The sequence below is a fragment of the Myxococcus sp. CA023 genome (genome assembly GCF_010998615.1).
Taxonomy (GTDB): domain Bacteria; phylum Myxococcota; class Myxococcia; order Myxococcales; family Myxococcaceae; genus Myxococcus.
In genome coordinates this window covers 1-57,671 of the sequence record NZ_JAAEAH010000001.1, presented here as the reverse complement: position 1 = coordinate 57,671, position 57,671 = coordinate 1, and the positions used below count along the sequence as shown (strand labels likewise).

Annotated in this window: 23 protein-coding genes and 1 pseudogene (1 of these 24 running past the window's edge); 16 read left to right on the top strand and 8 right to left on the bottom strand. The window is 65.4% G+C overall.

The features are described from left to right. A protein-coding gene (locus tag F8M74_RS00115) for a cupin-like domain-containing protein (protein ID WP_140791651.1) crosses the window boundary here: on the top strand, window positions 1–467 show its 3' portion. The gene continues 400 nt to the left of window position 1, outside the view; 467 of the gene's 867 nt are visible here — the last part of the coding sequence; the start codon falls outside the window, past its left edge; its stop codon occupies window positions 465–467. 15 nt (window positions 468–482) lie between these two features. Here F8M74_RS00115 and F8M74_RS00110 read toward each other — a convergent pair whose 3' ends face one another. Then, entirely contained in the window at window positions 483–1,922 is a 1,440-nt protein-coding gene (locus tag F8M74_RS00110) for a hypothetical protein (protein WP_141252625.1), read from the bottom strand. A 55-nt stretch (window positions 1,923–1,977) separates the two neighbouring features. Continuing rightward, window positions 1,978–4,107, bottom strand: coding sequence for a lantibiotic dehydratase (locus F8M74_RS00105; RefSeq protein ID WP_228559243.1), 2,130 nt, complete (start codon window positions 4,105–4,107; stop codon window positions 1,978–1,980). A 278-nt stretch (window positions 4,108–4,385) separates the two neighbouring features. Here F8M74_RS00105 and F8M74_RS00100 point away from each other — a divergent pair, with 278 nt between their 5' ends. Both F8M74_RS00100 and F8M74_RS00095 read left to right on the top strand, forming a co-directional pair. Beyond that, window positions 4,386–5,072 carry a glutathione S-transferase gene (locus F8M74_RS00100; protein ID WP_141252627.1) on the top strand — a complete coding sequence of 229 codons (687 nt, stop codon included), beginning with the start codon at window positions 4,386–4,388 and terminating at the stop codon, window positions 5,070–5,072. Window positions 5,073–5,103: 31 nt separating this feature from the next. Then, entirely contained in the window at window positions 5,104–6,342 is a 1,239-nt protein-coding gene (locus tag F8M74_RS00095; protein WP_141252628.1) for a GNAT family N-acetyltransferase, read from the top strand. Between the two features lie 101 nt (window positions 6,343–6,443). On the opposite strand, the gene F8M74_RS00090 is transcribed toward F8M74_RS00095, so the two are convergent. Further along, window positions 6,444–9,638, bottom strand: a complete 3,195-nt coding sequence (locus F8M74_RS00090; RefSeq protein WP_141252629.1) for a type I polyketide synthase — start codon at window positions 9,636–9,638, stop codon at window positions 6,444–6,446. Between the two features lie 55 nt (window positions 9,639–9,693). After that, entirely contained in the window at window positions 9,694–14,217 is a 4,524-nt protein-coding gene (locus tag F8M74_RS00085) for a type I polyketide synthase (protein ID WP_141252630.1), read from the bottom strand. 516 nt (window positions 14,218–14,733) lie between these two features. On the opposite strand from F8M74_RS00085, the gene F8M74_RS00080 reads away from it, so the two are divergent. The 11 genes and pseudogenes from F8M74_RS00080 to F8M74_RS00035 all read left to right on the top strand — a co-directional run bounded on the left by F8M74_RS00080 (window position 14,734) and on the right by F8M74_RS00035 (window position 46,855). After that, window positions 14,734–19,341 carry a type I polyketide synthase gene (locus tag F8M74_RS00080; RefSeq protein ID WP_228559245.1) on the top strand — a complete coding sequence of 1,536 codons (4,608 nt, stop codon included), beginning with the start codon at window positions 14,734–14,736 and terminating at the stop codon, window positions 19,339–19,341. A gap of 59 nt (window positions 19,342–19,400) precedes the next feature. After that, the gene (locus F8M74_RS00075) at window positions 19,401–33,131 is read left to right on the top strand and encodes a non-ribosomal peptide synthetase (RefSeq protein ID WP_141252632.1); all 13,731 of its coding nucleotides are present in this window, start codon (window positions 19,401–19,403) and stop codon (window positions 33,129–33,131) included. Window positions 33,132–33,226: 95 nt separating this feature from the next. Then, window positions 33,227–34,363: a hypothetical protein gene (locus F8M74_RS00070; RefSeq protein WP_141252633.1), complete on the top strand. Its 1,137-nt coding sequence runs from the start codon at window positions 33,227–33,229 to the stop codon at window positions 34,361–34,363. Between the two features lie 191 nt (window positions 34,364–34,554). Next, a pseudogene (locus F8M74_RS38605) lies at window positions 34,555–34,869 on the top strand (helix-turn-helix domain-containing protein); the annotation flags it as partial. A 132-nt stretch (window positions 34,870–35,001) separates the two neighbouring features. Next, the gene (locus F8M74_RS37645; RefSeq protein WP_228559249.1) at window positions 35,002–35,169 is read left to right on the top strand and encodes a hypothetical protein; all 168 of its coding nucleotides are present in this window, start codon (window positions 35,002–35,004) and stop codon (window positions 35,167–35,169) included. A 215-nt stretch (window positions 35,170–35,384) separates the two neighbouring features. Next, complete coding sequence (locus F8M74_RS00060) at window positions 35,385–36,353, top strand: hypothetical protein (RefSeq protein WP_141252635.1); 969 nt, start codon at window positions 35,385–35,387, stop codon at window positions 36,351–36,353. Then, a complete protein-coding gene (locus F8M74_RS00055; protein WP_141252636.1) occupies window positions 36,350–37,978 on the top strand; it encodes a hypothetical protein in 1,629 nt (542 codons plus the stop codon). The genes F8M74_RS00060 and F8M74_RS00055 overlap by 4 nt, the downstream gene beginning before the upstream one ends. Before the next feature lie 15 nt (window positions 37,979–37,993). Beyond that, window positions 37,994–39,763, top strand: coding sequence for a nuclease-related domain-containing DEAD/DEAH box helicase (locus tag F8M74_RS00050; RefSeq protein ID WP_141252637.1), 1,770 nt, complete (start codon window positions 37,994–37,996; stop codon window positions 39,761–39,763). 19 nt (window positions 39,764–39,782) lie between these two features. After that, window positions 39,783–43,313, top strand: a complete 3,531-nt coding sequence (locus tag F8M74_RS00045; protein WP_141252638.1) for a helicase-related protein — start codon at window positions 39,783–39,785, stop codon at window positions 43,311–43,313. Continuing rightward, window positions 43,306–45,219: a DUF1998 domain-containing protein gene (gene drmB / locus F8M74_RS00040; RefSeq protein ID WP_162294976.1), complete on the top strand. Its 1,914-nt coding sequence runs from the start codon at window positions 43,306–43,308 to the stop codon at window positions 45,217–45,219. Before F8M74_RS00045 ends, drmB begins: the two co-directional genes overlap by 8 nt. 475 nt (window positions 45,220–45,694) lie before the next feature. Continuing rightward, window positions 45,695–46,855 (top strand): restriction endonuclease, encoded by a 1,161-nt coding sequence (locus F8M74_RS00035; RefSeq protein WP_141252640.1) that lies wholly within the window; start codon window positions 45,695–45,697, stop codon window positions 46,853–46,855. Between the two features lie 467 nt (window positions 46,856–47,322). On the opposite strand, the gene F8M74_RS00030 is transcribed toward F8M74_RS00035, so the two are convergent. The 4 genes from F8M74_RS00030 to F8M74_RS00015 are packed head-to-tail and all read right to left on the bottom strand — an operon-like array spanning window position 47,323 to window position 54,899. Then, window positions 47,323–49,470, bottom strand: a complete 2,148-nt coding sequence (locus F8M74_RS00030) for an AIPR family protein (protein WP_141252641.1) — start codon at window positions 49,468–49,470, stop codon at window positions 47,323–47,325. 2 nt (window positions 49,471–49,472) lie between these two features. Next, on the bottom strand, window positions 49,473–50,477 hold the full coding sequence (locus F8M74_RS00025; RefSeq protein ID WP_141252642.1) for a PD-(D/E)XK motif protein: 1,005 nt from the start codon (window positions 50,475–50,477) through the stop codon (window positions 49,473–49,475). After that, window positions 50,474–53,329, bottom strand: coding sequence for a Z1 domain-containing protein (locus F8M74_RS00020; protein ID WP_141252643.1), 2,856 nt, complete (start codon window positions 53,327–53,329; stop codon window positions 50,474–50,476). Before F8M74_RS00020 ends, F8M74_RS00025 begins: the two co-directional genes overlap by 4 nt. A gap of 37 nt (window positions 53,330–53,366) precedes the next feature. Continuing rightward, window positions 53,367–54,899 carry an ATP-binding protein gene (locus F8M74_RS00015; RefSeq protein WP_141252644.1) on the bottom strand — a complete coding sequence of 511 codons (1,533 nt, stop codon included), beginning with the start codon at window positions 54,897–54,899 and terminating at the stop codon, window positions 53,367–53,369. 410 nt (window positions 54,900–55,309) lie between these two features. On the opposite strand from F8M74_RS00015, the gene F8M74_RS00010 reads away from it, so the two are divergent. Both F8M74_RS00010 and F8M74_RS00005 read left to right on the top strand, forming a co-directional pair. Further along, window positions 55,310–55,858: a very short patch repair endonuclease gene (locus F8M74_RS00010; protein ID WP_141252645.1), complete on the top strand. Its 549-nt coding sequence runs from the start codon at window positions 55,310–55,312 to the stop codon at window positions 55,856–55,858. After that, window positions 55,855–57,444, top strand: a complete 1,590-nt coding sequence (locus F8M74_RS00005) for a DNA cytosine methyltransferase (RefSeq protein ID WP_141252651.1) — start codon at window positions 55,855–55,857, stop codon at window positions 57,442–57,444. Before F8M74_RS00010 ends, F8M74_RS00005 begins: the two co-directional genes overlap by 4 nt. Window positions 57,445–57,671 lie beyond the last annotated feature (227 nt).

Genomic DNA, 57,671 nt, shown 5'->3' with positions numbered 1-57,671 from the left:
AGCGCAAGCTCACCGAGCAGCTCTTCTTCATGGGCCCGCGCGGCACCTTCACCCAGCTCCACCTGGACCGCGCCCACAACCTGCACGCCGTCATGGTGGGCCGCAAGCAATGGCAGTTGTACTCGCCCAAGCGGGACGCGGAGCTGAGCCCGGCGAAGCTCAGCCACCCGTGGTCCGTCGTGAGCGCCCACGACCTGACGCCCCACGGCGGCAAGGCGGACCAGCTCCCCGGCGGCCTCGTCCCGGACTACGACTTCGTCCTGGAGGCCGGAGAGATTCTCTACCTGCCCTACGGATGGTGGCACCGCGTGTACACGGTGGAGGACGCCATCGCCACCAACTATTGGTGGTGGACCTGGTCGATGCTGGCCAAACTGGGCCCGAAGCTCATCCCCTCCATCGCCCTGAGCGCGGCGGGCCGCATCCGCAAGCAGCAGAAGCTGGGCCGCGAGTACCGCGAGCAGTAACGCGGCCCTGAAGCCTCACTCCAGTTCGATGAGGGCGCCCACGATGGCGCCCTGCGCGACGTTCACCACGCCGGTGCCCCGCCGCATGGGGCACATGCGGAGGAAGTGCCCGCCGTAGGTCTCTCCGAGCACAAAGAGTCCCCAGACAGCGCTGTAGGGCACCACCGTGCCTTCCGGACCCAGCGCGTGGAGGGGCGTCGGGTGCACGCGCTCCTGCGCCACCCAGCCGCCCACGTCGAGCGCCTTGCGCACAGCCGTGTCCCACACGTCGGCGGAAGTCGCCCCGCCCACCAGCACGGACTCGCCGCCGTAGTCCCGACCCGGCTTGAGGACCAGGGACTCGCGTTGCGAGGCCAGCAGCTCCGGAACCAGGTACCGCGCCCCGTCCCGCTCGACGTGCGTCCGTTCGACCCGGCATGACCAGGGCACGTGCCGACGCACCAACTCCCGTTCCGCATCCGACAGCGCGGGCGATGTCACGTGCTCCCAGAGCAGCGCGAGGTTGCGCTTGTCGTCGAGCACATCCTGCGCCGGGCCATTGAGGAGACTGACCGTTCGGGCATCGAACGCGGCCTGGGCCTGCGCGACGTAGGTCGCTCCCGCCATCGCCAGCCTGTCTCGCGCGTCGTACTCCACAACCGCGTGCAGCCGCTTGCCCCGGAGCGTGAGGCGGGCGCCGGGCTCGGATTCCACCGAGCCATAGGCGGCCAGGAGGACCTCGCCGCGCGCGCCTTCGGGCTGGAGGAGTTCCTGGAGCTGGGCGGTGAAGAACCGGCTCACCTGCTCCGCCGGGCCTGCTTCCGGCAAGGTGCTCGGGGTGAAGAGGATTCCGATGTTGCACTCCCCTTCCCAGTCGATGTCGCGCCGCACGGTATCGACGAGGTTGGAGAAGAAGTCGCGCAGCGTCCGCGGCTGACGGACACGCAGCCGTTGCTCCATGGCGAAGCGCTGCATCGCGGGCTGCGCCAGCACCTGTTGGACGTGGATGGCCGTCTCCCAGCCCCCGACACCCGCGGTCAGGTTGAACTCCACGCACTTGAAGGCCGTGCCGTCATGGATGAAGTCACCACGGCCAATGGCTCCGCGGGCGTCATCCGTCCGCGCCAGGGCCTCGAGCGCCGCGTGCGCCCGCTCATGCGGCAGCCCGTAGAACGCCGCCGCGCGATCCGTGGCCCCCAGCAGGCGCCGGGGGGCCCGCTTGATGAGCCGGCAGAGCGCCGGGGCGACCTCCCGCATCTGCCGTGCAACCGGGCCCTCCACGAAGGTGGGCCACGCATGCAGCTCATAGGTGATGAACGGCGACGCCTCGTGCGGCTTGAACGTATGGCGCGACAGGGCCTCGGGGACGCGCTCTGCGAACTCCAGGAACGCAGCGGCGGCAGGGGAAAGCTGGCCGTGCAGCGCTTTGACTTCTGGAGGGAATGGTCCGCCGGGAATCGGCTCGGGCACGCTCATGGGCGTACGGCTCCTTCATGAAAAGGGGTGAAACCGTTGAATGGCCGCGGGCTGGTCAAGACATCTCGCAGACCATCCGCAGCTCGCTCGTGTAGCAGCGCTGAGCCGCGTCGGTGAGCCAGAGGTGCTCAGGGTCCGGCAGCATCTCCGAGAACTGGACGCGTGAAGCCGGCGACTCCTCCGCCGTGCGCCGCACCAGCTTCGCCATCATCTCCACCAGCAAGGGGCTGTCGAAGTCCACGAAGCACGGCTTGCGCTCCGTCGCCACCTTGAAGAACGCGAAGCGCGGAATGCCCAGTCCCTGCTGCCAACGCCGGGCCTCCAGCCATTGCGCCATCGGGTCCGCGAGTCCGGCGAAGCCCAGCTCGGAAGCAGGCGCGCTCCAGCGCTCACGGGCGACGACCACGCCATCCACCGTCACCCGAGGCGAGTAGTCATCGGCCAGCGCCAGGTCGAAGATGCTGGCGCAGCGCTGCTCCAGGAACACGGCCATGAACTCCATCAGGCCGAAGCGGCGCCCGCTCACGCGGTCGAGGACCTCCAGCGTGCCGTCACGCCGCTCCACCACCATGTCCCCCACGCGGAGCGCGCGAGCGCCCGGCTGGGGCGGCGGCTCCTGCCCGGAGAGGTAGTAGAGGCTGTCTCGCGGGAAGAGGCACGGTAGCGTCCGCTGGCTCCACTCGGACTTCGGGAACACGGGCACCACGTCGGCCCCGGTGGCACACCGCTCCGCGAGCGCGAAGAGTTCCTCGGGCGCCGGGTGCTGTTCCACGAAGAGCGAGGAGATGCTGTTGCACAAATGCAGCTCGCCCAGCACCAACTGGTAGTCCCCGGCACGAACGGCCTCCTCACTGGCCGCGTCAATCATCACGTCCGGTGAGGCGTGCCAGCGGCTTCGCCACGCCGGGCCCACCTCGCCGAAGGCCTCGCGCACGCGGGGCCGGAGCGAATCGACGGTGCGCGTCTGGCGGCGGACCTCCGGCTCCAGGGCAAAGAGCTCACGCCAGCGCCGGCGATGCTCGGCGACGGCCTTGGCCACGGGCATCAGCTCCGCTTCAGAGGCCGGGTCCTTGAGTCCCTGGACGAAGGCGAGTTGGAGCGCGGTGAGCGACACGGGTGCGCCGCCTTCGGACAACCGGTCGAAGAGCGCATCCAGGCCCGCGCGCGTTCCCCGTGTCACCTCCCCCACCAGCCACCGCGCTCCGGTCAGCACCAGCTCCAGCACGGCTCCGAGCCGGCCAATCACCGGAGCGCCCAGCACCAACGCGCCGTCGCGCTCACAGTCCTCGTAGATGAGCGTCCGCGAGGCATACGTCTGGCCCGCCGCGCGCGTCGGCGGCGCCCCCGTCACCTCCTGGAACACAGCCTCCAGCTCCGCGACCGCGGCATCCAAGGCCGTGGGCGTCCCTGCCGCGGCTTCGACAGCGGCCCGCGCGCGCTCCAGACGCTCCAGCGGCGCCAGCGCACGGGCCCGCGCGTCTGCATCCTCGATGGCCATCAACGCACCGCGCAGCACCACCTCGGGCCGGATGACGAGCGGCACCTCCCAGCCCCAGACCAGGACACCGAAACCCACCGCCTGTTCGAGCGCCGTGAAGATTTCATCCTGTGAGGCGAAGGCAGGTGAATCACCGGCCGTGAGCTCCCGCGCGATGCTCACGGCGCTGGCCGAGCCATCACACCGCGACAGGAGCAGCGCCTGCTCCGGGCCCAGCTCCACCGGCGTCGGCATGGGGCCGTGAAGCACGTGCCCCTCCAGCCGGAAGTATGGCAACAGCCGGGGCGGTGCCCAGTGACGCAGGGACGCGTCGCGCGCCAGGGCGGCGCTGAGCGCATCCAGGCACCACGTCTCGAAATAGACCGCGCGCCGGGAGACGAGCCGCTGCCCGGGCGTCCAGCGCAGCCCTTCATTCGACGAAGTGAGCCGGGCCCAGCCCACGGGACCAAAGAAGCCGATGGTGTCGTTCTTGGTGCTGTAGCGCTGGACGTAGGAGGCCACCAGCCGCTCACGCTGCCGGGCCTTGCTATTCCGAGCGGTGGCGGGAAGGGCCGCCAGCGGCTCCACGCCCGTCTTGTAGGCATGGCGGTTCTGCCACAGGAGGGCCTCGCACAGGTGGGACGCCCCCGCCAGCGAGCGCAGCTCCGCGCTGATACCCAGCAGGTCCGAGTCGAACGCGGTGCGCAATGCGTCACCGGGTGTCTCAACCCCTGACGCGAGCCATGTATCAGCGGCGGAAGCCGCTGTCGGAGCCGCGAGCCGGAGCGCATCCTGAGCGGGAAAGCCGGCGCCACGCAGCGCGGCCCAAGGCCACAGGGCCATTCCTGGTGCAAGGGAGACGAGCGCGGGTGCTTCGGGCTTCGCGGAATCCAGAGGCTCGGATACACCAGTCAAGGAAGTCTGCCCCTTCCGAATAATACGTTTACTCTAGTATAGAGCCTCTCCCTTCCAACCACGAACCCTGTATGAACGCTCAATCATCATTGCCGCGCCTGTCGTATTTCACGGGTCGAGGCGTCGCTGAGAAGATCCGCCTGCTGCTCGCCGAGTCCGGAACGGAGTACGAGGACATCGACCTGGGCACCTATGACGTGCAGGCCAAGGTGAAGACACCGGCCTTCGAGGCCATCAAGGCGGCTGGCATGCTGGCCTTCGACAAGGTGCCGCTGTGGGAGGAGCCGGACGGCTTCCGCGTGGTACAGAGCCTGGCCATCTTGCGTCACGTCGCGCGCACCCGCGGCCTCTATGGGAAGGATGCGCGGGAGACCGCCGCCTGCGACATGATCATCGACGGCGTCGAGGAAGTGACGGCGCGCGCGCGCAGCCTGACCTCGCTCACGCCGGATCAGCTCTCCGAGCAGCTCCCCATCATCCTGGGCGAGGAACTGCCGCAGTGGCTCGGGCACTTCGAGCGGCTGCTGAAGAGCAACGGCAGTGGCGATGGCTTCTTCGTCGGCCCCTCCGTGACGGTGGCGGACACCAGCGTCTTCGGCTTCCTGGAGCTGCTCGTGGACAATGGCCTCCAGGATCTCCTGGAGAGCACCTACCCTGGGCTGTTCGGGTTCTTCGAGCGCATGAAGCAGCGCCCCAACCTCGCGCGGCACCTCGCCAGCCCCAAGCGGCACCCCGCCGTCCAGCTCCTCAACGGCTGAGCGGATCCGCGCCCGACGAAGCCCTCCGGCCATGACGCTTACCCTGAAATTCCACGACTCCGTCAGCCACCTGAGCGACGCGGAGCTGGATGCCCTCACCTCCGAGTCGAGCGTCTTCTTCGGCCGGCGCTGGTTCCGCATGCTGGACGCGGTCGACCTGTCCGCCATGGCCCGGGGGGAGCTGTCCCTGCGATATGCCATTGCGTATCAGCAGGGCACTCCCGTCGCGCTGTGCCCGTGTTTCATCACCCGTAGCAAGACCATCTACACGCCCTACTCGCTGGAGCATTTCCTCTTCACCAGTTGGAAGAAAGGCTTCGCCAACGGGCCGGCCTGGAGCCGGGTGGCCATCGCTGCGGCGGACCTCTACCGCAACGTGGCCTGGCGCACGGGAGCAGGCTTCGATGGCGGCGTTTTCGTCACCAGCCCGCTCAGCATGCGGAGCAGCATCCACTGTGCCGCGCAGTCCGTGGACGTCGCGAAGCAGGCTCGGGAGCTCATCCTCCAAGGGCTCCGGGAGCTCGCCACCAGCGAGCGGCTGCCGCTCTACTTCTACGGCGTGGAACGGGATGACACGACGCTGAGAGAGGCGCTCACCTCGGCGACGTTCCAGGAGATCTTCATCTACGACGACAACGTCATGGACGTTCCAGGGGACAACTTTGACGCCTACCTGGGGCAGTTCAAGAGCGACGTCCGGCGGGTGCTCAAGAAGGAGATGGCTCACGCTCGGGATGCGGGCGTTCGCTTCGAGCGCGTCTCCCGGATGGGCGAGATGGCGGAGCAACTGGAGCGGTTCTACGAGGTGACCTACTCCAAGTATGGCAGCGAGCACCTCCGCCATCCTTCCACGTTCTGGGCAGCGCTCGACCAGCACGTCTCGCCCGAGGCCGAGGCCGTGGTCGCCTACCAGAACGGCGACCCCATCGGCTTCTCCCTGCTGCTCCACAAGAACGATGAGATGTGGTTCTACCGGGTCGGCCGCGCCGAGGCCGGGGCATCCGAGACGCCGCTGTACTTCAACCTCGCCTTCTACGAGCCCCTGCGCCGGGCCTATGAGCTCGGCGTCAAGAAGCTCTGGCTGGGCGCCAGCGGGTACGAGACGAAGCGGCGCCGTGGCGCGCGCAGGCATGGGCTGTACAGCTACCTGTGGATTCCGGGGCGCTGGTCACGCACGGTGCTTCAGCCCTACGTGTCTGCCTACTCCCGCGTGGCAATGGCCATGGCAGCTAGCGGCCCCCAGAACGCTCGCATTCGCAAGACGCCCTGAACCCCCGAGGTGAGGACCTCCGCATCGCCTCCGTCCCAACCGCAGCCCACGAGGGACGGCCCCTCCATGCGAGCCGTCCATCACAGCAAGTGGTGGAGCGGTCACGCATCATCATCGTCGTCGAAGCGACGAAGGTTGCGCTGCCGCGCCAGGGTCTGCTTGCGACGCTGGAGCGAAGCATCCGCCGCTGGCGCCTCTTCACGGCGCTCCTGCCCCTCCGCTTCCGCTGGCTTCAGCAACGCCGCCAGGGCCTCCACGGTGACACCTTCGTAGAGGCTCGACGCAGGCAGGTCCAAGCCCAACTGCTTCTTGACGCGGCCACTGAGTTGCACGGCGATGAGCGAGTCGCCGCCGAGTTCGAAGAAGTTGTCCTGGATGCCGATGGGCGCCACGCCCAGCATCTCCTGCCACAGCTCCACCAGCGACCGCTGGAGCGGCGTACCCGGCATGACATACGCACCGCGAAGCTGCGGGCGCGGCTGATACGAGCGAGCACTGACTGCTTCGCCCCCTGGTTCGACCTGCGATGCCTGATGCGTGGCGTCCGGCGCCGACGTCACGGGCTGGGATGCAGTCGTGACCCGAGGCGCGGTCTCGACGGCGGCGGGCTCGATCCAGAAGCGCTGGCGCTCGAAGGGATAGGTGGGAAGTGGCACCCGATATCGAAGCTCCGCGCCATGGAACCCCTTCCAGTCCACGTGGACGCCCGCTTGCCACAGCCGGCCGAGCGTCTCGTAGGCCAGCGGCGCCATGCCGGCGGTGGCCCCGGCGTCCTTGGGCGGTGGCATGGAAGCCAGCACCGTGTGTGAGGCCGTGAAGACGGAGTGACGCTTCGCCAGCTTCCCCAGCACCTGGCCCGGGCCTACCTCCAGCAACACTCGCCTGGCGTCGGAGAGGAGCGCGTGCAAGCCGTCCGCGAAGCGCACCGTCCCGCGCAGGTGCTCGGCCCAGTAACGAGGGCTCGTCGCCTGCTCGGCGGTCACCCAGGTACCGGTGACGTTGGAGACGAATGGAAGCGTGGGCGCCGCCAGCGGCACCGTGGCCACCTGCGCGGCGAAGGCGTCGAGGATGGAGTCCATCATCGACGAGTGGAAGGCATGCGACGTCACCAGTGGCTGGCACTGAATCCCCGCCTCCTGGAGCTGCTTTCGCACCGCTTCGACAGCGGGGTGCGTCCCCGACAGCACGCACTGCATGGGGCCATTGAGGGCCGCAAGACTGAGCTCGGTTCCGCCTGCGCGCAGGTACGGCTGAACCTCGCCCTCGGACAGGGGCACCGCCAGCATCGCACCGGAAGGAAGTCCCTGCATGAGCCGGCCACGCGCGGCCACCAACCTCAGCGCGTGCTCCAGCGAGAAGACACCCGCGAGGCACGCCGCCACGTATTCGCCGATGCTGTGTCCCAGCATCGCCTGCGGCATCACGCCCCACGACATCCACAGGCGCGCGGTAGCGTACTCCAGCGTGAAGAGTGCGGGCTGCGTGAGCGCCGTCTGCGCCAGCTTCGTCCCGCTGCCCTCGGCGGCCTCGGGCTGAGGGTACAGCACCGTCCTCAGGTCCAGTCCGTCCAGGTGGGGCTTCAGCAACTCCGCGCAGCGGTCCACCTCGGCGCGGAAGACGGGCTCTGCCTCGTAAAGCGCTCGCCCCATGTCTACGTGCTGCGAGCCCTGGCCCGGGAAGAGGAACGCCACGGACCGCTCCACCGCGTCTTGCGCCTCCGTGAACACGCGAGGGCATTGTGGCTGCGACAGCGCGTCGACCGCATCCTCCGCGCTGCGAGCCAACACGAAGCGACGGTGCAGGAAACGTTGGCGTCCGGCCTGGAGCGTCCAGGCCACGTCCGCCAGATTCACACCCCCTTGGTTCTTCAATGACTCCACCAGCCGCGTCGTGACCGACTCCAACGCCGAGGGCGCCCGGGCCGACAGAGGCAACAGGTGCCATGCACGTCGCGAGGGTCCACTCGCGGGCAACCGGGGAGCCTCCTCCAGCACCACGTGCGCGTTGGTACCACCCACGCCGAAGGAACTCACGCCCGCTCGCCGCGGCGAGTCCCCCGCGGACCAGGGCTTGAGCGTGGCGTTGACGTAGAACGGGCTGCTGTCGAAGTCGATGGCTGGGTTGGGACGCTCGTAGTGAAGACTGGGCGGCAGCTCGCCGTGCTTCAGCGCCATCACCGTCTTCATCAGGCCCGTGATGCCCGCGGCCGCGTCCAGGTGGCCCAGGTTGCCCTTCACCGAGCCTAGCGCGCAGAAACGCCGTCGCTGGGTGGTGGCACGGAAGGCCTTGGTGAGCGCCTGCACCTCGATGGGGTCGCCCAGCGGCGTGGCGGTGCCATGGGCCTCCACGTAGCTGATGTCATCCGCCTCCAGTGCCGACGCCGCGAGCGCCTCCGCCACCACCTGAGCCTGGCCATCCACGCTGGGCGCGGTGAAGCCCGCCTTCAGCGCACCGTCATTGTTGGTGGCCGTGCCCTTGATGACGGCGTGAATGGTGTCACCGTCCCGCACCGCGGCTCGCAGCTTCTTCAGCAGCACCACGCCCACGCCGCTGCCGAAGAGCGTGCCCTGCGCCTTCGCATCGAAAGGCCGGCAGTGGCCATCCGGCGAGACCATGCCGCCCTCCGCGTGCCGGTACCCATTGAAGAACCCCACGTTGACGGACGCACCGCCCGCGAGCGCCATGTCGCACTCGCCATTGAGCAGGCTCTGGCAAGCCTGGTGCACCGCCACCAGCGAGGTGGAGCACGCGCTCTGCACGGTGTGGCTGGCACCCCTCAGGTTGAGCTTGTACGAGACGCGGGTGGCCAGGAAGTCGCCCCCGTTGCCGATGTTCACCTGCACCGGCTCGAAGGACTCCAGCACGCGTGGGTTCCGCGCCAGGTTCATCAACAGGTACGTGTTGAGCGTGGCGCCGCCGAACACGGAGATGGCGCCGGCGTAGTCACGCGGCGAGTAGCCAGCGTGCTCGAGCGCCTCCCAGCACGCCTCCAGGAAGACACGGTGCTGAGGGTCGGTGATTTCCGCCTCGCGTGGCGGCATCTCGAAGAAGGCCGCGTCGAACGACTCCGGCTCCGGAAGGATGGCCGCGGCCCGCACGAAGGACGGGTCCTCCAGCCGCTCCTCCGGCACACCGGCCGCGCGGGCCTCCTCCTTGGAGAAGAAGCGGATGGACTCCACTCCCTCGCGGAGATTGGCCCAGAGCGTGTCCACATCTCGAGCGCCGGGAAAGCGCCCGGCCATGCCGATGATGGCGACGTCGGCGTCGTCGAACTCCTGAGGGAGCTTGCTGTCCAAGGTGTCGTCTCCAGGTTCTCGTAGGTCGAAGGGGGCTTCGATGCGGGCACGCGCCCTACTCGCGACGGCTGCGCCGCTCTCTGCGCTGAGCCCCACGGCTCTGGCTGGACTCGAAGGCGGTGGTCTCCGCTGGGGCCGGTCCTTGTCCCAGCTTCTTCGCCAGGGTGGCCACGGTAGGGGCCTCGAAGACGCTGGTGAGGGGCACGTCCCGCCCCAGCTCCCGCTTCATCCGCCCGACGATCTTCAGCCACAGGAGTGAATTCCCTCCCAGGTCGAAGAAGTTGTCGTGAATGCCCAACTGCTCCAGTCCCAGTTGCTCCTGCCACACACGCACGAGCGCGCGCTCCACCTCATCGGTGGGTGCCACATACTCAGTGCCCAGCGCGGGACGTGAGTGCAACGTGCCCCCCGCGTCCTTCTTCGCGCCCGCGCCCTCGCGCCGCACCCACTGCGCTACGCGCGCGTCCAGGTTGCCCGTGGACACCAACACCTGCCCTTCCAGCGGCGCCTCCACCACCCGGCGGAAAGCCTCCACCGCCTCGTCGGGCGTCATGGCGAACTGGTCGATGCTGGTCTGGACGGCCTTCGCACCTTCGGCGGCATCCACCGGCCACCCATCCCAGTTGGTGCTCAGCCACCGCGTGCCACCGGTCCGAGAGCGTGCCGCCGCGAAAGCATCCAGGAAGGCATTGGCCGCCGCGTAGGCCCCCAATCCCAGGCCGCCCAGCACCGTGGCGTTGGAGGACACCAGCAGCACGAAATCCAACGCACGGCCCGCCAGCGCCCGGTCCAGTGCATATGTGCCATGCACCTTCGCCCGGAAATGCGGCACGCACGTCGCCGGCTCCATGGCGCCAAGCAACGACACCGCGCCGTCGCCCGCGAACCCCGCGGCGTGGATGACTCCATCCAGCGCGCCAAAGCGAGAATCCACCTCCGCCAGGACCGCGCGCAACTGCGCCTCATCCGCCACATCCGCGCGAGCCACCAGCACCTCCGCTCCCGCGGCCTCCAGCGCCCGCACCGCACGTTGACGGCGACCATCCGCGTCCCGCTCCGCGCCGGAGCGCCCCACCAGGACCAGCCGCGCCTGCCTGGTGCGCGCCAGATGGTCCGCCATCCGCAGGCCCACGCCGCCCAGGCCGCCCGTGATGACGTAGACGCCGCGCTGCTTGAGGGGCCAGGACACCGGCGTGTCCGCTTCGATGCGCAGCGGTTCGTACGCCTGCACCTGCCGGTGTGGGCCGCGCCAGGCCACCACCGGATCCGGGGCTTCCGACGTCACCTCCCGCACCAATGCATCCACCGATGGCGTGCGGACGTCCACGTAGCGGCACGCCACGGTGTCCAGCTCCTGCGGAATCACCTTGCACAGCGCCGGCAGCGTGGCGCGCTCGGGAGCCACCGCATCGGCGCTCTCCACCTCCAGCGCTTCGCGCCCGACCACCGTCAACTCCACGGGCCCGGGCAGCTCCGCACCGGACAGGGCCTGTGCCAGCCGCAGCACGCCAAAGAAACCGCGCGCCTGGGCCTCGTCGAAGTCCGCCCCGGACACATCAAGGCTCCAGAGGTACACCACGCGCTCCACGTTGAAGTTCCGAGCCTTCAACGCACGCAGGAACTGGGCGTGATCCTCACGCTCTCGCCCATCCACGGTGAACTCGTGCTCCGACACCTGACGGAAACCGGGGCCGGGCGTCACGCGAATGACACCGTGGCCCAGGCGCTCCAACCGCTCCGCCAGGGCCACCCCCAGGCCCCCCGCATCCTGGTAGACGACCCAGCCGCGCGGCGTCACGGGCCCTGCCTTGGGCATCAACGGCGCACGCTGCCACGAGGGCAGATAGAACCAGTCGGCCACGTCCGCGCTCTTGCGCGCGACACCCCTGCGACGCGAGGAGGACACCTCCGGCGCCAGCCAGTAATCCTGGCCCTCGAAGGGATAGGTCGGGAGCGGCACACGCAGACGCCGAGCACCGTCATGTACCGCGCTCCAGTCCACCTCCATGCCCGCCGCCCAGAGCCGGCCGACGGTGGTGGTGAGAAACACGTCATCCGGCACCGGGTCCTGGGGGTGACGCAGCGAGGAGAGGACCGAGGGGGCCTTGGGCCCACTGAGCTGCAGGCGCGCCAGTGTCCCCAGCGTGCGGCCTGGACCGACCTCCAGATAGACGCGGCCAGGCTGCGCGGCCAGCGTGCGGATGCCGTCACCAAAGCGCACCGTCTGCCGCAGATGCCGCGTCCAGTAAGCCGGGTCCACCGCTTCCTCGGGCGTCATCCACGTGCCGGTGACGTTGGAGACAATGGGCAACGCGGGCGCATTGCGCGCCAGGGTCCCCACGAAGGACTCGAAGCGCGCGAGGATGGGCTCCACCAGGTGCGAGTGCGCCGCCACGTCGATGGGGATGTGACGGAACTCCACCTCGCGACGGGTCAGCTCGGCGGCCAGCGCATCGACGGCGTCCACCGTCCCTGCGACCGCGCACTGCGCGGGTCCGTTCATCGCGGCAATGGACAGCGACTGCCCCAGCAACGGGCGAAGCTCCGCCTCGGGCAACGGGACGCTGAGCATGCCGCCACCGGGCAGTTCTTCGAAGAGCTTGCCGCGCAGCACCACCAGCGCCAGCGCGTCCTCCAAGGAGAAGACGCCCGCGAGGCACGCCGCAGCGTACTCGCCCAGGCTGTGGCCGATGAGCGCCTCGGGCTTCACGCCCCAGGATTGCCACAGCTGCGCCAGCGCGTATTCCACGGTGAAGAGCGCAGGCAGCGCCAGCGAAGTGCGCTTGAGGCGCTGCACTGCATCCGCGGCATTCGCCGCGTCCGGGTACATGACGGGCCGCAAGTCAAAGCCCAGCCGGGGCCGCAGGAGCTCACAGCAGCGGTCCACGGCCTCGCGGAACACCTTCTCGGAGGCGTAGAGGCCACGGCCCATGTCCGGGTACTGCGCGCCTCCGCCGGGCAACATGAAGACGGCCGACGGCGTGCTGTTGCCCGGGGCCAAGGTAAACATGCGCTGCGGGTCCTTGGACTCCAGCGCCGCCACGGCGCTCGCCCGGTCCTCACACACCACGACGCGGCGGATCTCCATGGGCTTGCGCCCGACCTGAAGCGTCCAGGCCACGTCCGCGAGCTGCTGCTCCGGGTGGGCCTGCAAGTGCGCCAGCAGCGCGGCCGTCTGGGACTCCAGCGCCGAGGCTGTCTTCGCGGACTGCACCAGGAGGTGCCATGAACGCGCCGCATCGCCCGGGAGGGTGCCAGGCGCCTCCTCCAGGATGACGTGCGCGTTGGTGCCACCAATCCCGAATGAGCTCACCCCCGCGCGCCGAGGCGTGTCTCCCTCCGGCCACGGCTTGAGCGCGGCGTTGACGTAGAAGGGGCTGCTCTCGAAGTCGATGCGTGGGTTGGGCTTCTCGTAGTGAAGGCTGGGAGGCAGCTCGCCATGCTCCAGCGAGAGCACCGTCTTCAGCAAACCGGTGACTCCCGCCGCCGCGTCCAGGTGGCCCACATTGGTCTTCACCGAGCCCAGCCCGCAGAAGCCACGCTTGTCCGTCCCCGCTCGGAAGGCCTCCGTGAGGGCCTGCACCTCCACGGGATCTCCCAGCGGCGTGGCGGTGCCATGCGCCTCCACGTAGGAGATGGAGTCCGAGGACACCTCCGCCACGGCCTGTGCGCGAGCAATGACCTCCGACTGTCCCTCAACCCCGGGGGCGGTGTAGCCCACCTTCATGGCGCCGTCGTTGTTGATGGCCGAGCCACGGATGACGGCGTGGATGGTGTCACCATCATTCAGCGCGTCCTCCAAGCGCTTGAGCACCACCACGCCCGCGCCGCTGCCGAAGAGCGTGCCCTGCCCCTTGGCGTCGAACGCGCGGCAGTGCCCGTCCGGAGAGGAGATGCCGCCGTCCTGATAGTGGTAGCCCGTGCGCTGCGGCATGTGCACGGACACGCCGCCCGCCAGCGCCACGTCGCACTGGTAGCCCAGCAACGACTGACAGGCGAGGTGCGTGGCCACCAGCGACGTCGAGCACCCCGTCTGCACGGTGAGCGCGGGCCCCTTGAGATTGAAGTGATAGGCCACGCGCGTGGCGAGGAAGTCTTTGTCGTTACCCACCATGGCCGGGAACGTGTCCTCGGCCTGCTGAAACTCCGCCCGAGAGAGCAGATTGAACAGCAGATAGGTGCTCAGGCTGGAGCCCGCGAAGACGCCGGTGGAGACCGTCAACCGGCCCGGGGCGTAGCCCGCGTGCTCCAGCGCCGACCAGGCACACTCCAGGAAGATGCGGTGCTGCGGGTCCAGCAACTCCGCCTCACGTGGGGCGTATCCGAACAAAGCCGCGTCGAAGCGCCCCGGCCGCTCCAGGACAGGCGCGGCGCGAACGAAGTTTGGATTGGCGAGCCAACCGGGCTCCACGCCCAACGCCTTCATCGCTTCGTTGGTAAAGAAAGTAATGGCCTCCCTGCCCTCACGCAGCAGGCGCCAGAAGGACTCCACGTCTTCGGCACCGGGCACGCGGGCGGCCATGCCGACAATGGCTACCGCGAGACTCGCGTCCCCCTCATACCGGGTGTGACGACCCATGCGTGTCTACCCCTGCTTCCTTGCGCGAGGCTGATGGAGCTCGAATCGCTCGAGCTGCTGCTCCGAGCGGCCCCCGTGGGACGAGACTCGGCGGCGCTTCGATGAACTGAAGGACTGGACGAACTCACGTCAGGGGGACGCCAGCATCCCCATCGCCGGATGCCCGACATGCACCTGCCTGCCGCGTGCTCGCCCGCTCTCTCCGAGAACGGCAACTACACTCCAGGTAATTCATCCTGGTACCAGTATGACATTGTCTACCGCATCAACCCCAGTCACAGTCCAGCGATAACAGCCTAGCCAATTTACATTGAAAACTGTATTTTCCGTGCCTTGTGAGTTTTTCCAGCTATAGCGACTTTAAATCCGAAAGCTGCTTTACTGGTAGCACTGGGGGCCTGCTTCGTTGCCTGCTGTTTCGCGCGCCAGGGCCCCGGCGCGCTCCGGAATGGAACCGCTGCGCGCGAGCGTGCGGGACCTCCGACTCCCGAAAACATTCTGGGGACTCAAGAAATCATGGCTGGCGAAACCCACTGGAACGGGCTGGAGATTGCAATCATCGGGATGGCGTGCCGCTTTCCCGGGGCCTGTAACGCCGAGGCGTACTGGCGGAACCTTCGGGATGGCGTCGAGTCCATCACCTTCCTCCAGGAGTCGGAGCTGGAGCCTTCCGTCATGGAGGACCCAGCGCTGCGCAAGTCACCGCAGTACGTGCGCGCCGCGGCCCCCATCGAGGGCGCGGACCTGTTCGACGCGGCCTTCTTCGGCATCACTCCCAAGGAAGCCGAGGTGATGGATCCGCAGCAGCGTGTCTTCCTGGAGTGTGCCTGGGCGGCACTGGAAGACGCGGGCTACGACCCCGAGCGCTATCGGGAGCACATCGGCGTCTACGCGGGAGCCCGGACCAACACGTACGTCTTCAATCTCTTCTCCAACCCGGCCGCGCTGGGGATGCTCGGCGCGTTCGAGGTGGGCCTCGGCAACGACCTGGCCTTCCTCAGCACGCGGGTGGCGCACCGGCTCAACCTGAAGGGTCCGGCCTATTCGCTGCACACCGCCTGCTCCACCTCACTGGTGGCGGTGCACCTGGCGACCCAGGCGCTCCTCGCGGGCGAATGCCGCATGGCCCTTGCTGGCGGTGTAGCCCTCCAGTCGCCTCAGCGCACCGGCTACCTGTATCAATTTGGTGGTGTTGCATCGCCAGACGGACGCTGCCGCGCCTTTGATGCGCAGGCGCAGGGCACCCTCTTCGGTAACGGCGCGGGCCTGGTGGTGCTCAAGCGCCTGGAGGACGCACTGGAGGATGGAGACACCATCCACGCCGTCATCCGTGGCTCGGCCATCAACAACGACGGCGCCCAGAAGGCCAGCTTCAACGCCCCCAGCGTCCAAGGCCAGTCACGCGTCATCCGCAATGCCTTGCTGACCGCGGAGGTGGACGCGCGGAGCATCACCTATGTGGAGGCCCATGGCACGGGCACCCAACTGGGAGACCCCATTGAGGTGCGCGCGCTCACCCGCGCCTTCCGGACGAGCACGCAGGACACAGGCTTCTGCGCGCTCGGCTCGGTGAAGCCCAACATCGGCCACCTGGATGCCGCGTCTGGCATCGCCAGCCTCATCAAGACGGTCCTCGCGCTGAAGCACCAGCAGCTGCCGCCCACGCTGCACTTCCAGGAGCCCAATCCGCAGATTGACTTCGCCACCAGTCCCTTCTTCGTCAACGCCACCCTGAGGGACTGGGCGCCGGGCCCCTCCCCTCGCCGAGCCGGCGTCAGCGCCTTTGGCATTGGTGGCACCAACGCGCACGTCATCCTGGAGGAGGCCCCATCCGTCGCCCCCACCGCGGACGCCCGTCCCTGGTACGTGCTGCCGTTGTCGGCGAAGACGAGCACCGCCCTGGATGCCGCGACGGAGGCGCTGGCCACCCACCTGGAACAACACCCGGAGCAGGCGCTGAAGGACGTGGCCTACACGCTGCAAGTGGGACGGCAGGCCTTCCAGCACCGCCGCATCGCCGTGGTGAAGGACCGGAAGCACGCCATCCGCGTGTTGCGAGGCGAGGAGCCAGAGCGGCTGGTGACGCTGAAGCAAGAGGCACGAGGCCGCCCCGTGGCGTTCCTCTTCCCTGGGGGTGGCACCCACCACCTGGGCATGGGCGCGGGCCTGTACCGCACGGAGCCCGTCTACCGCGAGGCCGCCGACGAGGTCGCCAGTGTCCTCCGCCCGCACCTGGGCGTGGACCTGCGCACGGTGCTCTACCAGGAGCCCCTCCAGGAGGTGCCGGGGCTTTCCCGCAACGCGCTCGCGCTGCCCGCCATCTTCCTGACGGAGTACGCCCTGGCGCGGCTGTGGATGTCATGTGGCGTGGAGCCGAAGCAGATGCTCGGCCACAGCCTGGGCGAGTACGCGGCGGCGTGCATCGCCGGTGTGCTGTCGGTGGAGGATGCGGCGGCCCTGGTGGCGCTGCGTGGCCAGCTCATGGATGAGCTGCCCGCCGGGTCCATGCTGAGCATCAGCCTTCCCGAGGCGGAGGTGGTGCCGCTGCTGGGCCAGGAGCTGGACCTCGCGGCGGTGAATGCGCCCTCGCAGTGCGTGGTCTCCGGCCCACTGGCGGCGGTGAAGCGATTGATGGCGGAGCTGACGGCGCGAGGCGTGGAGCACCGCCAACTGCACGTGGAGGCGGCGGCGCACTCGCGCATGCTGGAGCGCATCCTGCCGCGCTTCCACGAGCGCGTTTCCCGTCTGACGCTCCGTCCACCCGAGCGGCCCTACATCTCCAGCCGGACCGGCCAGCCCGTCACGGGGGACGAGGTGACGCAACCTCGGTACTGGGTGGACCACCTGCGCCACTCGGTACGCTTCCGGGACGGCATGCAGGTGCTGCTGGAGGACTCGACGCGCGTCCTGCTGGAGGTGGGTCCCGCGCAGTCGCTGACCGCCGTGGCAAGGCTTCAAGGCGAGTCCACCGGCGCGCGCACGATCGTCTCCTCCGCGCGCCATCCCAAGGATGACCAGCCGGACGAGGCCGTCTTCTTGAATGCGCTGGGACGGCTGTGGCTCGCGGGAGTTGAGGTGGACTGGAGCGGCGTGCACGGGACGGAGACGGTCCGGCGCATCCCCCTTCCCACGTACCCCTTCGAAGGGCAGCGGTATTGGGTTGCTCCGCTGGACCGGTCCGCCGCGCTGCTGGCCTCGCAGGCCGCGGGCGCCAGCAAGCTGACCGACGTCTCGGACTGGTTTCACCTGCCCTCGTGGCGGCGCACGCCCCCGGCCACGATGGCACCCTCCGCGCTCGCCCAGCCCCGGTGCTGGGTGGTGTTCACCGACGGAGGCCCTTTGGCCTCGCGGCTCGTCTCCCGGTTGGAAGAGGCGGGGCAGAATGTCGTCACCGTGCACGCGGGCGCCGCGTTCTCCCGTGACGGCGAACGGTGCTTCACCGTGGCACCGAGCGCACCTGGAGACTACGTCGCGCTGCTGAGCGCGCTGGAGGATCTGACACCCCGGCCTGAAGTGTTCGTCCACCTGTGGAGCCTGACGCCGCAGGGCGATCGCGAGTCCGTGCTGACGCGGTTCCAGGCCGCGCAAGCGTTGGGCTACTACAGCGTGGTGCACCTGGGGCAAGCCCTTGCCGGACTGAAGGATGCGCGCCCCCTTCGGGTGGAGATCATCTCCAACCACCTGTTCGACCCGGACGGCCGAGCGGAGGCGCTGCCTGAGAAGGCCCCCCTGTTGGGCCCCTGCCAGGTGCTGTCGCAGCAACACGTGCACATCACCGCGCGCAGCGTCGATGTGATCCTCCCTGGCGCAGAAGGCGTTGCGGCGCTGGCCGAACAGCTCGTCGCCGAGCTTGCCACGGAGGCACAAGACGTCCGGGTGGCCTTGCGCGGTTCACGCCGCTGGGTCCAGGAGCTGTCTCCCGTTCGGCTGACGGAGACGGCCGCCCCCGCGCGGCCTCTGCGTGAGCGCGGCGTGTACCTCATCACCGGCGGCCTGGGCCGCGTGGGACTGCTGCTGGCCGGCCATTTGGCGCGCACGAAGCAGGCGCGGTTGGCGCTGGTGGGCCGCACGCCGCTGCCTCCGCGCCGCCTCTGGGACGATTGGATTTCCACCCAGGGCGAGGACGACGACGCCAGCCTGCTCATCCAGCGCGTGCGTGAATTGGAGTCACACGGCGCCGAGGTGCTCGTCCTGAGCGCCGACGTGTCCAAGCCGCACTGGATGCAGGAAGTCCTGGCCGAGGTGGACCAGCGCTTCGGCGCGCTCCATGGGGTGCTGCACTGCGCGGACCTCCCCCTGGCTCCGCCCGAACGGAACCCGCCCTCCGCGACGAACCCGGACGCGGAGGCCCGTTTCCGCGCCAAGGTGCGCGGCACATACGTGCTGGAGGACGTCCTGCGCGGCCGGGCGCTGGACTTCGTGATGCTGTTCTCCGCGTCGGCCGCCGTGCTGTCGCCGTTCGGCGACACGCCTTCGACGGCGGCCAACCTCTTCGTGGATGCGTTCGCGGCCCACCGCAGCCGGGGCGCAGGAACGCCTTGGATGAGCGTGGCCTGGGACCCGTGGCCGCGAGCGGCCGGCGCCAGCGATGCGCGCGCTCCTGACCTCGAGCCGTATGCCATGACCGAGGATGAAGCCACCGAGGCCTTCCAGCGGGTCGTCACGGGCGGCCTGGATGGCCCGGTGGTGGTTGCCACGGGTGACGTGTCACGGCGACTGACTGCGTGGCTCCAGCGGGCGGTCGCGCTGCCCAAGGTCGCTCGCAAGGTCCGCACCGGAGACGAAGAGCTTCCCGCCAATGAGCTGGAGCGTGTCATCGCGGGCCTGTGGCAGGAGATCCTGGGCGTCGAACAGGTGGCGCGACACGACCACTTCTTCGAACTGGGCGGGCACTCGCTGCTCGCCACGCAGGTCGTCGGGCGGCTGCGCTCACGGTTGCAACTGGACCTGAGTCTGGCACTGCTCTTCACGTCGCCCACCGTGGCGGGTCTGGCGAAGGCAATCGCCGACCTCCAGGCGCGGCAACAGGAATCCCTCTATCGCGAGCTGCTCGACCGGGTCACCCGCGTCTCCGAGCAGGAGCTCGCCGAAGAGCTTCGACGCCGCGGCGTGAAGGCCGCGTGAACGGAAGCTCCAGCCCCCGCTGGAGCACCCGATCCCCCACTTTCTGGATACCGACTTCGATGACTGACATCTCTCGGGCCCTCGAGCAGCTTTCGCCCTCGCAGCGCGCCCTTCTCGACCTGCTCCTCCAGGAGCAGCAGTCGGCGCAGCCTCATGCGGCGGCGCCCGTCCTGGTCCGGCGCGAAAGCAACGAGCCCGCTCCGGCATCCTTCCCTCAGCAGCGCCTGTGGGTCCTGCATGAGCTGGATCCCAGCAGCATGGCTGCCTACAACGTCCACGTGAGCGTGGAGTTCTTCGGGCGGCTGGACCGGGCCCTGCTCACGCGTTGTGTGAACGAGGTGGTGCGCCGTCACGAATCCCTGCGCACGACGCTGAGGAGCCACGGCGGAGATCCGGTGCAGGTGGTCGCCCCTTCGCTGGAGCTCACCCTCCCGGAAGAGGACCTGTCGGCGCTGTCCCTGGAGGCGCAGGGAGATGAGGTACGCCGCCGCATCATCGCGGAGGCCAACTTCGAGTTCGACCTCTCCGCCGGGCCGCTGCTGCGAGTCGGCATCCTGCGGCTCGATGCGCAGCACGCACTGGTGCTGTTGACCCTGCACCACTCCGTAACAGACCAGTGGTCCCTGGGCGTGTTCCTCCAGGAGTTGATGGCGCTCTACAAGGCCTTCGAGGAGGGCCTGCCTTCGCCCCTGCCGGAGTTGGAACTCCAGTACCCGGACTACGCGCGGTGGCAGCGCGAGCAGCTCGAAACGCGGGAACTGGCCGGCCAGCTCGATTACTGGCGACGGCAGCTCACGCCGCGGCCTCCCGCGCTGGTGGTGCCGTCGGACCATCGCCGACCGGCGCTGAAGACGTATCGCGGCGGGTGGCACCACTTCCGGCTCGATCCAGAGCTGGCACGGAGGCTCAAGCAACTGGCGCAGAAGGAAGGCGCCACGCTCTTCATGGTGCTGATGGCGGCCTACCAGACGCTGCTGCACCGCTACAGCGGCCAGCAGGACTTCGCGGTGGGCTCGCCTGTCGCCAACCGCCGGGCGCCCGAGCTCGAACCGCTCATCGGCTTCTTCGTCAACATGCTGGTGATGCGTGCGGATGCGTCGGGGGACCCGACGTTCCGCTCGTTCCTGCACCGGGTGCGGCAGGTCTGCCTGGATGCCTACTCACACCAAGACGTGCCCTTCGACAAACTGGTGGAGGAGCTGCAACCACCCCGCGACCCCAGCCGCAATCCGTTCTTCGAGGCCGTCTTCGTCCTCCAGAACGTGCCTCAGCCGGCCCTGCGGATTCCGGGCCTGCTCGCGCGCTATGTGGAGCTGGACCTGGGCGCGTCCCAGTTCGACCTGCTGATGGAGTTGCGCGAGGACCGGCCGGACCGGTTCATCGGCCGCATCGAGTACTGCGCGGACCTGTTCGACGCGAAGACCGTCGAACGAATGGAGCGCCACTACGTGCGCCTGCTGGAGAGCGTGGTGGAGAACGCCGACCAGCGACTCTCCGAGCTGCCCCTGCTGCGCACCGAGGAGCGTCAACAGCTCCTGGTCGACTGGAACGCGAAGTCCACGGCGTTTCCACGTGAGACGCCGATTCACTCGCTCTTCTCCGAGCAAGCGGCTCGTACGCCAAATGCCGTGGCGCTTATCAGCGGTGAGAGCGTCGTCACCTACGCGGATCTGGACCACCGCTCAAATCAGCTCGCGCATCACCTGCGCACGTACGGCGTTTCCCGAGGCACCCGCGTGGGCCTGTGCCTGGAGCGCTCACCGGACCTGGTGGTGGGACTGCTCGCCATCCTCAAGGCCGGCGGTGCCTACGTGCCCATCGATCACCACTACCCCGCTGAGCGCATCTCCTTGCTGCTTCAGGAGGCCGGCATCGGCGTGCTCGTCACGACGAATCCACTGGCGGAAGAACTCCCTGCATCCAACAGCAAGCATGTGTGTGTAGACACAGACGCGGACGTCATCACCGCCTTGCCGCATAACGCGCCTCTGCCCGCGGCCGTGGGCGGTGATGATCTCGCCTACGTCATGTTCACCTCCGGCAGCACCGGCCGGCCCAAGGGCGTCTGCATTCCTCACCGCGCCGTCGCCAGGCTCGTTCTCGCCAACCCATTCATCCACTTCGGCCCCGACGAAGTCTTCCTCCAGCTCGCTCCCGTCGCCTTCGACGCTTCCACCCTGGAGCTCTGGGGTGCGCTGCTTCACGGTGCTCGCCTCGTCCTCGCTCCGCCTCACGCGCCCTCTCTGGACGAACTCGCCGCGCTGCTGACTCACCACCGCGTCTCCACCCTCTGGCTCACCGCGGCCCTCTTCGAGCAGATGGTGCTTCACCAGGGCAACGCCTTGGCCGGCGTCCGGCAGGTGCTCGCTGGCGGTGACGTGTTGCCTCCTCTGCGCGTCCGTCAGCACCTGGAGCGCATTCCCCTCGGCGCCGTCCTCGTCAACGGCTACGGCCCCACCGAGAACACCACCTTCTCCGCCACCCACTCCCTCCGCTCGGGTGAGGCCTTCGGTACCTCCGTCCCCATCGGCAGGCCCCTGGGCCACTCCTCCGCCTACGTCCTCGACTCGCGCATGGAGCCCGTTCCCGTCGGCGTCCCTGGCGAGCTCTTCGTCGGTGGCGACGGCCTCGCCTGGGGCTACCTACACCGTCCGGAGTTGACGGCCGAGAAGTTCCTCCCGCACCCCTTTTCGGAGTCGCCCGGCGCTCGCCTCTACCGCACCGGCGACCGCGTCCGCTGGAAGCCCGACGGCTCGCTGGAGTTCCTCGGCCGCTCCGACTTCCAGGTAAAGGTGCGCGGCTTCCGCATCGAACTGGGCGAAATCGAAACCGTCCTCCAGCAGGCCCCGGGCGTCCAGGAGGCTGTCGTCCTCGCTCGTGAGGACGCCCCAGGCGACAAGCGTCTCGTGGCTTACTTCGTGCCCACCGCCGCAGCGCGGTCGGAAGAACAGGCCGGGAATGCCGTGGGCGACATCCGCACATTCCTCAAGGCGCGGCTGCCCGAATACATGCTGCCCGCGGTGTTCATGCCGCTGGAGGTCCTGCCGCTGTCCCCCAACGGCAAGGTGGACCGCAAGGCGCTGCCCGCCCCGTACGCGGACCTGAATCGGACAGGAACGCCGTTCGAAGCACCGCGGAACGCCTCCGAGCAGACCCTTGCCGATATCTGGGCCGAGGTCCTGGGCCTCCGTCAGGTCGGCATCGACGACAGCTTCTTCGAGCTGGGTGGCGACTCCATCCGCAGCATCCAGGTCATCGCGAAGCTGCGGGAACAAGGCCTGGAGCTGCCCACGCTGGAGCTACTCCAGCACCCGACCATCCGCGAACTCGCCGGTGTCATCAAAGCCACGAGCTTGGCCCCCGCGAGCCAGATCGCGCCCTTCAGCCTCGTTTCCGAGGCAGACCGTCAGCGGCTGCCCGAGGACGTGGAAGACGCCTACCCGCTGGCCGCGCTCCAGTCAGGCATGTTGTTCGAGAGCGCGCTGGCTGCCTCAGCCGGCATCTACCACGACATGTTCAGCTTCCATGTGGAGATGGTGCTGAACGAACCGCTGCTGCAACAAGCCTTCCGGGAGCTGTTCGCACGTCACGCCATCCTGCGCACGTCGTTCCACCTGGACGGCCACGAAGAGCCCCTCCAGTTCGTCCACCATGAAGTGGAACCGCCGCTGAAGTTCGAAGACCTCCAGCACCTGGAGGCCGCGCAGCAAACGGCCTACTTGCAGGTGTGGGCGGAGAAGGAACGCGTCCAGCCGTTCACCTGGAACCAGGCGCCGCTGATGCGGCTCTGCGTGCATCGCCGGTCGGAAACCACCGTCCAGCTGACCATCGTCTTCCACCACGCCATCCTTGATGGCTGGAGCGCCGCGACCCTTCTCTCGGAACTCTTCGGCCGCTACCTCGAATTGCTGGAGGGCACTGACGCCCCCGCCGCGCCGTCCCCGGCCGCCACCTACCGGCAGTTCGTGGCCTTGGAGCGTGAAGCCCAGAACTCCCATGAGAGCGAGCGGTTCTGGCTGCGGCGCATGGATGGAGTGGACGCAGCAAGTCCGCGCCCGCTCCGGTCCCGGGACGACGAGCGCGTCCTGCACACCCACGACGTGCGCATCCCGGGGCCTCTCCAGCAGGCCTTGCTACGCGTGGCTCACGAGGCGGGCGTGTCCCTCAAGACGGTGCTGCTGGCCGTGCATCTGCGCGTCCGCGGCTTCGTCGAAGGCAGCACCTCCGTCGTCACCGGCATCGTCACCAACGGCCGCCCCGAAGTCGTGGATGGTGAGCGGATGATTGGCCTGTTCCTCAACAGCGTCCCCTTCCCGGTGACGCTGCCTGGAGGCACATGGCTGGAGCTCATTCAGCAGGTCGCGAAGCATGAGCAGGAGTTGATGCCGCACCGCCGCTACCCCATGGCGCGGCTCCAGCAGAAGCGCGGCGGTCAGCCTCTGTTCGACACGCTCTTCAACTTCATCCACTTTCACGTCGCGGGAGGGCTCTCCAAGCAGAAGGGGCTGCGCTTCGTGGACGAGATGCTGGGCGCCGCCTGGATGGAACTCCCGCTGGGCGTCACCTTCACCCAGGATCCCGACACCTCGTCGCTATCGGTCTCCATCGCGACCACGGGCACTCGGCACGAAGCGGAGCGGACGCGGGAGTTGGGGCAGTACTACCTGCGCGCGCTGGAAGCCGTGGCCGCGGGACCAGGTGGCCGCTACGAGCAGGCAGCGCTGCTCCCACCGGTCGACCGCGACACGCTGCTGGAGGCGTGGAATGCCACGCGCCGAGAGGTCGCCTGGGAAGGATGTTTGCACGAGCGGTTCGAGGACCGTGCGGCCCTTTCTCCCGATGCTCTCGCCGTGCTGGACGATGAGCACTCGCTCACCTATGCCGAGCTCAACCGTCGGGCCAACCAGCTCGCCTGGGCCCTGCGCACCCGAGGCGTAGGGCCCGAGGTCCGAGTGGGCCTGTGCATGGAGCGCGCGGTCGACATGGTCGTAGGCGTCTTCGCCATCCTCAAGGCAGGCGGCGCCTACGTCCCCATGGATCCGGCATATCCCGCCCAGCGCCTGGCCTACATGGTGAGTGACTCGAATGTCAGCTGCGTGCTCACGCAGCAGCGAGTCGCGGACAAGATCGCCGGGCACAAGGTGGAGGTCCTCTGTGTGGATGACGCAGGGCTCGTGAGCGGTTCACGGGACGCGTCCAACCCGCCGCGACTCAGCGGGCCCCAGCACCTCGCCTACGTCATCTATACGTCGGGTAGCACCGGCATGCCCAAGGGCGTCATGGTGCAGCACGCCTCGGTGATGAACCTGCGCGCGGCGCTGGCAGCCACCGCCTACGCAGGCGTGGACAAGCCCCTCCGCGTCAGCCTCAATGCGTCGCTATCCTTTGATGCGTCCGTGCAGCAGTTGGTGCAGCTCGCGGACGGACATGCGCTGTGCGTAGTGTCACAAGCGACACGCGAGGACACCCGCCTGATGCTGGCGTGGCTGGAGCGGCATTCCGTGGACGTCCTGGACTGCGCTCCCTCACAACTGCGGCTGCTTCTGGACGAGGGCCTTGCCGCACACAGCCCCTTGCGCGTACTGGCTGGCGGCGAGGCACTGGACGAGGCGCTCTGGGCCCGGCTCTCCGCCCATCCCCACATCGAGTGCTTCAACGTCTACGGCCCTACGGAGTGCACCGTGGACTCCACGCTGCGTCCCGTGCGCGGAGCGTCCCTGCCTCCATCGCTGGGCGGTCCGTTGGCGAACGCTCAGACCTACGTGCTGGACGCGTACCTGCAGCCTGTACCGGTAGGTGTGCCCGGCGAGCTCTACATTGGTGGCGCGGGCCTGGCGCGTGGCTACCTGAAGCGTCCTGAGCTCACCGCTGACCGGTTCATCCCCCATCCTTTCAGCACGGTGCCGGGCGCCCGCCTCTATCGGACGGGAGACCGGGCTCGCTGGTTGCCCCAGGGCGAACTCGAGTTCCTGGGCCGCATCGACTTCCAGGTGAAGGTGCGCGGCTTCCGCATCGAACTGGGAGAGATTGAGTCCGCGCTGCGCCAACACCCCGCGGTGCGCGACACCGTGGTGCTGGTACGCGAAGACACGCCAGGGCTGCAACGCCTGGTGGCGTACGTGGTCGCGGAGGCGGACGCCACCACCGTCGTGGACTCCGGTACGTTCCGCCCGTTCCTCAAGGAGCGGCTGCCCGAGCACATGGTGCCCTCGGCCTTCGTCACATTGGAGGCCCTGCCACTCACCCCCAATGGCAAGCTGGACCGCAAGGCACTGCCGGCACCGGAAGCCCCTCAGAATACCGCCACGCGACCGCTCAGCACGGACACGGAGCGTCGTATAGCCGCTCACTGGGCCACGCTGCTGCATGTCGAGACAGTCAACGCCGAGGATGACTTCTTCGCACTCGGGGGCCACTCGCTCCTGGCCACCCAGTTGGTAACGCGGCTGCGGCAGGACTTCGACGTAGACCTGCCGCTGCGGGCCCTCTTCGAGCAGAGCACGGTGGCGGCTCTTGCCGCGCGTCTGGATTCCGAGCGGGCTCGCGGCACCGCAAGTGCCCTGCCGCCCATCCGTGCCGCGCCACGCGATCGTCCACTGCCCCAGTCCTTCGTCCAGCAGCGGCTGTGGGTGATGGAGCAACTGACGCCCGACACCGCGACGTACAACAACCCCGCGGCGGTGGCCATCGACGGAGCGCTCGACGTTCGCGCGATGGAGCAGTCCCTGTTGCGGGTGGTGCAGCGACACGAGGCGCTGCGCACAACGTTCCGGAACGAGGGGGACCTGCCCGTACAGGTCGTCCATCCGATCAAGACGCTGGAGTTGCCCATCACGGACATCTCTACCCTGCCCGAAGGCGAGCGTGATGCCCGGGCTCGTCAGCTCGCGAACGAGGAGGCCCATCTCCCGTTCAACCTGGTGCGCGGCCCGCTCTTCCGGGCGCGCTTGCTCAGGCTGGCTTCGGACAGGCACGTCCTGTTCGTCACGATGCACCACATCGTGTCCGACGGCTGGTCCGTGGGCGTGCTGGTACGGGAGGTGGCGGAGGGCTACGAAGCCGCCGTCCAGGGCCGCGATGCACAGCTGCCCCCGCTTTCGGTGCAGTACGCCGACTACGCCCTCTGGCAGCGAGAATGGATGCAGGGGCCGGTGCTTGACTCACGGCTGAACTACTGGCGTGAACAGCTCGATGGAGCCCCCGCGGCCCTGGAGCTGCCTACCGACAGGCCGCGCCCGGCGGTGCAGACGTACCGGGGAGCGCTCCTCCCGGTGAGGATGCCCGCGAAGCTCTCCGAGGCGGTGACTTCACTGGCGCGCCGTCAGGAGGCGACGCCCTTCATGGTCCTGCTGGCGACCTGGCAGTTGCTGCTCTCTCGCTACTCCGGTCAGCAGGACCTCTGCGTCGGTTCGCCCATCGCGGGCCGCACCCGGCCGGAGCTGGAAGGGCTCATCGGCTTCTTCGTCAACACGCTGGTCTTCCGGGCCCGCATGTCGCCGGAGCTCACCTTCCGTGAGCTGTTGGCCCAGGCAAAGGCTGCGGCGCTGGGCGCGTCCGAACACCAGGACGTGCCGTTCGAAAAGCTGGTTGAGGTGCTGCAACCCGCGAGAGACCCGAGCCGCTCGCCGCTCTTTCAAGTCACCTTCACCCTGCAGAACACGCCGCCCGTGCGACTGGAGTTGCAGGGGCTATCGTTGCGTGTGCTGGAGACGGAGCTGGAGACCGTCAAATTCGACTTGAGTCTCTTGCTGGAGGAGACCCCGGAAGGGCTCTCCGGTGCGCTGAACTACAACACCGACCTCTTCGATGCCTCCACCGCCGAGCGCATTTTGGGGCACTTCCGCACGCTGCTGGAAGCCATCGTCTCGGATGAGAACCAGCGTCTAGCCGAGTTGCCCCTTCTGCGCACCGAAGAGCGTCAGCAGCTCCTGGTCGACTGGAACGCGACGTCCGCCATGTTCCCGCGCGATACACCGATTCACGTTCTCTTCTCCGAGCAGGCGGCTCGCACGCCAGACGCTATGGCGCTTATCAGCGGTGAGAGCGTCGTCACCTACGTGGAGCTGGACCGCCGCTCAAATCAGCTCGCGCACCACCTGCGCGCGTATGGCGTTTCCCGAGGCACCCGCGTGGGCCTGTGCCTGGAACGTTCGCCGGACATGGTGGTGGGCCTGCTTGCCATCCTCAAGGCAGGCGGCGCCTACGTGCCCATCGACCACCACTACCCCGCTGAACGCATTTCCTTGCTGCTTCATGAGGCCGGCGTCAGCGTGTTCGTCACGCAGGAGTCGCTCGCCGATGAGCTGCCCAGCTCGGGCGGGTTGATGGTGTGCGTGGACACGGACGCGGACCTCATCGCCGCCTTGCCACATGGCGCGCCTCCATCCGCGGCCGTGGGCGGTGATGACCTCGCCTACGTCATGTTCACCTCCGGCAGCACCGGCCGGCCCAAGGGCGTCTGCATCCCCCACCGCGCAGTCTCTCGCCTCGTCCTCGCCAACCCCTTCATCCACTTCGGCCCTGACGAAGTCTTCCTCCAACTGGCCCCCGTCGCCTTCGACGCTTCCACCCTGGAGCTCTGGGGCGCGCTGCTTCACGGTGCTCGGCTCGTCCTCGCTCCGCCTCACGCGCCCTCTCTGGACGAACTCGCCGCGCTGCTGACTCACCACCGCGTCTCCACCCTCTGGCTCACCGCGGCCCTCTTCGAGCAGATGGTGCTTCACCAGGGCAACGCCTTGGCCGGTGTCCGGCAGGTGCTCGCTGGCGGTGACGTGTTGCCTCCTCTGCGTGTCCGTCAGCACCTGGAGCGCATTCCCCTCGGCGCCGTCCTCGTCAACGGCTACGGCCCCACCGAGAACACCACCTTCTCCGCCACCCACTCCCTCCGCTCGGGTGAGGCCTTCGGCACCTCCGTCCCCATTGGCAGGCCTCTGGGACACTCCACGGCCTACGTCCTCGACTCGCGCATGGAGCCCGTTCCCGTCGGCGTCCCTGGCGAGCTCTTCGTCGGTGGCGACGGCCTCGCCTGGGGCTACCTCCACCGTCCGGAGTTGACGGCCGAGAAGTTCCTCCCTCACCCCTTTTCGGAGTCGCCCGGCGCTCGCCTCTACCGCACCGGCGACCGCGTCCGCTGGAGGGCCGACGGCTCGCTGGAGTTCCTCGGCCGCTCCGACTTCCAGGTAAAGGTGCGCGGCTTCCGCATCGAGCTGGGCGAAATCGAATCCGTCCTCCAGCAGGCGCCAGGCGTCCAGGAGGCTGTTGTCCTCGCTCGTGAGGACTCTCCAGGAGACAAGCGCCTGGTGGCCTACGTCGTGGGCGAAGACGGCGTGGAGTCTGTCGATGCACGTGCCCTACGCGACCACGTCCTGCGCAAGCTGCCCGAGTATCTGGTCCCCGCCATCTTCATTCCGATGGAGTCCCTGCCACTGTCGGCAAACGGCAAGGTGGACCGCAAGGCCCTGCCCGCCCCCGACACGGACCGAGCGCTGATGGGCGCCTCCTTCGAGGCACCACGGGATGCCTCCGAGCAGGCCCTCGCCGAAATCTGGGCCGAGGTGCTGGGCCTCCGCCAGGTCGGCATCGACGATAGTTTCTTCGAACTGGGCGGAGACTCCATCCGAAGCATCCAGGTCATCGCCAAGCTACGCGAACGGGGCCTGGAGCTGCCTATCATGGAGCTGCTGCAGCACCCGACCATCCGCCAGCTCTCCGGCGTGGTGAAGGTCACCGATGGCGCCACGCCATCAAGGGACGTCGCGCCGTTCAGCCTCGTGTCCGAGGCGGACCGCCAACGTCTGCCCGAGGACGTGGAGGATGCCTACCCACTGGCCACGCTCCAGTCGGGAATGCTCTTCGAGAGCTCGCTGGATGCCTCAGCCGGCATCTACCACGACATGTTCAGCTTCCACCTGGAGCTGGAGCTAGACGAGCCGCTGCTGCGTCAGTCGTTTCAGGAACTGATTGCGCGTCACGCCATCCTGCGAACCTCCTTCCATCTGGATGGCTACGAGGAGCCCCTCCAACTCGTCCATCGTGAGGTAAGGCCGCCTCTGCGCATCGAGGACCTTCGGCATCTGGACCCCTCCCAGCAGGACGCGTTCCTGCGGGAGTGGGTGGAAGCGGAGCGCATCAAGCCCTTCGAGTGGACCCAGGCGCCCTTGCTCCATGTCGCCATGCATCGCCGCACGGACCGCAGCGTTCAGCTGACCATCGTCTTCCACCACGCCATCCTCGATGGCTGGAGCGCCGCGACCCTGTTCTCGGAGCTCTTCGGCCGCTACCTCGAATTGCAGGACGACTCCAACACGCCCCCGACACAGCCCCTGGCTGCGACCTACCGCCAGTTCATTGCGTTGGAGCGTGAGGCCCAGCAGTCCGCGGAGAGTGAGCGTTTCTGGCTGCGGCGCATGGATGGAGTGGACGCAGCAAGTCCGCGCCCGCTCCGGTCCCGGGACGACGAACGCGTGCTGCACAACCACGACGTGCGCATCCCCGCTCCTCTCCAGCAGGCCTTGGTTCGCGTGGCCCACGAGGCGGGCGTGTCCCTCAAGACGGTGCTGTTGGCCGTGCATCTGCGCGTCCGCGGCTTCGTCGAAGGCAGCACCTCCGTCGTCACCGGCATCGTCACCAACGGCCGCCCCGAAGTCGTCGATGGTGAGCGGATGATTGGCCTGTTCCTCAACAGCGTCCCCTTCCCGGTGACGCTGCCTGGAGGCACATGGTTGGAGCTCATCCAGCAGGTCGCTAAGCATGAGCAGGAGTTGATGCCGCACCGCCGCTACCCCATGGCGCGGCTCCAGCAGAAGCGCGGCGGCCAGCCGCTGTTCGACACGCTCTTCAACTTCATCCACTTTCACGTCGCGGGAGGGCTGTCCCAGCAGAAGGGCCTGCGCTTCGTGGACGAGATGCTGGGCGCCGCCTGGATGGAACTGCCGCTGGGTGTCACCTTCACTCAGGACCCGGACACGTCGTCGCTGTCGATCTCCATCTCCACTACGGGCACACGGCACGAAGCGGAGCGGACTCGGGAGTTGGGACACTACTACCTGCGCGCGCTGGAGGCCGTGGCCGCGGGCCCGAGCAGCCGCTACGAGCAGGCGGCGCTGCTGCCGGAGGCCGAACGCAACACGCTGCTTGAGACGTGGAATGCGACGCGCCGGGAGGCCGCCTGGGAAGGCTGCTTGCACGAGCGGTTCGAGGACCGCGCGGCCCTTTCTCCCGATGCCCTCGCCGTGCTGGACGATGAGCACTCGCTCACCTATGCCGAACTCAACCGCCGCGCCAACCAGCTCGCCTGGACGCTGCGCGATCGTGGTGTGGGTCCCGAGTATCGCGTGGGCCTGTGCATGGAGCGCTCGACCGATATGATCGTCGCCATCCTCGCCATCCTCAAGGCAGGCGGAGCCTACGTCCCCATGGATCCGACCTACCCCGCCCAGCGACTGGCCTACATGGTGAGCGACTCAAATGTCGGCTGTGTGCTCACGCAGCAGCGAATCGCGGACAAGCTCGCCGGGCACAAGGTGGAAGTCCTCTGCGTGGACGACGCTGTTCCCACGAACGAGCCACGGTCCGAATCCAATCCACCGAGACTCAGTGACCCCGAACACCTCGCGTACGTCATCTACACCTCAGGCAGCACCGGCAAGCCCAAGGGCGTCATGGTGCAGCATGCCTCGGTGATGAACCTGCGCGCTGCGCTGGCGACCACCGCTTACGCAGGCGTGGACAAGCCACTAAGGGTCAGTCTCAACGCGTCACTGTCCTTCGACGCCTCCGTGCAGCAGTTGGTGCAGCTCGCGGATGGCCATGCGCTGTGCGTGGTGCCGCAGACCGCTCGCGAGGATGCGCGCGTCATGCTGGCGTGGCTGGAGCGGCATTCCGTGGACGTGCTGGACTGTGCCCCGTCGCTGCTGCGCCTGCTTCTGGACGAGGGCCTGGCCGCACACCGCCCCTTGCGAGTACTGGCTGGCGGCGAGACACTGGACGAGGCGCTCTGGGCCCGGCTCGCCGCCCATCCCCACATCGAGTGCTTCAACGTTTACGGCCCCACCGAGTGCACCGTGGATTCGACCCTTCGCGCCGTGCGCAAGGCTCCGCTGCCTCCAACCCTGGGCGGCCCGCTGGCGAACGCACGGACCTACGTGCTGGACGCATACTTGCAACCGGCTCCCGTGGGTGTGCTCGGCGAGCTCTACATTGGTGGCGCGGGACTGGCGCGTGGCTACCTGAATCGTCCTGAGCTCACCGCTGACCGGTTCATCCCCAACCCCTTCAGCACGGAGCCGGGCGCTCGCCTCTATCGGACCGGAGACCGGGCTCGCTGGTTGCCCCAGGGCGAGCTCGAGTTCCTGGGCCGCATCGACTTCCAGGTGAAGGTGCGCGGCTTCCGCATCGAACTGGGAGAGATTGAGTCCGCGCTGCGCCAACACCCCGCCGTGCGCGACACGGTGGTGCTGGTACGTGAAGACACGCCGGGGCTCCAGCGACTGGTGGCATACGTGGTCGCGGAGCACGCCACCATCGAGGACTCCGGTACATTCCGCCAGTTCCTCAAGGAGCGGCTGCCCGAGCACATGGTGCCCTCGGCCTTCGTCACCCTGGAGGCCCTGCCACTCAACACGAGCGGCAAGGTGGATCGCAGGGCGCTTCCGCTACCCGAGGAAACGTCTCCGCGGCATGAGGTCTACGTCTCGCCGCGCGACGCCTACGAGCTTGAGTTGGCGCGTCTCTTCGAGGAACTGCTCGGCGTCTCGCCAATCAGCGCGAAGAGCGACTTCTTCGAACTGGGCGGTCACTCACTGCTCGCGGTGCGGCTGCTGTCCATGCTGCGAGCGCGCACGGGCCGTACGCTGCCAGTCACGGCGCTCTTCCAGGCCCCCACTGTCGAGGGGCTGGCGGCCTTCCTGCGACGCGAGCCCTCGCCATGGACGCCGCTCGTTCCCATTCAACGAAGTGGCTCGCGGGTGCCCTTCTTCTGCGTCCACCCGGTGGGTGGCACGGTGTTCTGCTACATCGAACTGGCGCGGAGGCTCGGCCCTGACCAGCCCTTCTACGGCTTGCAGGCCCAGGGGCTGGAGGGAACACTGCCTCCGAACGAGTCCATCGACTCCATGGCGGCCAGCTACGTGGACGCCATCCGCACCCTGCAACCCCAGGGCCCGTACCGATTGGGAGGATGGTCACTCGGAGCTGTCATCGCCTTCGAGATGGCGCGCCTGCTCCAGCAGAGTGGTGAGACGGTGGAGGTCCTTGCCCTGATTGAGCCCAGCTCTACCTCGCTGGCCCAAGGTGTCACGACTGACGACGACATGGCCGCTGCGACGCTGTTCGCTCTGGACCTGGCGCGCACGACGGGAATCGCTTCATCAACGCCCCTGGAGGGGGCGATGCGTAACCCGCAGGCACTGCTGGAACGAGTGCTCCAGGAGGGCCGCGAGGCGGGTGTCTTCATCCCAGACGCTGGCATGGAGCAGGTCCACGCGCTGCTTCGTGTCTTCACCGCCAACGTCCGTGCGCTCCAACAGCACACGCTGGGCACCTTCCCAGGCCCCCTCACAGTCCTACGCGGCAGCGACACCGAACTGGAGCCTTCCGAGACGGAAGACCGTGGATGGAGCCGCCATGCAGCTCAGCTAGTGGTGCGCGTCATTCAGGGAACTCACTACAGCGTCTTGCGGGCCCCCAGGGTCGATGCGCTCGCAGGCGCACTGACCGAGATTCTGACTCGCGCCGATACGGCAGTGCTAGAATCCAAGCAGATTTATCAGGCTGTGTCTCGACTCGAGTGAAGTCGAAGCGCAGCCGCCAAAGACAATCACACACACCAACACCAATACAGCCAACCAACAACCCCTCACATTCAAAAACCTCTACCCGCCCCGCCATGTCAACCCGTCAACCTGGGGATACCAACCCAACCCATCCTGGTCCCATCTTCGTCAAAGATGCCGCCGGAGGGCTCAATCCGTTTGATGCAAAGAACGGGTACGCATCAGAGGCTGAACTTCAAAAGCTCATCGCCGATCATCCCGAACTGTTGCGCGGCGACCAGATGGATCCAGAAGACCCACGGCGATGGCTACTCATTGGGCGTGAGGTAGGAATTCCAGGCGGATTAGGACAGGGCGACCGCTGGAGCATCGACCATGTCTTCATCGACCACGACGCTGTCCCTACCCTCATCGAAGTAAAGCGTAGCTCGGACGCACGAATCCGCCGTGAAGTCGTGGGGCAACTCATTGAGTACGCCGCGAATGCGAAGCGACACTGGCCAGCCAATCGCTTAGAGCAGCTTGCCCGCGAGTCCCACGCAGACATCCTCGACCAGACGGTTCTGAAGCTCTGTGGCTCGAAGGAAGCGGCTACCGACTTCTGGGCTCGCGCGGACGCGAACCTACGGTCCGGGAATATCCGGCTCATATTCGTTGCCGACCGGATTCCTGACGAGCTCTACCAGATGGCGGTCTTCCTCAATGAGCAAATGACTCACACAGAGGTGCTCGCCCTTGAGATTCGTCCATACGCCGCCCCTGGCGGAATGGAGGCATTCGTCCCGCACGTGCTCAACGCGACTCCACATGCGCGGGAGCTCAAAAGCGCGCTCTCCGGACGGCGAAGGTGGACAGAGGCCGAGTTCTTCGACGACGTACGAAGGCGGTTACCGCCCGATGCGTCCAACGCCGTCCGCGCGCTGTTCGATGCTGTCTCCCAGAGCGCGAGCACCCTCAGTTGGGGTACGGGCTCTCTGCGAGGGTCCTTCAACCCCAAGTACGCGCATGTAGGCGAACGTTCACCGATCAGCGTGTTCTCCGATGGTGCGCTACACATGAACGGCTTCTGGATGGACGCCCCTCATGGGGCTCGCTTGAAGGATGCCGCACGAGAACTGTTCGGCATCGTTGCGAATGAACGGAACCCTGAAGTCATCCCTGTCGACCTCTGGGTCCCCAAGAGGCAGGCGCTACAAGACGAACTCGCGCGCCTGCTAGCGCCCAATTCAGACGAAGCCGGCGCCCCCTAGCCGAGGCGCCTTCAGGTCGAGCCCAGCAGCCGAGGCGCTCCGCGTTGAGCCCGCCACGCCCGAGAAGCCCTCCGTCTGACGGAGCCGCAGTGCGCATCAAAGCGGCTTCCTTCGCCGGCGGAGCTACTCCAGAATCGGGAAAACAAAGGCCCTGGAATCCTCAGCTTTTGCCAAGAACTCCAGGGCCTTCGATGGTCGGGGCGACAGGATTTGAACCTGTGACCACTTGCACCCCAAGGAACGCCGGGGGCCGTCCAGCGGTTACAAGCCCTTCACAACCCGTCGTAAATACTCGGGTTTCTTCGAACGGAGTTGTCCAGCCGTCCCATCCAGTACCCCAGGACCCCAAGATTTTTGCTGCTAGTTTGCTGCTGGGCTCCGCCCCGGTGGCGCTGAAGGCCTCCGGTTCTGGCCGGCTGCTGACCGTCCGGGATGTCGAAGAACGGTTGGGGGTGTGTCGGGCCACCGTGTACCGGTTGTGCGAGCAGGGCGAACTGAGAGTCTTCCGCTTCCATGGCTCTCCCGCACTTCGTGTGGTTCCTCTCGGGGGAGTAGGCAGACGCGGCGAGCTGCCAACTGGGCGAATACACCCTGGAAATGGAAACGCTGTACCCACTTCCTGGGTGTCGGTGGACCGGGTGGCTCACGGTAGCCAGGACGGCGATGCCGTCCGGGCCGCCCTGACCTCTCCCTGGAGCAACGCCCAGGCCGAGGGCCAAATCATGAAGCTCAAACTCCTCAAGCGTCAGATGTATGGCCGCGCCAACTTCGACCTGCTGCGTCGAAGAGTGCTGCTCATCGGCTGAACCTACGGTCCATACGAAATGTGGGAGAGCCACGGAAGCGAGAGACTCTCAGATCGAGGTGGGGACCTACTGGGTGAGCAGTCGCAGAATCTAAGGCCGCCCCCTACCTCCCCGGAGGTAGGAACGTCGGAATCCATACGTGGGAGTCTGGTGGTAACGTTATCAGTCGCCGACGGCTAACGACTTTCCTGGAGGAGCAGTTGGGGGCCATTCCCTTGAGCGCAACATCCAACGAGGAGGAGCTTCCGCTGCTCTTCCTTGAAGATGAGGACTGGGCTCCTCTCCCGGATTGGGCCCTCTTCCTCTTCAAGTTAGGTGCGGTGCTGGGGGCCTGGCCCCACCCTGCGGAGAGACTCGTGACCGCGGTCTCTCTCCCTACCCGCGCGTATGCCGGACCGATGATCGCGGCGGGCTTCCTCTGTGAGCGGTCGCTCTACAAGCAGGTAGGAGGGACTGCCTCCTTCGAGGTGGGCACCTCCGTGTTCGTTCAAGACAGACAGGGCTGGTACAAGGCCATCGTCGAGCGTCCCGCAGTGCTTCCGGATGGGAGCCCTGCTCTCCAACTGAAGATCTCCAAGGATGCCCGGGAGCTGCTCCCGGCTCGGAGGGCGCGCAGGATCCGGAGGTCAGCACGCGCACACAAGCTGACCGGTTCGAGGAAAACCTATGACCAGCACACACCGGCGACGTCCACCCTGTGCGAGCAACTGCTCAAGGGGGACGTGACGACCTTCCTGGCTACGCCAGGGCTCGATTGCCTCATGATCGGGGCAGTCCGTGAAACGATCGAGGAGCTGTCCTCCCTCCAGTTGTGGGCCGTTGAGTCTTCCGGGACGGCCCGAGGGAATCTCGCGGAGATTGTCCGGCCGCTGAAGCTCGAAGGCATCGGCCAATCGTGGCACAGCCAGGCCATCGGCACCCACAGTCCTCAGGTTGCGGCGCTTGCAGAACAAAGACCGGAGCTGGTGGTGCTCGATGGGGCACAGGCCTGCCGACGCTGGGGCAGCAGCTTCCCAGAGTCCGAGCTGGTCATGGTGCTCGATCGCTCCTCGCCGGACGTCGTGAATGGGGCGAACACCGTCCTTGAGATGTATGCGAACCGGTTGGACGGGGCTGGGCCTGTCCTCCCCACCGTCCCGGATGGCATTGAGGTCACGCTCTTCAGAGTCGCGAGGGTGAGATGAGGCTAGGCGAGGCGACGCGGCTCTATGAAGCCAGCAGGAGGCTGGGCTTTCACGATCACATAATCGACCCTCCGTTGCTACGGGCCCTCGAAGAGGCCATTCGCCATCTCCGTGATGCGAGCCGGGAGGCCGAGGATGATGGAACCTGGAGAGCATTCTGGATCCCGGTGCTGCGCTTCCGCCGGGATTCCTATGCATCGGGACTTCCCCTGGACCGGCCCGAACTGCTCTCGACCGAGGACGCCCAGCGCTACCACCGTGCCAGTGAGCTGGTAATGGCCCAGTACCCGCAGCATCAAGAGCGGATCGCAGCGCTCCGCAAGGCGTTCTCCGACTGCCGGGCCTCGTCTGCCAGCCCGGTCGGGGATCGATTGGCTGAACTCCTCCTCGACAACGCGCAGGTGGAGGTCGGGCTCTTCACCAACAACGAGGCACTGCATGGCGCGGCTGAACAGTTCCTTCGCGAGAGGACAGGAAAGACGCAGCTTCGTGTGCTTCGCAAGAGTCAGCTCGGCGAGGTCTCCATCGGAGGGACCCTGGTGATCTCCGGACCGCTGCAGAGGTTCCCCCCCCAGCTCACGCTCGCGCCCCGTGCAACAGCATTGCACGTCGTCAGGTACAAGTGGTCAAACTCGGCTCGTTGTGAAACCGAGCTGCTCCCGGATGCTCGTGGGAAGGCTGTACAGCTCCACGAGTGGTCCGAGCCGGTGCCACCTCGGGCCCGGGGGTCCGCCGCAGAATTGTCTCTTCTCTCCAACCCAGGGAAGCTGCGCGAGCTGCTGAGGCGTCTCGACGCTGATGGTGACGTCGGGGCCGATGAAGAGGGGCCGCATGCGAGCGACCCTGTCTCCGCCAGGCTGGTGAGACTGGCGGGCGGCAAGTGCATTTTCCTGGAGGTCGGCAGTCGGGTTCGTGTGCTGCAACTCCCAGGGCACGCTGGCGCTGATGACAGGGAGGATTCCGAAGGTACCGCTGGCCATCCCGAGGAAGAAGTGCCTCGAGGTGGCCTTCCAAGGCTCGTCGGGAGCTTGGTAGACGTGGACAAGCTGGTGCCGGGACTCTTCCTCATCGAACGGCGGGGCAGAGGTGGCGCTTCGATCGACCTCCTCGCCCGCCAGCTGCACGGAAGGGATCGCCTGGGGCTGGAACAGATCCAGTCGAAGTGGAAGCAGCGACTCTCCAAGGCCATCGATAACCGAGGAGCCAGGTCCATCTGCGACGAGCTCTCGGAGCAGTGTCCCACGACGCCCGGGAACCTTCGCAACTGGGCGAGTGACCGGGTCTTCCTGCCGGAGGACCCGCGGCACTTCCGGGCGTTGATGGAGTTCCTGGGGTTTGGTGCCGATGCAGAGTACCTCTGGCAGATCGGGAAGGCGCTCCAGTCGATGAATCGCGACACCGGTAGGGAGATGTCTCAGCGCCTCCTGAAGGAACTGACGGAGAACGTGGACCCCGCAGTGCTGGCGGCACGTGGCTCGATGGAGCTCGAGTTCAAGGGTGTCGAGAACAGTGGCCTGACCGCGAGCCGAATCGAGAGCTGCCCTGAAGAGGACCTGATCATCCCACGCGGTAGAACCCGTCGTTTCTTTGACGAGGATCTGCTGGACAGCGTGTTCGAGGAGTAGCGGGTAACTATTCCCATGGCAAAGATGATCCCGGATGTACCCCACCCGGACTGCAAGAGCCCGGGGGAGATCGACATCTTCAACAGGCTCAAGACCGAGCTAGGGACAGAGGACTGGACGGTTCTTCACTCGCTATCCATTGTCGGGCATCTGCATCGGGTCGAGGGGGAGCTCGACTTCGTCATCATCGTCCCGCAGCTCGGGGTGCTCTGCGTCGAGGTGAAGGCGTGCAACTCCCTCAGGATCGATGCGCGAGGAGCCTGGTACTACGGGAGCGATCCGGCACCGGACAGACGTGGCCCGTTCCGGCAAGCGTCCGAGGCGATGCACAGCCTGCGAAAGTGGGTTGGCAAGCTTCGGCCAGACCTCGCGCGGACCGTGTTCTGGACCGCCTGCATCTTTCCGCGTTGTCCGCTGCCGGCCGTCACGCCCGAGTGGCACCCCTGGCAGGTCATCGACAACCGGACCTACGGGCAGCGGCCGTTGGGCGACCAACTCAGGCACGTCCTGATACGTGCAAGGGCACGGCTGGAAGGGCTCCGCGCTCCATGGTTCCGGCCAGAGATTCAAGAGCCGACACCGGAGCAATGCGGGGCACTGACCCAATTGCTCCGTCCCCAGTTCGAGGCGCATGAGTCGGCGGTCGCCTGGGCGAGACGGGTGGACGGGGAGCTCCGGCGGTTCACCGAGGATCAGTATCGCTACGTGCGTGCGGCCGGCGAGCACCCTCGCCTCCTGGTCAGGGGCCCTGCCGGGAGCGGGAAGACGTTCCTCGCCATCGAGACAGCCAAGCGGGAGGCGCAGTGGCCCCGGCCGCAAGACTTCCTGGGCCCCCCGAGGGGTGGCGCGAGTGGCCACATCCTTCTGGCCTGCTACACCCGGCTCCTCGGCGCCTGGTTGAAGGAGGCGGTCAAGGACGTCCCAGGCATCAAGGCGGGTACCCTCCACAGGCACATGATGGATGTCTGCGGAATGGCGGAAGCGCCGCCCGATGCTGGGGAGGACTTCTGGAGCCGCGAGCTGCCCGGCCGGGCGCTGGATCGGCTCCTGGAGACACCCGGCCCGTACCAGCTCGATGCGCTCGTCATCGATGAGGCGCAGGATCTGCTCGCACCGACGTACCTGGAGTTCCTTGATCTCTCGCTCAAGGGAGGACTTGCGGAGGGACGATGGGCCTTCTTTGGTGACTTCGAACGACAGGCCATCCATGCCAGTCCTGAAGTGGTGCAGAGCGGCATGAACACCCTCCTCCAGGGAAAAGATGTGGCCCGTCTGCAGCTCAGGGAGAACTGCAGGAACACGCCCCGCATCGCGGCACTCGTCCAGCTCCTGGGGGGGCTCGAACCTGGCTACGATCGGGTCCTCCGACCTGATGACCAGGTGGATCACCGCATCGAACGCTACAGCACGCTGGCCGAACAGCGGCAGCGCCTCCTCGCTTCGATGGACCGCCTCCTGGTAGCCGGCTTGCGCGAGCAGGACATCGTGGTGCTCTCACCCCGAGCCGATGACAGCAGTGTGGCCGGCCTGCTGCACTCAGCAGGTCATCGCCAGCTCAGGCCGCTTCGCAAGAGCACCTCGGCGGGGGGCCTTGGATTCGGCACCATCCATGCCTTCAAAGGACTCGAGGCCCGGGCAGTCATCCTGACGGACATCGAGGAGATTGCGGATCTGGGCTCCCAGGCCCTGCTCTATGTCGGGGTCACTCGCGCGCAGAATCATCTGACCATCCTGATGAACAACTCCCTGCGGGAGCAGGTGGTCTCATTGCTCACCACACGGTGAGGACCGGGGGAAGAAGCTCATGACCGTCCATGTCGAGAACCGCGAGAAGCTCCTCGCATCCCTGCGACGAGAGCTCGTGGGGCCTGCTCCCGCGGGGGCTCCGCTCGAGACCGTTCGCTTCGAAGTGCCCAAAGACTCGTACGGCCCCTGGACCGAGAAAGGGACCGGTGAGGAGATCCTCAACGGGGACCGGCCCTGCAAGCGCTACGGCGTCGGTGTCATGTACCCCATGAAGGTACCTTCCGAGGATCCAGGGGTACAGTCCAACGAGGCTCCCGAATCTGCGGGACAGGGTGAAGCCAGCGAGGTCGTGACAGAAGAGGTCGAGAAGACGCTCGAGAAGATGGCCAAGCGGTCAAGTCGCGGCCAGGGCGCTGAGGACTTCGATCTCTCGGAGGCCAACCGATACCGGCCCAGCTCCATGGCGGTCACCTTCCTTGCGGAGCTGGTACCGGGAGCGGTGCTGAGCGTCGACTACTCGGGTGGGCGATACCGCCCGCTGCAGGTGACCGTGGGTACCGCCGGGAGGACGTGGTGGGTCCGGAATCCGGTTGCTGGCGGCACGAGCTTTACCGCTGAGCAGCTCATCGCCAACGCTGGCAGGGGCGTTCCAGGAAAGCGCCACGTCACCTCATCCGCAGGGCCCGAGCTGTGCGTCGAGACGCTCTGCCGGCCTTTTGTGGGTGCGGGTTCGGACTCGCGCCTCTTTCTCGTCACCGTCTGTCTGATCAACCGCAAGTTGGTCGATGGTGCTCCTGACGAGGCATGCCTCTTCCAGTCTGCATTCACGGTGACGCTGCGAAGCGACTCTGGCCCGAGTGCGCTCATCGCGCCGTATCCGCAGGCTCCCGCAGAGCTGATGGATGAGGAGGAGCAGGAGATCGCGATGCTCTACCGCGACGCCCAGACCTTCGCAGTGGGCCATGGGTGTGCCGCCGAGTGGAGCGCGACCTCCACTCAGGCAAGCCGGGTCGAATGGGTCCGTGCGGAGTGCCTGCCGACGTTTGAAGCCCCGAGCGTCACTCCGGACATCCAGCGTCAGGATGGATCCCTGTTGCAGGTCCGAATGGCCCCGCTGGCGGGACTGGAGCCTGGAGACGACGGGTTCTCCTCGCTCGAAGAAGTGGTCGAGCTATACGGCAGGTGGATTGCTACCCAGGAGGAGGCGGCGAAGCTCCTGAACGGGCACCAGCCAGCGGCGGCCCGCCACCTGGCGCTCTGCAAGGATGCGCATCGACGGATGAAGGGGGGCCTTGCATACCTCCGGCGTAACAAGCTCGCGCTGAAGGCCTTCCAACTCGCCAATTACGCGATGCTCCTCCAGCAGGCTCGTACGGCAAGCCGGCAGGTGCGCCGCCGCGAGTACGACAAGAAGGAGAAGCGCTGGAAGCTGAGCTCCCCCATCGAGCCCGTCCTTCTTCCCGAGCCTTCCGCGTCCCGCGGCCGGTGGCGGCCGTTCCAGATTGCGTTCCTCCTCATGAGCTTGGAGTCCACCTCAGAATTCGGACCGTCCGAGCGGAAGATGGTTGAGCTCATCTGGTTTCCCACCGGAGGCGGAAAGACCGAGGCCTATCTCGGGCTCACTGCATTCGCGATCTTCCTCAGGCGGCTCCGCGCAGTCGACAAGGGGCACGCTTCGGAGGATGCCGGGGTTCATGTGCTGATGCGGTACACTCTCCGGCTGCTGACCAGCCAGCAATTCCAGCGTGCGACGGCGCTCCTCTGCGCGATGGAGTACCTGCGGCGAAAGGATCCTGGGCACCTGGGAAAGCGGCACTTTGCGATCGGTATCTGGGTTGGCGGAACACCGAACCGGCGAGATGCCGCCCGGAAGGCGCTTCGCCATCTTCAACAGAACGGTGAGGCCGGTGAGGACAACATCGTCGTCCTCGAGAGGTGCCCGTGGTGCCGAGCTGAGCTGGGAGTCGGAGAAAGCAAGGTCGGACGGCAATATCCCGTACACGGGTATGAGTCCCGCCCCAGCCACACCGGAGTGGAGACGGTGGTGGCTCGGTGCCCGGACCCCCTCTGCGACTTTCATCAGAAGCTCCCCGTGGAGTTCGTGGATGAAGACATCTACGAGCAGTCACCCGGCTCGAACCCCGTGTCGCTCCTCATCGGCACGGTCGACAAGTTCGCGATGCTCGCCTACCGGCCCGAGGCGCGGGCCATCTTCGGGCGTGGCAGGGACGGCTCGCAACAGGTCTCCCCACCGGGGCTGATCCTCCAGGACGAGCTGCACCTCATCTCGGGTCCCCTGGGCTCCATGGTGGGCCTCTATGAGACCGTCATCCAGGAGCTGTGCACGGACCGCCGTCATGGCCCCGGCGTGCCTCCGAAGATAGTGACGTCCACCGCGACGATCCGGCGCTACCGCGACCAGGTTCGCGACGTCTTCGGCCGAAATGATGTCAGCCTCTTTCCTCCTCCCGGTCTCACCGCTTCCGACTCCTTCTTCGCCCGTGTGGCTGTCGACGCTCAGGGCCGCCCTATGAGGGGCAGGGTGTACGTGGGAGTCCATGCGCCAGCGCTCGGGTCTTCGCAGACCGCGCAGGTCCGTACATTCTCGGCGCTCCTGCAGGAACCCCTGGCCTATGCACCGGATCAGCGCGACCCATGGTGGACGCTCCTGCTGTTCTACAACAGCCTTCGGGAGCTCGGTGGCGCCCTCACGCTGTTCCACTCGGACATCCCGGGGTACCTGGAGGCCTTGCGGCGCCGCGCAGAGCGAACGCCCCTGGGGGCACGGCGACTGTGGAAGCTGATCGAGCTCACAGGCCGTCTGGCCAATGATGAGGTGACCTCCGCACTGTCGGCACTCGAGGTGGAGGCCGGCCGACCGGGCCACGCCGTCGACGCATGCCTGGCCTCGAATATCATCGAGGTGGGCGTGGATATCGACCGCCTCTCGCTGATGGCCGTGGTCGGCCAACCGAAGACAACGGCCCAGTACATCCAGGTGACGGGCCGAGTGGGCCGCAAGTGGCAGGAGCGGCCCGGGCTGGTGGTGACCATCTACAGCGCCTCGAAGCCTCGCGATCGGTCGCACTTCGAGAAGTTCCGCACCTACCACGAGCGCCTGTACGCCCAGGTGGAACCGACAAGCGTCACTCCTTTCTCGCAGCCCGCGCTCAGCCGCGCGCTGCATGCAATCATGGCCATCTACGTGCGCCAGACCGGAGACATGAGACAGATCGAGACTCCCTCGAAGGTTCCCTACGCACTCCTCGAGAAGCTTCGCGACATCACGCTCGCGCGAGCCGGGCTGGTGGATGGCTCCGAGGTACAGACCGTGGACGCCATCTTCCAGAAACGCATCACCGAATGGGAGAGGTGGTCGCCCTCTCTCTGGAACAGTTGGGGTGTGGAGGAGGACCCGCCGCTCCTTCGGTGGCCTGGGAAGTACGCTCCGCAGGATTTCGTCGAGCGGTCCTGGGTCACACCCTCCTCCATGCGTAACGTCGACGCGGAGTGCCAGGTGGAGATCTCCTCCAGGTTCCTGGAGGCACCGGCCAGCGCCTCGGGTGCGGAGGTCCGTACTGATGAGTGACTATGTCCGCAGGGCGCAGCTGATCACACCATCGGGCGTCGGGGCCATTACCGTCATCAAGGGCGGTACCTCCGTCATCTGCGCGGGTATCGACCACTGGTTCGAGCGCTCCGACAGCGTCGACCCGAAAGAAGGGGTCGATGCCACTGAGTTCGAGGTAGACGAGCCGCGGCTTCGGAAGCTTCTGAGCGTGGAGAGACTCTACACCCCACCCGATTACCGCCCCTACCAGGCAGGCTCCGAGAATCGAAATGTCGGGCTCAAGGTCCATTTCCTGCGCTTCCCCCGGTGGCACGTCTGCAATGACTGCGGCGAGATGGTGGAGGTCTCGATGGCCGCCAAGGGAACCCAGTATTGCGCTGGGAGGTGCCGCCAGGAGCGTGGCCGGGCCCGCCGGATCTTTCAGGTGCGCTTCGCCGCAATGTGCGAGGGGGGACACCTGCAGGACTTTCCCTGGCGCGAGTGGGTTCACCGGGATGTCTCCCCTACGTGCGAAGGGAAGCTCCGCATGACAGGAGGGGCTGGCGCCTCGTTGGCCGCGATCACCGTCGAATGCGCATGTGGCCGGAAGCGAAATCTCTCGGACACCATGGATGCGGAGACGGGCGAGGAAGGCCAGACGGTGACAGCCCTCACGCGGAAGCTGGATGCCTCGGGTGCGCTCTACCTGTGCACAGGTCAGCGCCCCTGGCTCGGCGCGGGGGCCGCTGAGAACTGCAAGAGACACCTTCAAGGCACCCTCCTCAACGCGAGCAACCTGTACTTCGCCAGCATTGCGAGCGCCATCTACCTTCCCCCCGCGGCGAGCGAGACAGCTCCTGCCGAGCTCGTCGATTTCCTCTCCTCGCCTGTGCGGGCCACTGCCATTACGACCCTCAGGAGTTTTGACGCATTGAATGTCCAGACCCTGCGCAAGAAGTGGGACAAGGAGCTAGCCAGGTACAGCGATGAGCAGATCAACGCGGCGCTCTCATCAGACGACGGCAGTGAGCAGGCGAAAGCAGAGGATACCGACGACCCGGTGATGTTCCGGCGGGAGGAGTTCGAGGTCCTGAGCGCCCCACAGGATCGCGAGCAACTCCGGGTGAAGGTGGTTCCTGCCTCCGAGTACACCGAGCCTCTCTTGGGGCAGCCGTTCTCGCGATTTTTTTCGTCCGTGAGCCTGATCGACCGCCTCCGGGAGACCCGGGCACTCTACGGCTTCACACGTGTGAAGCCGGGGAACAACACCCTCAGCCGTCAACAGCAGAAGGCCCAGTTGCGTCGCAGACCACTCCCCCCCTCGGAGGAATGGCTTCCGGCCTACACAGTCTTCGGAGAGGGAATCTTCCTGAGCCTGAACGAGGAGCTCCTCCAGAAGTGGGAGCGCAAGGAGGATGCCGCCCACAGGCGAGCCAATCGGCTCGGCAAGGCCTATGGCGCACTGGCGGAACGCGGTTGGGGGGGGCAGACCCAGCTCTCCGCCCGTTTTTTGCTCGTGCACACCTTCGCCCATCTCCTCATGAACCGGCTGACGTTCGAATGTGGCTACAGTTCCGCCTCACTCAAGGAGCGCCTCTATGTCTCCTCAAATGAAACCGCACGAATGGCGGGCCTGCTCATCTACACGGCGGCCGGTGATGCAGATGGAACTATGGGCGGGCTGGTGCGAATGGGGAAACCGGGCCGTCTGGAAGCCGTCATCCGTCGAGCGCTCGAGGGGGCTGACTGGTGCTCTGCCGACCCGGTTTGTATGGAGATGGGCGAGGCCGGTGGGCAGGGCCCGGATTCGTGCAACCTAGCCGCCTGCCATGCGTGCGGATTGGTTCCTGAAACAGCCTGCGAGCAGTTCAACCGCTTCCTGGATCGCGGGCTTGTCGTCGGCGTTCCCTCCCAGCGAGACATCGGATTCTTCTGGGGCACATGAGGCGATGACTTCCCGCAGGCGCTTCTTCTCGGTGCATTCAAGGGCTGGGACAGCCCTTTCCCCGAGCCTGGATTGCGCCAGTACTTCAACCAACGGACGCGACAGCCCCACCCTGTACGAGAGCTCACCGTTGCACCTCAACCGTGCGCTCGTACTCCTCGGAGCTGACGCAGCCGAGTGAAGAGTGACGGCACCTTCGGTTGCAGAACACCTTTATGTACTTGAACAGCGCGACGAGCAGGGGCCGGGCTTGCTGCTGGAGTCCAAGCGCCCAAAAGGTGAAGGCCCTGGATGCTCACGGGAAACCCGCGGTTCTCCAAGGCTTTCAATGGTCGTGGCGACACGATCTGGACCTTCGACCACTTGCACCACAAGCCCCCCCCGGGAGCCGTCCAGCGGCTGGAATGGCGCAGGCAAGATGCCGAATGCCATTGCACTCAGCGCACGGCTTCCATTTCCTGCGAGATGCGTTGACATGAAAGCAATCAGTCGTGGCGAATTTTCTACAACTGGACTATTCGTTGACGCCCATTACGAAGGCGGCCGACGAGGAAACGCCGGGGATGACCCGCTTCCCGCCCTGCTTGGCGTCAGCAACCAGGGTGGGTTCCGACATCTTGGAACCATTGCCCAGCCGCGACTAATCGTCATAACTTCCACCGGATCAGATCCAGACTGGCCTGACGAGCTAGATCAGACACTCGGCATTTTCACCTATTTTGGCGACAATAAACGACCTGGGCGAGAGCTACATGAAACGCCACGCTGGGGCAATGAATTCCTTCGCAAAATATTCAATGCGGCTCACACCGGAGCACGACATGGCGTCCCGCCGATCCTTGTGTTTACCAGAACCGCAACGTTTCGAGATCTTACCTTTAGAGGTCTAGCGGTTCCAGGCGCAGATGGACTTTCTCAAAATGAGGATTTAGTGGCAGTATGGAAAATAGCGAATGGCCAACGATTCCAAAACTATCGCGCTAAGTTCACCATCCTTGATGTACCACATCTCACTCGCGAGTGGTTGAACGTTATCCGGCATGGTGGTGACATCTATGCGGCTGCACCAAAGCATTGGCAACAGTGGGTCAACACAGGAAAGCACACCCCGCTGCGCGCAGAGCGCTCCCGTCAGACCCGCTCAAAAACAGAACAACTTCCAAACTCTAAAAGCGACCTCCAGATTCTCGCCGATATTCGAAATTACTTCTCTACCAATCCCGTTGCCTTTGAGGCTTGTGCCGCAGAACTAGCACGAATGACTCTTGGTCGAGTCCCTAGCATTGACTTGACACGCCCATCTCGTGATGGCGGTCGTGATGCCGTTGGAAAGTACCAGATTGGCGAGGGGCAATCCTCTATCCTGGTAGATTTCGCTCTCGAAGCCAAGTGTTACGCTGAAAACAACTCCGTTGGCGTTCGTGAAATTTCGCGGATCATCTCACGATTGCGACATCGCCAGTTCGGCATATTGGCGACAACGTCCTATGTTCATAATCAGGCATACCAGGAGATCATGGATGATGGACACCCCATTATCATCATGGCTGGGCGCGACATTGTGGAAGTATTGAGGCGCAACGGGTTTAGCACCCGCGATCAAGTGCTGACCTGGTTGAAAACCCAATTCCCTTGAGAGTGAAGGATAGATTCCAAAAGGATTCCTGATTTGTTCAACGACTCTCTCAGTGGGCGGAAACCAGCACGAGTGGTATTGAATCCCAACCAGCAGTGGCCCAAAGACCTACGAGAGCCTCGCGGCTGCGAATGAGCGTCTCGACCGCGGGGGCCGGTGGTGGACGCTGAGGTTGTCCAAGACAACGACGTCGTGCGACTTGAGGACGAGGAGCATCTCCTCGCGAACGTAGGTCTTGATACGTTCGCTATTGGTAGCCCCCTCGAAGGTCAGCACGGGTCCTAATTCCTGGAGCATCAGGTCCCCGATTATCGTGAGTACCTGCCGAGCCCCCTGGACATGTAGTCGCGTGATCGCAGCGCTCGGCAAGCACACGCATTGCGACGAGTCATGATGAAGGTGGCGACGGAGTCCAGAGTTATCCAGCTGTCCCCGATTCAGTACCCCAGAACCCGTAGCATCCGTTCTCAGCAGGTAATGTACCACGCAGGGCGGTGCTCGGTTGCCCTGCCTCCACCTTCGCGAAACTCGGCGCGAAGCCCATGCTCACGCACCTCCCTCATAATCGATGAAAGTTCCATACCACCCACAACCCAGAGAACTCCTCCGGATGGAACGTTGTTGATAACCTCAAGCCCCCCTGGTGCGAGTGTCTTCGTGATTGCGTCCGCAATCGAAGCCGCATCTCCCTTCTGTCCCGCTCGGGCAAAGCTGATCAGGGCGATATTCACGGCTTCCGCAAGCTTGGGTAACGCTGCCTTCCGGAGGTTCTCCTGCACCTCCTTCACGGCCCCCTTCCGACCGGCACGCACAGCAGACAACGCGCCCGCCACATTGGCCGGGACGGGAAAATTCATGGCCTTGATAGCGTGCCAGCACTCCGCCTTCTTGCACCACTCCGTAACGTTCCGCCCCTCAGCTGTTCGCTTGATGGCTTCTTCAATGGGCATCAGCAGCCCACGAAGCGCCGCCTCCAGCTGAGGCGTCAGCTTCTGCGCTCGCCAGATTTCGGCAAGGTCCAAGCGCGCACCGACTCGTGATGCAAGATACGCCACCGAGTAAGTAACGATGTTCGCTCTGTACGCGCCAATCCTGGCTTCACGTGCAAGCGCCTGGACCTTACGGAAGATGATTGCCTTAGCTACGAGCTGGGTGAAGTACTGCTCGTCCGGGATGAAATCGGGCTGCTGCGCTTTGAACAAGAGAATGAACTCCACGAAGTTTTTCTGGGATCCCTTGCTGACCAGGTCGGGCCGTTGACCCCAACTGTGCTCAAAGACCGCAAGATCCGTCTTCGTGAACATCTGTGATGCCGGATGGATGCTGTCGAATTGTCGCTGCTTGGCGGGTGTAGAGGCCTTCCCGCGGGCTACCTGGTATTGACCGCGCGCGCGCTCGTAGAACCAGCGGCTCTGCTCGCCTGGTGCCCAAATCGTACGCGAGAGGCTCTCCAACTTCTGATGGAACAAATCGTTCGCGGAGAAATCGGCCTCGTTTACCTTGTTCTGGCTGTTCGCATACAGGGAGATGCGCGGAACGAGTGTCTCAAGATGCACCGAGCGCACCTGTGAGAGCTTCATCTGTACGAAGACCCGAGAGAGTTCCGCCTGGTCCTTCTTTCCAGCACGATGGATGGAGGCCGTCGTCTGGCCACCGTTGACGATCTGCAACCCCCTGATCCAAACAAGAGCCGTCGTCCCGTCCGGGAGCAACTTCGTCTTCACGTCCTCCGCCACCGCTGTGATACCGTTGTTGTAGGCGAAGAAGAGCTGAGGCTCCTTGAGCAGCGTGTCACGAATGCCGCGGTTGATCTTGCCACGAGCCTGGAGGAAGGAGCGAACGTTGAGTTCGAGGAGCCGCTCACCGTATTCGTCGTACAGCTTGTAGAGAACCTCCCCCGGAACCACGGCGAGGTAGGCTCCGTATTCGCCTTCGGAGATTGGAACCGGCAGACAGGGGATGGTGCGCTCGAATTCGCCAAAGTCGATATCGATCGTCTCGCGGACGTGCCCCGAACTCATGCTCCGATACAGACGCTCGATGTCCCAGATATCCGCACGAACATCGATCCGGGATTGATTGCTAATCTTCAGCGGCTTCTGCAGTTGGTGCTCACGCACCACACAATCCGTGAGCACGATCACGTTCACACGCTGCACACTGCCTTTAGAGAAGACCTCCCTGACCCGCTCCGCCATGTCGTAGGCAGGGTGGGCCTGTTCCATCTTGCTCGAGAGGTCAGCCGCGGCCGCACTGACGAAATTCAAGGCACGCTGGATAGCCTGATAGACCTCTGTCATGCGCAGAGTCGGCGGAACGGGAGTATCTCTGTAGATACTGATGATGATGTCGAGATGCTCCTCGTCGTCCCCCACGTTGTAACCGTTCGCCTTGAGATGGCGGTTCCCGAGTTCCTTGCGGAAGTAGCAGGTATGCCCACCAGCAATGGCACCGGCTTCCGCGATGATGTCCACCACCCGCTCGGTGAAGGCGTTCTCCTTGAACTCCGCCGCCTGCGATACACTCGCGTGACCCGACATCTCTCCTCGGGCAAGGGAAACGATTTCAACGTGGAACTTACTGGCAAACGCAAGAAGCTCCGGGCTCAATGACATTGTCACTTCCCAACGATGAGTGCTGCCGCTGCATCCGGTGACAGCCGGTAGGCAGAGCATGCCGACAGCGCGACGGAGTACCGAACGTCTCCGACTCCGTCGGGTATCTCCGCTTCGGTGAGCCGGGGGAAGCTGCCCATCACGCGATAGAAGTCATGTGACCGCACCACATACGCGGACTCCCCGTAACGAACTGCGTGAACATCGAGGTAGCCCCAGCTTCGGAGCTTCTCCTCGAACAGGGAGAGTGGCTGCCCGGAAGGGCGTAGCAAATCCCGCAGCGACTCCACCATCCCTACGAGCGTCTCGCCGGAATCATGTCGGATTTCGAGCGCCACATGTAGCAAGAGCAGGGCTGGCACATGCGTTTCGTCGAGCTGCCGGATGTTGGAGATCGCCACCTGATGGTGCGGGCTGCTCGCGGTCGTCTTCACCTCGACGGCGCAGGACGCGAACTGGAAGTCCTGGTTGCTCCGATCGGGCCCTGTCCATGCAGGGATGGCGCACCCTGCACCGATGAGCCGAATGGCTTGATGACGCAGGCACCAGAGTTCACCATACAGACCGCGCTGGGCATGAGCCCCGAGACCTTCTGGACCATGCCGTTCGAGAAACTCCTGCCACCGACGGAGCCGCTCAACGAAGGTCGAGACAGCGTTGCGCTGGTCCACCGCCTTGGCAACGCTGTCGACAACATCCTGGGCAAGAACTCCAAAGACATCACGATATGGTGGGGCCGCGAGCCAGAGACTAAGCCTGACTGAATTCGGGCCGGGGTGCGGGTTAATCTCCCGCAGCAGCACGAAGCCAGCCGAAGAGAGACGCTCGCCAGCCATACGAAGCGCAGCGGGCCTGACATGGATGCAGACGAGCGGTACGTCAGATGGCCTGTCGAGGCCAGCATAGATTTCGAGACGAGATTCGGGGTAGATGCGTCGCGCAACCAGCCCGGCCTGGAGCTTGGGCTCTTCGGCAATGAGCCTCCATGCCTCCTCGACAGATTTCACATCACACTCCCATATTGTTGTTCCCAATAAACATTATTGACACGATATGGAACCTTCAGTGCGGTGTCAGATGCAGGAAAGCTGACTGCCCAGCCGATTGGAGTCGGACTGGTGAGCTGCAGCGCCTTGCTGGTATCTGCCGCCGGATCCAACGGATAAATAATGAGGAGACCACGGTCCTTGGAACGCACTTGGCGGATGAATGGGCCGCTGGGCGCCTCCGGCATCTTGTCCCGTTTCGTTCGACCAGAGTCAGGATGAAAATTATCCTTGGTCAACTCAAGCGCCCGTGCATACGCAGCAGCATCAAGATCTATAGCCTCATCTCTCGGGCTTACCAAGCGACGAATCTTGTATAAGCCATTCGTGGCGTCTTTGTTTTTGGCCTGTCGCTTCGTGAGCCCGATGGGCAACCCAGCGATATTTTCCTTCACTCCCTCGCCACCGCCGAACAGAACCACAGTCCACTGACTCAACTCACTCTGGGAGAGCTGCTTCTTGATGTACTCGGAAAGCAAGACCCCCACAGCCTTTGTAGAGCTTTGCGGCACATGGAGTGTGGCCAAGAACTCAGCGACTTGTTCAGCCGACACCTCTGGCCATACGTAGGAAGTCTCCCACTCCTCCGACCCACTCGGACGAGACTGAATCCAACCTGGAGCACGCCTGCCAAGCTTCTCAAGAAACCTGACCGTGCTGGCCAAGTTGTGTTCCAGCACCTCCCGCCGGGGGTCGAAGTTGGTCGTTTCGATGATATCTCCATCGAACGAGATCATAAGATCAACCCCATTCCTCATCTTGACTGGAGAAGTAATCAGCAACGTTGAGTGTGAGCGAACCTTGAGCCCATAGTCGGCCGGAAAGCCACCCACGGCGGACATCCGATCAAACTCCTGACGCAGTTCTTCTCCGGCCATCGTCACGTGCTGGAACCAATCATCGAGTTCCTCGGTCATGTACAATCGGCAGAGATCAAGATAGCCGGGCCTGTAGCCGAACCAGCGGCCCATCTGCATGAGAGTGTCATACATGCGCGAGGCGCGGAGGAAATAGCTTACCGAGAGCCCTTCCAGGGTCAGGCCGCGCGCGAGCTTGTCCCCCCCTACCGCAATGACGCTCAACCCCGTTGCGCGGTGCTCTTCGTAATCGAGCACGTCTCCAGCCGTGCCATTGATCTGCTTGACCTTGATGCCAGCGACAGCAGCCTTGAGGTGTAACGAAACCTTCGACCACGAAAGAACTGGCAGCGACAGATCATTGATGGATTGGGTGGTAGGAACGAAGTCCTCATCCCAGAGGCGACGCAGCTCCGAGTGAAGGCTTGTAACTCCCGCTGCCGTCCCCAACTCCAGGTGGTCCTGCACTTCCTTAAGAGCACGCTTCACCTGGCCGAAGACCTCCTTCTGCACATCGGTGAACCGGGTAACGTGCACGAGCATCGAGTTGTGCTCGTTGAGCTGTCCACGCGCGCGGCGTGCTGCACACACGAGCACGAAAGAGTGCAGCGCCGTTCGCAGGGACAGTGGGAGCTCACTCTTCCCCTTAATGCGGGGCTTGTGTTCCTTCTTGTGAACAGGGGGTATCCAACCATTTCGCTCTCCAGGGTTGGGCGAGTCGGCATGGTCGGAGATGTGCCGTATAAGGCCGAGTGGCTCCCTCTCCTCGGCGTTCAGCATCGGGTCCGGGTCCAACCCGAAGACACGTACTGGGCCGACGTAATCGGAAGGTGCGGGGAGATTCGTGATGAAGCTCCTAGGGAACAGATCCGCACCGTGCTCGTCGGTCTGGCCAGCATCGTGGATGAAAATGTTGGCGAACGGAGTGGCCGTGTAGCCAACGTAGGCATTCCGCTCGAAGAGATGGAGCAACTTCCGGATCTGCTTGTTGATGGCGGTTGGATCGTGGTCAGGGTCCGGCCGCCCCTCTTCATTGAACTCCTGGGCCCGGGTGTCGATGGATGCGTTGTCCGCCTCGTCATCAATGACCAGGAGAGGCACATCGGGCACGACACGCCTCTCAACGTCACGGACTGTGAGCGTCTTCTGCGCGAAGCGCTCGACCCACGAATTCAGGTTCGCCAGCACTCGCGCGTTCTTCTTGACAACGAAGAGAAGCGGAATGCCTCCAGGCCCGATGTGGAAGTTTCGTCGAACACTCATCTTGAAGTCGCCGTCGTCAGCTCGAGTCGTGATGGTGTTCGCGCGAATACTGGGATCGATCAACCCGACGCCGATATGCTTTGAGATTGCCCCTTCAACGGACTCGTCCTTGCTCTCGTACCCGAGGAAGCCTTCGTCCAAGCGAATCTGCGTCTGGCTGCGCAGACTCTTGTGAATACCCGCGAGGACGATGATGACCTTGTAGCCAGCGTCCGCCGCTTTACAGATGAGCCCCGTGTAGTTGGCTGTCTTTCCCGACTGAACGTGCCCTACTACCAAGCCCCGGCGGCTCCACATCCCCTTGCGGTTCGGGTCTTCGAGCCTGCCGAGCGTTTCATAGGTCAGTTCATCGAGCTTCTCGAGGCTCGCGGCAGCCCATCGCTTCTGCTGGAGGAGGCGCTGGTAGCGCTTCCAGAACTTCCAATCGATGTCCGACTTGCGGCTGTTCAGCCATGCGATGTGGTCCTCGTTGTGCTCGAGGGTCACTGCGTTGCCCATCCACACCGTGAATGAGGACTCCAGGTCCGCGACGAGGCGCTCGCGATCAACTTGGCTCTTGCTGTTCGGATCCATCTGCAGCGCAAGGTCGACCTTCGCTGCAATCATGTCCCGGGTCAGCACCTGGCCTTGCTGCACTTGGCCCCTGAGGAGAATCTGCGCAATGCTCCAGGCGCTATCGTAGGCATTGTTCATCTGCTCACTCCTTTCATGAGCTGCTGCTTGGCGCGACTCAGCGCTTCTTCGAGCCCAATTCGTTGATGGCCTTCGCGTACTGAGCGAATGGACGCATGGAGAGGATGCGCTCCCGAGCGGACTCCTCCGTTTCGCCATCTGCGCGCAGAGCCTTAAAGAGTTCCCCAAGCACCTCCGCGACCCTGGCGGACGGCTCGCTTTCGAAGGCTTCAGCGTGGGCTTCGGGCTTCTCGGACGCATCCAGCCAGATTCGCTGGACGGGAACCGTCTCCTCCAGCAGACGAAGGAGTGCCTTGAGCGGCTTCTGATCACTGCCCTGGCGCGCGATGACGAACTTCACGAGCGGATGCTCCCTACGAACGCGATAGCCAAGCCGACCACGGGTGGTGACCGACTCCCAGGCATCATCGATTTCGCGAACACCTGATGTCCGCACTCGAGCTCCCCTGTGGACGAACACCTCCCGAGCCAGCTTGCGGACCGCATCCGCAAGCTCCCTCAGGCGCTCTTCCAGTTCCGTTGGAGGCCGGGCTCGGGACTTCTTGACATCGATCTCCCACTCGGCATCCGTCGAGTTGGAGATGTCCACCTTCAACCTGGCGAGCCTGTAGTGTTCCTCGGTCGCATACCCCAGACTGAGCCACCCTCCAGCGACCAGCAGGCGGCGCTCCCGATAGACATAGAAGCCCTGTTGGGTGTTCCAGCCCCCCGGGCCGGCAGCAGCCTCATACTCGTCCTCTCTCATGCGGTCCTTGTGCGGCAGGACGTAGCCAGTCACCTGGACCAGCTCCTTCCGGAGCTTCAGTGCCTCTTCAGGAAACTGGTACGTGGCCACATGAGAAGAGAGGAAGGGGTCCCATGGGCGAACCAGCGAGTCGGCATCGCGGCCATTTAGATATATGCGCAAGGGCGGCCGACCGTCCTCTACTTCGAGGTACCTGTGAAAAACCATTCCAAGGTGCCGCCCTACAGTGCGCGCCAATGCTAGGAAGCGGCTCTGGGCCTGGGCATCGTCTTTGCGCACCTTCCCGACGATGCGGTCCATCTGCTCCCACAGCACGAGAGTTCCCTGCCGCTGCCCGTCCAGCGTGGAGAGACGGGAAGCAGAGCCTGGGGCCTCCGTCTTGAGCAGGCGCCACTCCCTGCTGTCTCTCACGTAATCGAGGTCCCAACGCCGGATGGCCCACCTGCCTCCGGCTTTGAGCGAAGCAACCGTGAGCCGGCGTGCCTGAGAGAAGGAGGCCGTCTTCAGGCCAAGACCGAACCGCCCGAGATCGTTCGGCGCCCGTTCGTCCAGCGGACTGCGATTGCCGGGGCGCATGGCATCCGCCAACTCAGCCTCGGACATCCCGCGGCCGTCATCCCGCAGAGTGATGTGCGAGTCCTCACCACCCCAGTGGAAGGTGAGCCAGACGTTGCGCGCTCCCGCCGTGATGCTGTTGTCGATCAAGTCCGCCAGCGCCGTCTGCACGCTATAGCCCACTGCCCGAAGCGCCTCGAGCATGGACGACGCCCGTGGCTCTGCAATCTCGTAGTCGGCCTCCGACACGACTTCGCCAACCTTGCGCAACGCTCCCTCGTCTTCCCCGGCATGCCCCCCCGGAGCGCGTATTAGCCCCGAGCAATAGAAGCCAGCCCCCCGGTGGCAGGTCTGTTCCACATTATCCTAGTTTCCGAACTCCCAAGAAGCGGCTCCGGGAATGCAGACCGAGCAGATAACCGAGCGCCGTCACCGGTACGGCACCAGGGTTACCTAAGACCCTCTGGCGACAAGGAGTCGACTGTGGCAGGCGCGGCCAAGGTGCAGTCCGGGCAGACAGACAGAGTGTGGCGTCATCCGCCCACGCGTGGCACGGCAGCTGAACAGTCAGCCCGACATGCTTGGTCTGGTACGGGCTCCTGCGGTGGTTGACCGCCCATGAATACCGGGCCACCCATCAGTAGGAATGACACATAGAACCTGTTAGGTAGGATCTACCAATGGGCCTCTCCCGTTCCGAACAGATGTCGCGGATCCGCGGCCGAGACACCTCTCCCGAGCGTCTGCTCCGGTCGGCGCTCTGGCGGGCCGGACTGCGCTTCCGCCTGCACACGCGAACTACTCATGGAAGGCCCGATGTGGTCTTCCCCAGGCACAAGGTTGCTGTCTTCATCGATGGCTGCTTCTGGCATGGGTGCCCCGAGCACTATGTGCGCCCGCGAACGCATGACGAGTTCTGGTCCTCCAAGCTGCGAGAAAACGTCGAGCGGGACCGCCGACAAACGCTCCTCCTCGAAGAAGGTGGCTGGCGCGTCTGCCGCTTCTGGGAGCACCAGATCTTCGAGTCCCTCGCGGAGGTAGTCGAGTGGGTCCGCCAAGCACTCCAGGACGGAGAATGGACTCCATCCGCATCGTGGAGGGTCGTCCAGGTCATCCCACAGGTCGGCGAGGGCGACATGGAGCAACGCTGGATGGAGGAACTTCGAGACGCCACCGAGACTCGAACCGTGGTCGGACGACGGAGCACGAAGAAGTGGAAGAGGCCATGAACTCCGGGCCGAAGCAGCAGATCAAGAAGTGGGATGGCCGGAGACCCTACGGTATAAGTCCGGACGGCATGGCTCCAGGCATCAGGGCGAAGCTGGATAGGATCGGGAGAGGAGAGCCGCTGCGGCTGCTGGACCTCTTTTCCGGGTGTGGGGGCCTCACGCTCGGCTTCGTCAGCGCGGGCTGCGTCAGCGTTGGAGGAGTCGAGATCGACGCGCATGCCGCCGGGTCACACGCGTTGAACTTCCACCCGCTGAAAGATCGATCAGCGGCTCCCTGGCACGCGATGTCCAAGGACATCCTGCAGCTCAAGCCCAGCTCGCTGAACCATCTGCTGAAGCGTCCCCCAAATGAGGGGGTCGACGTGATCGTCGGCGGTCCGCCCTGCCCCGCCTTCACACGCGTCGGCCGGGCGAAGCTCCGGGAAGTGTTCCAGCATCCCGAGGCCTTCAAGCAGGACCCCCGAGCAACGCTCTATGTGCAGTACCTGCAGTATGTCCAGGCGCTCAAGCCCCTGGCGCTCGTCATGGAAAATGTCCCCGACATCCTCAACTGGGGTGGGCACAACCTCGGGGATGAAATCTGCGAGTCGCTCAAGGCCATGGGCTACCGCTGCGCATATACACTCCTGAATGCGGCGAGCTACGACGTTCCGCAAATGCGCGAACGGTTCTTTCTCGTCGCAGTCCACAAGGAGACCAGGAGCGACCCCAGCTTTCCCGTGCCGACGCGGAAGGTGGATTTTCCACGGGGCTATTCCAGCAGCCGCAATGTAGCCCTCAAGAACGTCCTGGCGCAGTCCTCGGACAAAGGGTCCTGGTATGTCGCGCCGCCTGCCGCCCCAGCGAACGCACCTCCCGCGGTGACAGTCGCCGAGGCCCTCGCGGATTTGCCCGAATTGACGGATCATCTCCACAACAGGGATCGTCGTGGCGCGCGTCACCTCAACGGTCATGTGCCCCATACCACGGCCCCGCACAGCGCCTTCGCACGACTGATGCGGGAGTGGCCAGGATTCGAGTCCGACGGTTTTCTCAGGGATCACGTCACCCGCTGTCTGACCAAGCGCGACTACCGGCTCTTCGAAGCCATGGAGTCCGGGGAGGACTATCCGAAGGCACATGTGCGAGCCACGCAGTTCTTCGCACAGGAATTGGAGAAGCGACGGAGATCGGGTGCTCGCCTCACAGAGGGCTCACTTGAGTACGAGGAGCTCAAAGCCGCATTCGTTCCGCCGTACAACCCCGGAAAGTTCCCCAACAAGTGGCGCAAGATGGCCGCCGATGAGCCCGCCAGAACGCTGATGGCTCACCTGGGCAAGGATACCTACAGCCACATCCACTACGACTCAGATCAGCAGCGAGTGATTTCGGTGCGTGAGGCTGCGCGCCTCCAGTCCTTTCCCGATGGGTTCCGCTTCGCCGGAACCATGAACCCCGCTTTCCGACAGATCGGCAACAGCGTCCCACCACTCCTGGCCTGGCACATCGCGGACGAACTAATCCGTAGCCTGGGCATCACCCCGAAAGCGCGGCCGAATCTCTCGGAGGATCCCCGAAAGACACAGGCCAAGACCCGCGTGGCGTAATGACGCCGTAAAGAACTGCAGGAGCGGCTCCAGCGCGCCCCTATGAACTGGCATCGCCCGGAGCGCGACCGTCGCTACCGTGCGCGGCGTTGTTGGACACCTAAACCGCCTCGACGAGTCCGCTAAACATGGAGCCCAGCGTGCTCGAAGAAGGAGCGGAGGACGTCGGGACGATGCTGTAGGGCACGGAATTCCTTTCGTGCCAGGCGCATGAGGTCCGAAATGGC

Coding starts and splice junctions, on each gene's coding strand:
- F8M74_RS00110 (WP_141252625.1), bottom strand. CDS start 1,922: ATGAGCGTGCCCGAGCCGATTCCCGGCGGACCATTCCCTCCAGAAGTC.
- F8M74_RS00100 (WP_141252627.1), top strand. CDS start 4,386: ATGAACGCTCAATCATCATTGCCGCGCCTGTCGTATTTCACGGGTCGA.
- F8M74_RS00095 (WP_141252628.1), top strand. CDS start 5,104: ATGACGCTTACCCTGAAATTCCACGACTCCGTCAGCCACCTGAGCGAC.
- F8M74_RS00085 (WP_141252630.1), bottom strand. CDS start 14,217: ATGGGTCGTCACACCCGGTATGAGGGGGACGCGAGTCTCGCGGTAGCC.
- F8M74_RS00080 (WP_228559245.1), top strand. CDS start 14,734: ATGGCTGGCGAAACCCACTGGAACGGGCTGGAGATTGCAATCATCGGG.
- F8M74_RS00075 (WP_141252632.1), top strand. CDS start 19,401: ATGACTGACATCTCTCGGGCCCTCGAGCAGCTTTCGCCCTCGCAGCGC.
- F8M74_RS00070 (WP_141252633.1), top strand. CDS start 33,227: ATGTCAACCCGTCAACCTGGGGATACCAACCCAACCCATCCTGGTCCC.
- F8M74_RS00055 (WP_141252636.1), top strand. CDS start 36,350: ATGAGGCTAGGCGAGGCGACGCGGCTCTATGAAGCCAGCAGGAGGCTG.
- F8M74_RS00050 (WP_141252637.1), top strand. CDS start 37,994: ATGGCAAAGATGATCCCGGATGTACCCCACCCGGACTGCAAGAGCCCG.
- F8M74_RS00045 (WP_141252638.1), top strand. CDS start 39,783: ATGACCGTCCATGTCGAGAACCGCGAGAAGCTCCTCGCATCCCTGCGA.
- drmB (WP_162294976.1), top strand. CDS start 43,306: ATGAGTGACTATGTCCGCAGGGCGCAGCTGATCACACCATCGGGCGTC.
- F8M74_RS00035 (WP_141252640.1), top strand. CDS start 45,695: ATGAAAGCAATCAGTCGTGGCGAATTTTCTACAACTGGACTATTCGTT.
- F8M74_RS00030 (WP_141252641.1), bottom strand. CDS start 49,470: ATGTCATTGAGCCCGGAGCTTCTTGCGTTTGCCAGTAAGTTCCACGTT.
- F8M74_RS00020 (WP_141252643.1), bottom strand. CDS start 53,329: ATGAACAATGCCTACGATAGCGCCTGGAGCATTGCGCAGATTCTCCTC.
- F8M74_RS00010 (WP_141252645.1), top strand. CDS start 55,310: ATGGGCCTCTCCCGTTCCGAACAGATGTCGCGGATCCGCGGCCGAGAC.
- F8M74_RS00005 (WP_141252651.1), top strand. CDS start 55,855: ATGAACTCCGGGCCGAAGCAGCAGATCAAGAAGTGGGATGGCCGGAGA.